This window comes from Pseudotenacibaculum sp. MALMAid0570 (assembly GCF_040151415.1).
In the GTDB taxonomy this organism is placed as follows: domain Bacteria; phylum Bacteroidota; class Bacteroidia; order Flavobacteriales; family Flavobacteriaceae; genus Polaribacter.
The window spans coordinates 114,515-172,185 of sequence record NZ_JBDKWF010000049.1 but is presented as its reverse complement, the minus strand read 5'-3'; the positions used below and the strand labels follow the sequence as shown (position 1 = coordinate 172,185).

Here is a 57,671-nt window from a genome sequence, read left to right as displayed (position 1 = left end):
GAAACTATTGACGAAGCTATTGCCAACAACTGCAACCTTATTGTAAGTTTTCACCCTATTGTTTTTAGTGGGTTGAAAAAACTTAACGGTAAAAATTATGTAGAAAGAACCGTTTTAAAGGCTATTAAAAATGATATAGCAATTTACGCAACGCATACTGCGCTTGATAATAGTAAAGTAGGTGTGAGTGCAAAAATGTGTGAAGTTTTAGGCTTAACAAATACTAAGATTCTAATTCCTAAAAGAGGAATTGTAAAAAAACTAATTACTTACGTTCCTTCTTCTGAAGCAAAAGAATTAAGAGAAAAACTTTTTGAAGCTGGGGCTGGAAACATTGGAAATTATTCTGAAGCGAGTTTTAATTTTGATGGCTTAGGAACCTATAAAGGCAACTCTAATTCAAATCCTTCTATTGGAGAGAAGGAAAAACAACATCAAGCTGATGAAACTTGTATCAAGGTTATTTTTGAAACCAAAGATGAAGCTGCTGTGATTAATGCTTTAATAGAAAATCACTCTTATGAAGAAGTTGCTTATCAAATAATTTCTACAGAAAATGTTCATCAAGATGTTGGCATGGGAATGATTGGAGAATTAGCAGAAGAAATGAGTGAAGATGATTTTCTAAATTACACTAAAATGATCTTTAATACGGGGTGCATAAGACATTCTGAAAAGCTTTCTAAACCTATTAAAAAAGTTGCCGTTTTAGGAGGTTCTGGAAGTTTTGCTATTTCAAATGCGATTGGAAAAAAAGCTGATGCATACATTAGCGCAGATTTTAAATACCATGACTTTTTCAAAGCTGAAGGTAAAATCTTACTCACAGATGTCGGACACTATGAAAGTGAGCAGTTTACAAAAAACCTTTTGGTTGAGTATCTTACAAAAAAATTCACTAGTTTTGCAGTCATTTTATCAGAAAAAAGTACAAATCCAATTTATTATCTATAAACATGGCAAAGAAGAAAGAAGTTACTGTTGAAGAAAAATTAAGAGCACTTTATGATTTACAATTAATCGACTCTAGAATCGATGAAATTAGAAGTGTTAGAGGTGAGTTACCTTTAGAGGTAGAAGATTTAGAAGATGAAGTAGCTGGATTAAACACAAGACTTTCTAACTTGTCTGAAGATGTTGCTAATTTAGAAACAGATATCAATAACAAAAAGTTAGCGATTGAAGAATCTAAATCTTTAATGAAAAAGTATGATGAGCAACAGAAGAAAGTAAGAAACAACAGAGAGTTTGATTCTTTAACTAAAGAAATCGAATATCAAGAATTAGAAATTCAATTAGCTGAAAAACGCATCAAAGAGTTCAAAGTGAAAATTGAACAAAAGAATGAAGTAATTGAAGCTACTAAGGAAAAACTAGATTTGCAACAACAACATTTAGATCATAAAAAATCTGAGTTAGATGCAATCTTAAAAGAGACAGAAAAAGAGGAGAAATTGTTAATTGAAAAATCAAAAGAATTTGCAAATTCAATTGACGGTCACTTACTTACTGCTTATACTAGAATCAGAAACAAAGTAAAGAACGGTTTAGCTGTTGTATCTATTGAGAGAGGTGCTTCTGGAGGTTCTTTCTTTACCATTCCACCTCAAGTACAACTTGAAATTGCAACTAGAAAGAAAATTACAATTGATGAACACAGTGGAAGAATTTTAGTTGACGCTGCTTTAGCTGCAGAAGAGAAAGAAAAAATAGACGGATTATTCGCTTAATCTAGTTCTTTATAACTCATAAAAAAAGCTCAGAAAAATTTCTGAGCTTTTTTTATGAATCTATTTTATCCTAGTTAGTAATCTAAAGTCTTTAAATAACTCAATTTTTGCTTCCAAACATCAAGTCCTTGTTTAAATTCAGCAATACTATTACGTACATTTTTCACCAAAGGATTATCATCAGTCGCGTTAGATATAAAACTTAAGTTGTTTTCTAGCTGTTGTATTTCTCGAACACTCTCGTCTATTTTCTTACGAATAAAAAGTTGTTCAGAATCTAGTTTTCTAATATCGTTATTTGCTAAATATCCATTTACAATATTTCTAAACTTCAACATAGCAACCTCTTCTTTTCCTAAAGACATTCCGCTTAAAGCTTTGTCTACAAATTTATTGAACTTAGCATCTATATTTCTAGCACTTCTGGGCAATCTACCAAGATTAGACCATTCATTCATCAAATCACTAACAGCCTCTTTTGTTGTATAATCCTTTTCTTTAAGTCCTTCTAAAAATGCTACTTTTTGGTTTACAACCTCTTGTTGCTCTATACTTAAAGAATTCTTTTGACTATGATATCTATCAAAATAGTGATTGCATGCTGCTTTGAATTTTTTCCAAATGTCATCTGAGAATTTTCTTGGTACATGACCAATCTTTTTCCAATCAGCTTGAATCTTTTTAAATGTGTTGGTTGCAGACACCCAATCTTCACTGTCTTTTAGTGATTCTGCCAATTCTATTAATGCCAACTTCTTCTTCAAGTTGTCTTGTTGTGAACTTTTTTCTTGTTTGTAAAAAGTGTTTTTTGCCTGATTGAACTTTTTAGTAGCTGTTTTGAATTTCTGCCAAACAGCTTCACTTTTAGAATATGGCAATTTACCAGCATCAAAATATTTTTGACGCAGAGCTTCTATTTCTTTAATACTATTTTGCCAATCGCTATGGCTTGTATTTTTAGAGAAATCAAACGCATTTATTTCTTCTACTACAGCTAATTTCTTTTCAATAATTTCACTGTAATGAGATTTCATTTCTCTAAAATATTCATGCCTTCTGTCATGAATCTTCTTAGTGGCCTCACTAAACTTTTGCCATACTTCTTCTCTCATTTCTTTGGCCACAGGACCAATATCTTCTTTCCAAAGTTTATGAAGTTTTTGCAACTCTTTAAAGGCTAAGTTAATATCGTTCTCTTCAGATAACTCTTCAGCTTTTTTAATCAGCTTTAGTTTTTCTTCAAGGTTATTTTTGAAATCTAAATCTCTAAAATCATTACTTAAATGTAGTAAGTCATAAAATCTCTCTACATGATGATGATAAGTTCTCCAAGTATCATTGTATTTATTTTTAGGAACTGCTCCTATAGATCTCCATACATTTTGCAAATCTCTAAACGACTTATACATTGTTTTTGTATCTGCATTCTCAATTAAAGATTTTAAATCCTCTATTACCTGAAGCCTCTTCTCTAAATTTTCTTTGAGTTGTTTTTCTAGATTTGAATAATAGGCGTCTCTCTGTTTCTTATAATCAGAAAGCAATTTATTATAGCGTGTTTTAACTGGGCTAGAAAACTGAAAATCAATTGAATTTCCTCCTTCAGCTAAAAAAGCTTCTTTCTTTTCTGCTAAAAGTTTTCCAAATTTTAAGTTGAACGCACTCTTAATTCCTTCAGCATGTGTTTTAATTTGTTGTACTGGATTCCCCTTTAAAAGCTTTTCAAGTTCATCAGCAAGCTCTTCCAATTCCATCTTATCATAATCTTTTGAAGGAATTACTGCTTTTTCATCATCTTTCTCAGCTTCCTCAGCCACTTTGTCTTCAATTGCTTCAACTGCCTTGGTAGTTTCTTCTTGAGTTTCAGGTGTAGCTTTTTCTACTTCACTAGATTCAGATTCAGAGGTTGATTCTTCTTTTGATTTTGATTCAGAAGTGTTTTCAGTTGGTTCATTAATTTCTCCTTCAACTTTTTCTTCTTTGGGGTCTAACATGTCTACAATGTTTAAGGTTCCTAATATTCAGTCTATAAAGATAACGATGTCTTACAAAACCACAAAAAGAAAAGGTTAAGATTCAGGAAAACTATTTATTCCAAATTCTCCAAGATTCTTCAGCTTGTAATTGAAGCATTTCAAATCCGTTTTTAATTTGTGCTCCTTTAAAATTTCCTTCTTTTAAGAAAGCCGTTGTTTCCGGATTGTAAATTAGGTCATACAAAAGGTGATTTTTAGTAAGATATTGGTAGGGTATTGCAGGTTTTTGATCCACCTTAGGAAAAGTTCCAATAGGTGTGCAATTGACAATTATGGTATAACCCTGCATTAAATTTTCATTCAGATCTGAATACGCAACTTCATTTTTCCGTTTTGGGCGTCTTGATACTTTCAGATAATCAATTCCAAGTCGTTTTAACACATAGGCTACTGCTTTTGATGCTCCTCCAGTTCCAAGAATTAATGCTCTTTTATGATGCTCTTTTAACAGAGGCTCTAAAGATTTCTGAAAACCAACAACATCTGTATTATAGCCTTTTAAGTTTCCTTTTTTAGTGATTCTGACAGTATTAACCGCCCCTACTTTTCTAGAAATCTTATCAACTTTATCTAGATATAAGAAGATGTCTTGCTTATAAGGAATTGTAACATTCAATCCTTTTAAGCAAAACTTAAATTCATGAATAACCATAGAAAACTCTTCAATAGATTGAATATCAAAATTCACATATTGATGATTTGTAAGCTGAAGCTCTTCAAACTTTTTTGTAAAATATCCTTTCGAGAAGGAATATGAGATGTTTTTTCCAACAAGCCCAAAAAGTGCTTTATGAGGTTTTTCTTCTACCATAATAATCGATGCCTAAAATTAAAAGGATTCCTACTAATGCATAAAAAATGGCGTACCAATTTGTATCAACAGACAGATCTGGAAGAAAGCGTTTATAATTTTCAACAATTTTATTTCCGTTTTGATCTAATAAAAAATCACCTCCGACTTGTTTAAACACTTTCTCTTTCCAAGGCCATACAATTCCCAAAGATCCAGTAATAAAACCTATAATAACTGCAGTGACTATTTGATGCCATCTTTTTAGAACATAGCCTAAGACATGGGAAATAGATACCAATCCGAAAGCAGAACCTGCAGTAAAAACCCCAATGATTTTTAAATATCGTATGCGCTCTGGATCATCAATAAATTCGAAATTCCCAGAAAAAATATCAGTTAACACTCCAAAAAGAGCATTTACAGAATCTACTAATAATAATACATAGTTACCCATTAAAATGAGAATAAAAGAACCTGAGAGTCCAGGTAGTGTCATTCCAGAGACACCTATGATACCACAAATAAAAACAAACCAAAGATTATCATTCTCTCCAGCTGGGGTTAAAAAACTAATTCCAACTCCAACAGCAGCTCCAATAACTAAGGAAAATGTATTTTTAAAATTCCACTCGCCAAAGTCTTTTCCAATATACCAAATAGAACCAATGATCATTCCAAAAAACCAACTCCAAACATACAGTTCGTAGTGTTTCAAAAAATAATCTAAAACCAATGATACGCTAAAGTAACTAAAGATACTTCCTGCTATAACAAGTCCTAAAAATTGAGCATTTATGTAGTTGAAAAAACTTCTAAATCTTCCATTAAATAATAGTTTAAAAGCTTTTCCATTAATTTTCTGAAAAGAATAAATCAGTTCTTCATAAAAGCCTAAAACAAAGGAAACAGTACCTCCAGAAACGCCAGGAACTTTATTAGCAGCTCCCATAGCAAGTCCTTTAAGAAAAAGGTAAATCTTTTCTATTAAGGTTCTGTTTTTCTGCATTAATTTTTACTTGTTGCTAATCTTTCCAAAAGTAAAATGAGTCCAAACCCTATAACTGCTAAAATGGTAGCATACATAAGTTGTGGTTCTCCTTCAAAAGAATTGGGTGATATACTAACTTGTTTTAAAGGAACTTCAATCCCATCAGAATTAGTTCTCCAGGTTAATGTTTCTTTCCATGGCCATATCTTATTTAAAGAGCCAATAATAAAACCAGTAAGTGCAGCCAATGTGTAGTTTTTATATTTAGCGAAAAGCCATTTTAAAATTCTGGAAAATGACAGTAATCCAATAACTGCTCCTACCATAAAAACGACTATACTAACAATATCTTTGCTATTTACAGCATTTAAAACAGGCTTATATGCACCTAATAAAACTAAAATGAAAGATCCTGATATACCTGGTAATATCATTGCACAAATAGCAATCATTCCTGCAATAAACAAAAACCACATGGAAGAATTTTCGCTTACCATGGGGTTTAGTGTTGTTATGTAATAAGCAATAGCTGCTCCGAAAGCCAATAGAAAAACACTTCCGAAATTCCATTTTGTGATTTGCTTAGCTACATAGATGATACTAGCTAAAACTAGCCCGAAGAAAAAAGACCAAATTAAAATAGGATGTTCTTCCAATAACATTTCGATTAACTTTGCCAACGAAATGATGCTTACGAAGATTCCTGCAAAAAGTGCTAATAAAAAGTTCCCATTGACTTGAGTCCAAACCGCCTTAATCCCTTCTTTTCTTAAAACTTTAATTAATCCGAAATTAAAACTGCTAATTGAAGTTAGTAATTCTTCATATATCCCTGAAATAAAAGCGATTGTACCACCAGAAACACCTGGAACCACATCTGCGGCCCCCATAGACATTCCTTTCAAGGAGACAATAATATAATCTTTTAAAGTTCTGCTCATAGTTTGATTGTTTGTGTTTACGAAGATAGCAGAAAAACCCAAACAATCTCAAAAGAAAAAAAGCCGAAAATTCGGCTTTTTTCAAATTAATCAAACCCCCTAATTATTCTGTTGCTTTTTTATAATTAGCAAGTAATTTTCTTACTTCACTTAAATCATAAACTGTAGGGAACAACTCTTGAATGATAGTATGATAACCGTAATCGATTTTCATTCCACTAATCAAATGTGCAACTCCGTGATTCTCTTTGTTCAACACAAAAAACAATCCTGACAATCTGTATTCGATTTCTGCAAAATTCTTATAGAGTTTTTGAGCACGAAATAGTACTTTAAGAGCATCATTAAAGTCGCCTATAAAAAGTAGCACATCAGCTAATGCCACAAATATTTCTATAGATTCATCTTTTAAATCTAAGCAATTTTCAAAACCTTTAATAGCTTCTTCATAGAAGCTTAATTTTATATTAATATCTGAGTATTTTCTCCAGTACAAAGCATTATTTTCATCTATTTTCAATGCTTTAGATATATAGTACAACGCTTTTTGATAATCACCTCTTGAATAAAAAGCATCTGTTAACAATATCCATCCTTTATCTAATAAAGGGTCTTCATGCACTGCTTTCTTATAATAACTAATGGCTGTTTCAAGTTCATTCAAATGCTGATAACACTCTCCTACTCTAACATAAGCATATGCTGTAGGGTCATCAAGCTCAAGTGTAATCATATAATTTTGAATCGCATCTTCATATTCTCCTAGCTGTTCGTATGTTTTTGCTTTTTCAAGATAAGCTCCTATAAATGACTCATCAATTAAAACCGCATAGTCAAAACAGGTTAAGGCTTCTTTAAACATACTTAAGACAAAATACTGTCGCCCTAATTGATGCCAAGCAACCTCACTATATGGATTTTTATTGATGTAAGAATTTAAGAAATCTATGGCTTGCTCATGATCTTTTTCCATGTCAAAACAATAAACTACATTGTATAAAGCAGAATAATCTTCAAAGTCCACATCAATGCATTTTGCAAAGCTCAATCTGGCATTTTCAAAATCATCCAGATACAAATATTCCATTCCCATCAAAGACCAAATATCCACTTTATCGTCAGAATGGATTAAGGCAATCTTTAAATTCTGAATTGCTTCATTATGACTTCCTTCTTTTGAGAGGATTGTAGCTTTTTGAATATAAACCTCTTCATTATTAGGAGCTAATTGCTCTATTTTCTTAACAAGTTTACCAGCTTTTTCAAGATTGTTATCAAAAATTAGAATTTCAACTTCTAGCAATTTAAGGTCTATCGATGTAGGATGTTGTTCTAATCCAAGTTGCACAGCTTTTTTAGCAAGGGAATGCTTTCCAGTATCCAAATAGTGAACTATAATTTCTTCAAACTCCACTAAATCGAAGAAATATACACTATTTGTTTTTAGCATCGATTCAAACTTAGACAATGGCATACGCAATTATGATTTGAATTACTTCTTTAAAATTAACATTCATCTTAAGTATCTACAGACAAGCCTGTTTTTGTTTTCAACAATTTAATTAACAATTCAAATTTCATGCTAAAATTGATTTGAGTAGATATTATTTTGCACATCTCTTTTTTTACACTAGCTTTGCCCTACTTTAGCAACTAGGCTAAACGACACATTTCTTATGAGCAAAAAAGTCTTACTAAACTCTACAGAAATTGAAATCATCCTTCATCGATTGGCGTGTCAGTTAATTGAAAACCATAACGATTTTTCAGAAACAATTCTTATTGGGCTACAACCTAGAGGAGCTTATTTAGCTCAGAGACTAGCAAGTATTTTAGAGAATGAATATAAAATCAATGGAATAAATCTGGGGTTATTAGATATTACTTTCTATCGTGATGACTTTAGAAGAAGAGATGAACCTTTGGAAGCAACAGATACTCAAATCGACTTTTTGATTGAAAATAAAAAAGTGGTTTTAATAGATGATGTATTATTTTCTGGAAGAAGTGTAAGAGCTGCTCTAACAGCTATTCAATCCTACGGAAGACCAGATACTATAGAATTGTTAGTGCTAATAGATAGACGTTTTAGCAGACACTTACCTATTCAGCCTAATTATAAAGGAAGGCAAGTAGATGCCATTAATGAAGAGCGTGTTATTGTACATTGGAAAGAACTCCATAAAAAAGACGCCGTTTATATAGATAATAAATAATTATGAAGCAGTTAAGCGTAGAACATTTATTGGGAATTAAATACCTAACTAAAAATGATATCGACCTTATTTTTGAGACTGCCAATCATTTTAAAGAAGTTATCAATAGACCCATTAAAAAAGTGCCTTCTTTACGTGACATTACCATTGCAAACTTATTTTTTGAAAATAGTACACGAACCAAACTATCTTTTGAATTGGCAGAAAAAAGACTTTCTGCTGATGTGATTAATTTCTCAGCTAGTCAATCATCAGTAAAAAAAGGAGAAACTCTTATTGATACTGTTAACAATATTTTATCTATGAAAGTAGATATTGTAGTGATGAGACATTCTAACGTTGGGGCAGGTGTTTTTCTTTCTAAACATGTTGATGCAAAAATTATTAATGCTGGAGATGGAACACATGAACATCCAACTCAAGCTTTATTAGATAGTTACTCTATCAAAGAAACCTTAGGTTCTGTAAAAGGTAAGAAAGTAGTTATTGTTGGAGATATTTTACATTCTAGAGTAGCTCTTTCAAACATATTCGCCTTGCAATTACAGGGAGCAAAAGTGAAGGTTTGCGGCCCTACTACACTTATTCCAAAATACATTACTAGTTTAGGTGTTGAAGTAGAAACTAATATTAAGAAAGCTCTTGAATGGTGTGATGTAGCAAATGTATTGAGAGTTCAACATGAGCGAATGGACATCAAATATTTTCCATCAACAAGAGAATACACTCAATTGTTCGGAATCAATAAAGAAATCCTAGACAATCTTGGCAAGAAAATAGTAATCATGCACCCAGGACCAATTAATAGAGGTGTTGAAATTACAAGTGATGTAGCAGACGCTGATCAATCTATTATCTTAAATCAAGTTGAAAACGGTGTTGCTGTAAGAATGGCTGTAATCTACTTACTTGCACAACAAATCAAAAGATAAATCATGAATATCCAACACAAAGATTCATATACTTTGGTTAGTATTGACGAGGGTTCTTATGAAGAATTTCAACAAAAAATTGCTGATTTAAACTCTAATCATTTGGTTGTTGAAGTTTCAGAAAACCTTAACATTGATGAATCAAAAATCTTATTATTTTTGAATATTGCTTCAAATTTTAAGTCAAATGGCATGTCATTTGTAGTAATAAAATCAGGCATCGATATTGATGATTTTCCAGAAAATCTTAATATTGTTCCTACATTGCAAGAAGCTGAAGATATTATGGAGATGGAAGCAATTGAACGTGATTTAGGTTTTTAACTAAGCAAACTGTATGATTAAAAAAGTACTTTTTACACTTTTTCTATTTACTGCAACGTTAGCATTTTCTCAGAAATCGCTAACGAAATTGTCTGCTGTACCAAATCCTTTTGTCACAGAAACAAAAATTAACTTCAATTCAGATTCAAATCAAACAATTGTTTTAAATATTAAAAATGTTCTTGGTAAAACTGTTTATTCTAGAAGGTTTAAGATTAAAAAGGGAAAGAATTCAATCCCTTTTTCTAGAAACGATTTAAGATCTGGAATGTATATTTACACAATTCAAAATAGCAAAGAGCTTGTTTCTAAACGTTTTGTAATTAAATGAGTTTAGAACTTACTATTTTAGGTTGTCATTCTGCTACTCCAAGAGTAAATGCTCATCCAACCGCACAATATTTAGAGATCAATTCCCGTCATTTTTTAATTGATTGCGGGGAAGGCACACAACGTCAAATGAGAAAATACAAAGTTGGTTTTTCAAAAATCAATCACATTTTTATTTCTCACTTGCACGGAGATCACTTTTTTGGTTTGATTGGCCTTATTTCAACTTTTGGAATTCTCAGCAGAGAAAAACCATTACACATTTACGGACCGAAAGGAATAGAAAAATTAATTCGCATACAATTAGAACTATCTAAATCGCATGTGAATTTCGAGATTACTTTTCATGAGTTAATCTCTAAGAAAAGTGAGCTTATTTTTGAAGACGATAAAGTTCAAGTGAAAACTATACCTCTTAATCATAGAGTATATACCAATGGCTTCTTGTTTCAAGAAAAAGAAAAACCCAGAAACCTTAATATTGAAATTATAAAACAATATGAAGAAATTGAGGTTTGTGATTACAACAATTTGAAAGCTGGAAAGGATTTTGTTCTTAAAAATGGAAATACAATAGATAATAAAACACTGACTAAAGAACCTCCTAAACCAATTAGTTATGCTTATTGCAGTGATACATCCTACAAACCAGACATTAAAGAAGTAATTGCCAATTCTGATTTACTATATCACGAATCTACTTTTTTATCCGACAAAGAAGATTTGGCTAAAAAAACAAAACACTCTACTGCGAAACAAGCTGCGAAAATTGCTGAAGCCTCTAATGTAAAAAAACTTATTTTGGGTCATTACTCTAGTCGTTATAGTGATGTTTCTCTCTTTAAAAAAGAAGCTGAAGAGATCTTTGAAGATGTTATATTAGCCGATGCCGGAAAGAAGATTAGTATTGGTTAATTTTTAACAATACTAAGGTACAAGCAACCTCTGTTTCAATTCTTTTTTCATTTAATAACTTAATAAGTTCAATATTCTCTGTCCCAGGATTAAAAATGACTCTTTTCGGTTTCAATGTAAGAATGTAATCATAGTATTCTTGCTGTCTTTTCGGGTTTAAGTATAGCGTTATAGTATCAACATCTTTATACTCTTTCCTTGCTATATCAATTGTTACATCGTCTACAACCCCTTCCCTCAATCCAAAGGCTACAACAGGAATATTTTTTTCTCTTAATCGGCGAATAGCAATGTTTGAATACCTAGATTCATTTAAAGAAGCCCCTAAAACTAGTGTTTTTTTGCTCATATGTTAAGAATACGTTAAACAGTGTTAAACTAGGTAACAAAGATACAACTTACAGAGTCTACTAAGCATCATAAACAAAAAACTCAAAAATTAACCAAATGAAAAAATTATTGCTTTTATGCATGCTAACCGTAACATTTAATTCCTTTTCACAGTTAGCTAAAAGCGAACTACCAAAACCTGGTGTCGTTTCAGGAAAAGTTGTTGACGACGCTACTAAAGAACCTTTACCATATGTAAATATTGTAGTGAGAGATGCTGCTAAAAAGGTTTTAACAGGAGGAATTACAGACGATAATGGAAAATTTAAAATCAAAGATATTCCTGAAGGAAACAGTTTTGTTGAAGTTCAATTTATTGGATACAAAACATTTTCTCGCCAAATTAGCATTACTTCAAAAAACAGAAACCTCAACTTAGGAACCATAGCTTTAAAAGAAGATTCTTCGCAACTAGATGAAGTAGTTGTTAGAGCTGAAACATCTACTGTTGTACAAAAAGTAGACAGAAAAGTAATTAATGTTGGAAAAGACTTAACATCAGCTGGAACTACAGCTTCTGAATTACTAAATAATGTACAATCTGTGAGTGTAGACAGTCAAACTGGTCAAATAAGTTTACGTGGAAATCAAAATGTACGTGTATTAGTAGACGGAAGACCAACGAATATTCCTACAGCGCAATTACTTAAGCAAATTCCTTCAAACTCTATCAAAACTATTGAATTGATTACCAATCCTTCAGCTAAGTACAATCCTGAAGGGATGAGTGGTATTATCAATATTATTTTAAATAAGAATGCGAATATTGGTTTTAACGCTGCCATAGATGGAGGTGTAACTGCGGGTCATTATGTACGTTATAATGCTTCTGCAAATATGAACTATAAGACAGGAAATGTAAACTTCTTTGCAAATTATGGTCATAATAGTGGAGACAATTACAACTTTGGTTTCGTTGAAAGACCAGGTGTTAACTTACAAGAATTTGTTTTTACCAGTGGAAGTCAAGCTGATTTATTAAAGATAGGTGCAGATATTTATCTTAATGATAAGAACACATTGTCTTTATACACAACTCAAAACTGGTCAAATAATACGGCTAATGGCTCTGCTATTATTACTGCAAATGGAGTTGTTGTGAATAATTCGCCTAACACACAAGCCTCTGATAGTCAAAATGGCGCTTACAATTTAAACTATAGAACTGATTTTGATAAGAAAGGTCATAACTTAGAATTTGAATTAACATACTCTAAAAATAAAGCTCCACAAGATTTAGTGAATAGTGATTTGTTAGATCCTACAAACGGTGAGTTGAATTATTTCAACGACATCGACATTGAAAGAACAAATACTTTGTTTAATATTGATTATACAAAACCTATTTCGGAGAAATCTAAATTAGAATTAGGAGTAGAATATCGTGCTGATAATACCGAAAACACGAACTTGACAAATCAGGTTGGATTTACAAACTCTTCTTTCGATTACGACAGAAAAATCTACTCAGGTTATGTAAATTATAATCATTCTTTCGGAAAAGTAACGATGCAATTAGGTGCTCGATTAGAAAATTATGAAATTGAAGGAACGTTTAGAAGAGCAACTCTAGCAGATGAAACAGTAACAGACGAGATCTTTACTGTATATCCATCAGCGTTTTTCACGTACTCTCCTTCTCAGAAAAATCAATTCCAATTAAGCTATAGCCGAAGAGTTGATAGACCTGGTATTCAACAGGTAAACCCAATTAGAGAATGGAGCACTCCATTAATTACATCAGTAGGTAACCCAGATCTTGTACCACAGTTTACAAATTCGTTTGAATTAAATTATACAAGAAGAATTAAAGGAGGTTCTTTATCTTTTGGGACATTCTATAGAAAAGTGAATGATGTAATCTCTAGAGTTACTTATAGAGACCCTTCAGATCCTAGTAACGTAAGACAAATATTATCATTTGCAAACTTTGATGACACTGATGCTTATGGATTAGAATTCTCTACAAGTTTTAGGGTTACAAAATGGTGGAGAGCTAATTCAAGTATCGACTTCTATTCTCAAAAACAATTTGGAACTAATGATTTAAGCAATCCAAATGCGCCAAGAGTGGAAGTAACCAATCAGGCTTTTAATGCTAGAATTATTAATAGCATCACAGCAACAAAAAAATTAAGAATACAGTTATTTGCAATATATAGAGGTGCTAACCAAGATATCCAGTGGGAAGTTGATCCAATGTGGATGGTAACAGCAGGAGCAACATACTCTGTATTAAAAGGGCAAGGAACATTCACTTTACGATTCAATGATATCTTTAGAGGAATGAAGTTCCAATTTAACTCAGACAGACCATTTGTTCAAAATGGAAGATTCCAATGGGAAAGCAGAACAAGTTTCCTAGGATTCAACTACAGATTTGGAGGAGGAAAGAACAGAGCAAAATCTCGTAGACAAAGAGATAGCAATGAGAAGCAAGGAGGCGGAGGCTTCTTCTAAAAAGAAAGTTTTTAATTATTTGAATACAAAAAGCCACATATCAATGTGGCTTTTTGTTTGTTATTCTCCATTCTTTATTACAAAATTTCTCAAAAAGAGAATTTGTATTTACTCAAATATTTTCTTCTACAAGAAGCAACCTTTTAAAAAAAATGAAGTCTATATTATAAAAGCCTATAAAATGTTTCTCACTAACTGTAAGCATTTTAAGTAAAACCAGACTTATAAGTTAGAGATTTTCTGAATTTTAGATATAAAATAAAAAACACACATGCATGAAAAGTAATGAGGTGGCGAATTCCTTTAAGCGCTGCTTTCATTTATTTGAGTTTGAAAGCCGCTACAAGCGGCTTTCTTTTTGTTAATATGTCTGTGTATTATTTCGCGTAAATAGTCAATAGTTTTCAGGTTTTTTTATTAGATTTGAAAAGTTCTAAAAAACCCACAATAAACTAACTGAGATGAAAAGATCCCTCGTTACGCTTTTATTGGTAGCTTTATCTACTAGTATTTCAGCGCATTCCTATCGAGTAAACCAGATAATTACGCAGTAACTGCAGAAAATTATATTGATTTTATTCCGATTGCACCAATTCAAATTAAAGCTGATGTAATTAGTGCAACCTCAAATAATGAGATTAAAGCACAAACTACATTGCAAATGTCTATGGATAAGCAATCTGTAATAAACTTTATTCCTAACGAATCTATGGAAACAACTATTCAGCGTTTTAATGCTGACGGGACTGTTTCTTACTTGTATTCTGGAAGATCCTTAAAAAAAGGGACATATCGATTAATAGTAGACTACAACAAATACATCATTCAAAGCATCGAAGGCTCTGGAAACGACAGTTGTGTTGGATATGCTAAAATTGGTGTTGGGTTGCGTATTGTTGCTAACATTAACGCTTTAAAGAACAATATCGATATTAGTAGCTTAGTAGCTTTAGGCGCTGCTGCTGCTAGAGGAGAAGTTTCTGGAAGTGTTGGATATGAAGTAGTAGGAATAGAATCTAAAGAGATTACTGCTGTTATACCAATCAACTCAGAGATTACATCATCTATCAATCAAGTATTTTTACAAGCTATTGGAGTTGTGAAAGGAAAAATTTATGACAGCTCTACAAGATTGTATCCGCAAGTAATTGCTATCAAACATACTGGATGTGATTTAAAAACTATTACTAAAAACTTAATTGGACAATACGGAGCTTCCAATTAATTTAATAAAAACATCATAAAAAAACCGAAGCAAATTTGCTTCGGTTTTTTATTTAAAATCAATTTTATATTACCATCTTATCACCACACTTCCCCAAGTAAATCCACTACCAAAGGCAGCCAATACAACTAAGTCTCCATCATTAATCTTTCCTTTCTCCCAAGCTTCAGTCAACGCAATAATTACTGATGCGGCAGTAGTATTACCATATTTCATAATGTTGTTGTAGACTTTATCATCACTCAATTGAAATTTTTTCTGAATAAATTGAGCAATCCTCAAATTTGCTTGATGAGGAATTAACATATCTATATCTTCTTTTTGCAATCCATTTGTTTGTAATCCTTCAACAATAGCTTCAGAAAAACGAACCACTGCATGTTTAAAAACAAATTGGCCATTCATATATGGAAAGTATGACACGTCATCTGGATTGTTTTCTTCAAGAATTTCTGGAACCCAACGCCCAGTTGAAGGTCCTTCTAACATTAGTTCTCTTGCATGTTTTCCTTCTGAATGTAAATGAGAAGATAAGATTCCCTTTCCCTCTTCTTCACACCTAGATAAAACAGCAGCTCCGGCCCCATCACCAAAAATAACTGTTACTCCTCTTCCTCTTGTAGATCGCTCTAATCCTCCTGAATGATTTTCAGAACCTATCACCAAAATATTCTTGTACATTCCTGTCTTAATAAATTGATCTGCAACAGATAATGAATAAATAAATCCAGAACATTGATTACGAACATCTAATGCTCCAATGGTAGGCATATCTAACATGTCTTGAACTCTAACACCTCCTCCGGGGAAATACATATCTGGACTTAAAGTGGCAAAAATTATAAAGTCAATATCATCTTTTGTTAACCCTGCTCTTTCAATAGCAATTTTAGAAGCTTTTACAGCCATGGTAGAAGTTGTTTCTCCAGTAGCTGGATCAATCCATCTTCGTTCTTGAATTCCAGTTCTCTCTTGAATCCATTCATCACTGGTATCCATCCATTGTTTTAGATCATTATTGGTTACCACATTATCTGGAACAAAATAACCTAAACCTGTAATTTTAGAATTATACATAATTATTTATTCTCTTTTTGTTATTAATACAATCTAATATAAGTAAAGTTATTAATTATTTATACTTTTATTTCAATTCAACAAATTCAACACATCCTTAAACAAAACAATAATGAATAGAAAAGACTTTTTAAATCTGTCTGCAAAAGCTGCTCTCTTTCTAGGAATAACATCATTTAGTTCTTGTGACGATAAAAAAGATGAACAAACACAAACACTTTTATCTAAAAGCGCCCAAGGAAATGCTTTTGGTCTAACGGCTGATAAAATTGACAAAGTTAGAGTAGGAATCATTGGTGCTGGAAATAGAGGCGCAACACTCATTCAAATGTTTGATTGGTTAATTCAAAATAATCATGCTGAAATTGTTGCTATCTCAGACTTACAACAAAAGAAAGTAGAAAAACTAAACGAGCATTTAAAAAAGGCACAACCAAAAGGAGCTCAATTATATGCAGGAAATGAAAATGAATGGAAGAAAGTAGCCGAACGAGATGATATAGATTTATTGATAATTGCTACTCCATGGGAATGGCATACAACTATGAGTCTTTACGGAATGGAAAATGGCAAGCATGTTGCTTGTGAAGTTCCAATTGCTTATACCTTAGAAGATTGTTGGAAGCTTATAGAAACAGCAGAAAGAACTCAGAAACATTGTATGATGATGGAAAACTGTTGCTTCAATGGAGAAGAGCTATGGGTTTTAAATATGATTAATCAAGGAGTTTTTGGCGATTTAACACATGCTGAAGGTGCATACATTCATGATTTAAGAAAGCATTTACTGGATGAAACATATTACGAAGATCAATGGCGCATCAAACATCATTTAAAAAAGGATGGTAATTTTTATACAACCCACGGATTAGGACCAGTTAGTCAGTATATGGATATCGGTCGTGGAGATACATATGACCATGTTGTATCGATGAGTTCTCGAGAAAAAAGCTTGAGTGATGCAGCTAAAAAGTACAATAGTCCTCATACAAATGTCAAATGTGGTGATATGAATACAACACTTATCAAAACTAAGCTTGGAAAAACAATCATGCTACAGTTTGATGTTCATACTGGTAGACCCTACAACCGATTAAATACTGTGGTTGGAACCAAAGCTGTTCACGAAGGATATCCTTCAAGACTATATATTAATGAAGACGAATTAGCTTGGTGGGGACACAAATGGCTTGATGAAGCCAAATACAAAGATTACAGAAGTAAATATGATCATCCTTTATGGAGTAAACTAAAAACTCAAATTTCTGACAATGCTGTTGGACATGGAGGAATGGATTTTGTGATGATTTATCGTTTAATTCGATGTTTAAACAAAGGATTACCTTTAGACATTAATGTTTATGACAGTGTCTTATGGAGTGCTATTACTCCTCTATCAGAACTGTCTGTAGCTCAAAATAGTGCTTCAATAAAAGTTCCTGATTTTACTGGAGGAACATGGCAAACAAAACGAGAAACAGAAATGTTGCGAGATATTTAAAATATTATTCTAAAAAATCATAAAACACCGAAGGAAATTTCGGTGTTTTTTTATGTCATCTTGTCACAAAAATTCCTTTGGTATTTTTTTTGACTATCCTTTCCCAAATAATAATAAAAACAAAGGAAATTATGAGTAAAGGAAATATTAATGTATCGGTAGAAAATATCTTTCCATTAATTAAGAAATTCTTGTATTCAGATCATGAGATCTTTTTAAGAGAATTAATCTCCAATGCTACAGATGCAACTACAAAATTAAAACACCTAATTTCTATTGGTGAAGCAAAAGTAGACTACGGAAACCCGCAGATTGAAATTAAAGTAGACAAAAAGAATAAAACACTTCATATTATTGATCAAGGTCTAGGAATGACCTCTGAAGAAGTAGAAAAATACATCAATCAAATTGCTTTTTCTGGTGCTGAAGAGTTTCTAGAAAAATATAAAGATGAAAAAAATGACACTGGAGTTATCGGTCATTTTGGTTTAGGTTTTTACTCAGCATTTATGGTTGCTGATAAAGTAGAGATTATTACTAAGTCTTTTAAAGACGAAAAAGCAGCTCATTGGACTTGTGACGGATCTCCAGAATATACCTTAATTGAGCATGACAAAACAGAAAGAGGATCTGAAATTATTCTTCATATCTCTGAAGATTCAACAGAGTTTTTAGAAGATTCAAAAATCACTGGACTGTTAACTAAATACAATCGTTTCAACCAGATTCCAATCAAATTTGGAACCAAAGAAGAAACCTTACCTCTTGCAGAAGATGCAGAAGAAGGAGCTACTCCAGAAAAGATTACTGTAGATAATATTATCAATAATACAAATCCAGCTTGGACTAAAAAACCTAGCGATTTAGAAGATGAGGATTATAAAAATTTTTACAGAGAATTGTATCCAATGCAATTTGAAGAATCTTTATTTCACATTCATTTAAATGTAGATTATCCTTTCAACTTAACAGGAATTTTATATTTCCCTAAGTTGAGTCAGAATTTGGATATGCAAAAAGATAAAATTCAATTGTATCAAAATCAGGTTTTTGTTACAGATAATGTTGAAGGAATTGTACCTGACTTTTTACAGATGCTAAAAGGAGTCATTGATTCTCCAGATATTCCACTTAATGTTTCTAGATCTTACTTACAAGCTGATGGTGCTGTAAAGAAAATTTCAGGATATATTACTAAAAAAGTAGCGGATAAATTAGCATCCTTATTCAAAAACAACCGTGAAGACTTTGAAACAAAGTGGAATGATATCAAAGTAATTATTGAGTACGGAATGTTGTCTGAAGAAAAATTCTTTGATAAAGCAAAGAAATTTGCTTTGTATCCTTCAGTAGAAGAAAAATTCTACACATTTGATGAATTCATCGAAAAAACGAAGGATGCTCAAACCGATAAAGATGGCAATCATATCATTTTGTATGCAGCTAATAAAGATGCGCAGCACAGTTATATTCAAGACGCAAAAGCAAAAGGATATGAAGTCTTACTATTAGACTCGCCTATCGTTTCGCATTTGATGCAAAAATTAGAAACTTCAAATGAGAAAGTAAAATTTACACGAGTAGATGCTGATCATATTGACAATTTAATTAAGAAAGACGATACTGTAATTTCTAAGTTATCTGATGAAGAAAAGGAAACATTAAAACCAATGATTGAAGAAAATGTTCCGAAAGAAACTTATACAGTTCAATTAGAATCTATGGATTCTGATGCCTCACCTTTCTTAATTACCGTTCCTGAGTTTATGCGAAGAATGAAAGAAATGAGCGCAACTGGCGGAGGAATGATGGGAATGGGCAACTTGCCTGAAATGTACAATTTAGTAGTAAATACAAATCATCCTTTGGTTAGCGAAATTTTGAATACAAAAACAGAAAAAAAACGTAACCGTTTAATTAAACAATCCTTTGATTTAGCCAAGTTATCTCAAAACCTTTTACACGGTGAAGAGCTAACCAACTTTATTAAACGTAGTTACGAGTTAATTAAATAAAGTTTATTTCCATAAAAATAAAAGCCTCTTGAATTTCTTCAAGAGGTTTTTTTATTTGATTTTTTTGCCAAGCTATTTTTAATTTCACTCAATAAAAGGTAACTTTCGCTAGTGTTTCAGTATTAATAACTCAATGTTGGTTTTTAATACAAAAACGAACTTTAGTTTTGATCTAACTTTTAAAACATATAATTATGAAAACTATATTGTCAAAAAAAATATTCCTCAGAGCTACCTTAAGCTTCCTATTTCTCTTTTTATTTGTTATAGCCTCAGCTTATGCTCAAAGTTTTGAAGTAAGAGGCGTAGTCAAAGGTAAATCTAGTACAGAAACTGAAACTATTGCCCTATCTGATGTTAATGTCTATTTAAAAGGTACACTAACAGGTACTACTACTAATAGAAAGGGAGAATTTAGATTTCCTAAAAAATTAAAGTCAGGCGATGTATTGGTTTTTTCTTATTTAGGATATCAAAAGAAGCAAATAAAACTGCAAAGTAATTCTACTTTTTTGACTGTAATTTTAGAAGAAGATGATAATACTCTTTTAGGAGCTCCAAGGAGCAATAAACGTTACAAATCCAAAAGATCTAAGCAATAATTTCTTTAGCTTATGCGTAAGATTTACATCCTATTGCTTATTGTTTTATGGATACTACCTACCCATTCGCAACAAAGTGACTTTAAAAATATCAACTTTAGCAAAGCTGATAATATTGCTCAAAATTATCGAAAAAGTAAGCTCAAAAAATTAAATAAGCTCACCTTATTGCTTACCCAAAATTTAAATTCAGATATAGAAAAATTTAGGGCTATTTACATGTGGGTTACTCACAATATTGCTAGTGATCACAAATTGTACAAGAAGAACAAACGTAAGAGAAAAAAATTTGCGAACGATTCTATTGCTCTCGAAGAATGGAATTCTAAATTGAAAAAAGAAGTATTTAAAAAGCTCATAAGAAGAAAAAAAACAATCTGTACAGGATATGCCTATTTAATAAAAGAAATGTGTGAGATTGCTGGAATTGAGGCCAGAATTATTCATGGCATTGGAAAAACTACTGAATTAACTGAAGAAGATTTCAAATATCCTAATCACTCATGGAATGCTGTGAAAATAAATGGGAAATGGTATCTCTGTGATCCTACGTGGGCTTCGGGAATTTCTTACCCAGAACAAGGTAGATTTGATTTCGATTATAATAACGGGTATTTTTTAAGTAATCCAGATTTATTTGTTATGACTCATTATCCTTTAGACCCTAAGTGGATATTGCTTGATAAAAATGTTCCCTCTTTCAATGATTTTATAAATGCTCCTATTCTTTATGGCGATGCATACAAATCATTATCAAAGCATATTCTGCCTAAAGAAATGCATCACGAGATTCAAAAAAATGATGTTATTACATTTCAATATCTACTAAAAAAAGGAATTAATCCTAAAAAGATAAAGTTTATCATTGTTAATGGTGTTAGTGAACTTACCAAAACCCCAAATACCATAAGAAAAGGAAACAGTTTATCTCTACAACTACCTTTTAAAAACAGAGGATTTTATGATGTACATTTATACTTTGACAATCAATTGATTGCTACTTACACTGTTAGAGTTACAAAATAAAAAGCCTTTTGAATTTCTTCATGGTTTTTTTATTAAAACATTGTAATCAAATACGGAAATAATCATTAACCTTATATTTCAAACAAACCTCTTTGTAAAAATCAAGGAGGTTTTTTTATTATCTTAGAACCAGCTAACTATTTATGATTTTTCCTCATGAAAAAATTCTCTTTCTTACTTGTTCTATTTTCCGCAAGTGTTATTGCTCAAACCAATACTGAAGTATATTTATTCGATTTAAAAAAAACAGATAATGGTTACACATTAGTCAACAAAAAGAATATATCTCAAAATAAAGGATATGATAGTCAACCTCATTTTTATGACAATCATATTCTTTTATTTTCTTCATCAAGAAATGATCAAACTGATATTGCTAAGTACGATATTAAAACGGGAAAAAAAGTATTCATTAATAGCACTCCAAAAGGAGGAGAATATTCACCTCAAAGAATTCCTAAATCTGACGATGTATCAGCAGTAAGATTAGATGATTCTGGATTACAGCGCTTTTACAGATACAGTATAGAAAATGGAGAATCAAAAGAGCTTATACGAAGTTTAAAAGTTGCTTATCCTTTTTGGTTCAATGAAAAGATTGTTGTTTCCTCTATAATCGGAAAAGGAACATTAGACCTTGTTATTAGTGATCTAAAACATAAAACTAATTTCACCATTCAAAAAAATATTGGTAGATCTATTCACAGAATTCCTAACACAAATAAGGTAAGTTATATAAGTAAGAAGAATGAGAATTGGGAAGTTCGATCTTTAGATGTTGGAAATTTACGAACAGCTAAAATTGCTGATCTTGATGGAAAATACGAAGATATTTGTTGGTTATCAGATGGAAGTGTATTGCAAGCTAAGAAAAATCAAATTTTACGATTCGATCCAAAGTCAAGTAAAGAATGGGAAGTTTTCTTTACTATAGACGACAGTGAGATTCAGAACATTTCAAGAATTATTGTAAGTCCAGATGGAACAATGATTTCTATTGTTGGGGAAGAATCTCCAAGGTTTGTTGTTCAAAAGCAGTTAGATGCATATAACAACAGAGATATAGATGCTTTTGTAAAAGTATTTGCTAAAGATGTAAAAGTATATAGTTACCCAAATAAACTTCTATATAAAGGAAGAGATGGAATGAGAAAAAGATATGCTGCATTCTTTAAAAATACTAAAGACTTACATTGTAAAATTATCAAACGAGTTGAAAAAGGAAACTATGTAATAGATGAAGAATTGGTTACCGCAAATGGCAAAAAGATTAATGCCGTAGCTATCTACGAAGTCAAAGACGGAAAAATAATTACTGTAACTTTTTTATAGTCCAGATTCTCTTTTACTAAAATATCCTTTAATGTAAAATATCTGTACAAAAATCATAATAGAGAACAACAACATTGCATAAAATGTTGCAGATGATATAGAGAAACCTTCAAAAACTCCAGATAGATTAACTTTATCTAGAAACGAAAAATCTATAGGTACTTTATCTAAAATACTATCTTCTTGTTTTTGAAAAGGAATAAAGAATAAAGCTACAATAACAGCAACTATAGCGAACCATACTTTCTTGGAAATTAATGGAACATACTGTGTTGATTTAGAACTCTCTTTGTCTAAAACACTCATAATATGATTTGTAAAATCTATTGATGGAGATTCTAAAGGTATTTCTTGAAGTTGTTTTTTTAAAAAAGCATCAACTTGCTTATTGTTATTTTCTTCCATAATGATTAATTATTTCAGGTTCAACTCTATTCTGCACAATGGCTAGTAGTTTTTTTCTAGCTCTATGTAACTTCACTTTCAAATTTGCCTCTGACAACGAAGTTACATCAATAATTTCTTTTAAACTTAATTCCTTGTAATAGAACATCCATATAATGGATCGTTCATCTTCTGGCAATTCATACAAACAATCATTCATCAATTCTGCTCTTTCTTTTCTTTCAATACTCTGCATTGTATCTTCAGTAGCTCTTATTCTATTTTCAACCACTTCATCAATAGCATCTGTATGATATCTTCTAGAGTTTTTCTTAATGCGATCCATACAATTGTTATACGCTATCTTATAAACCCATGTAGAAAACTTAGAATCACCCTTAAAATTTTTTAACGACTTAAACGCCTTTATAAAAGTATCTTGAGAAACTTCTTCAGCTTCTTCCCTACTCTTATTAATTTTAAGTGCTAGTGTAAATACCATATCCTTATACTTTTCCACAAGAAAAGCAAAGGAATTAGTATCTCCTCCTAATACTTTGTTTATATAATGTTGGTCGTTGTTAATAGTCATTATGTATAATGACTGTTTATGGTTATTATAGGTTACAAGATTTCATGAAAAATATTTTTTTTATTTTTTGTAACCTTTTTTCAAGTAAGGATGTCATACCCTACAAACACATTAAAATTAATCATTTAAAATAATATATCATGCGTGAATCTCATATGGATGAATCTGTCTTAGTAGTCTTAATTCTACTTATCATCTTCGGATCTATTTTTGGAATTTTCTATTTATTCTTTTCAACAAGAAATAAAGAACGTTTAGCTCTAATTGAAAAAGGAGCTGATGCTACTATTTTCACTAAAGGAAGAGAAAGAAATCCTGCACCTTTTTGGAAAGTATTTGTGCTTAATGTAGCTGTTCTTTTAATGGGAATTGGAGCAGGTACTATTATCGCAATGATTTTAGAATCTACTTTATATCTAGATGAAGATGCCTTATATCCTGGCTTGATTTTCTTAATGGCTGGAGCAGGCTTATTTGTTGGGTTTAACTTAACAAAGAAACTAGATCAAGAATAACAACAAACCACTCTTTATTTTAAATCGACTTAGTTTCTAAAATTAAGTCGATTTTTTTGTTCCTTATAAACTCTTATCTTTAAGCTTTTCATAAACATATGAGTAAAGATTACACCAATTCTTCGTTCAAAAAATTATTAGATAAGCTACAACAAGAAAGTTGGCAATTAGAATTACTAATTTCAGGTTTTGCCATTTTTGGACTATTTTCAGCTATAGATAGTATTTCTATTAAATTAGATGTTGCACAACACGATAAAAGAATTGTTGATACACTTATTTGGTTTGCAGCTAAAATATCATGTTGGATACTTATTGCCAATCTGTTAATTCACGTGATTTTAAGAGGGCTTTGGATTGGTGCCTTAGGATTGCGCTATGTTTCTGGTGATATTGACTATGATGAACTAAAATACTCACCAAAATTCACTAAACATCTCCAAAAAAGGATAGGATCTTTTGATAAATATATAGCTACACTAGAGAACTATTGTAGTATCCTTTTTGCAGTTTCGTTTCTATTTATTTTTTATTTTTTAGCAAGTTTTGCCTTTGTAATTCTGCTGTTAGTTATTGCTACGTTCCTAATAAGCAATGATCTCTCTGGTGTTTGGGAAAATGTTCTTACCTATACAGGAGTTGGATTGATTATTTTCACGCTCATAGGTATGGCATTAACCTTTATCGATTTTATCACTCAAGGTTTTTTGAAAAAAAAGAAATGGACTACTTTTTTCTATTTTCCCATCTATAAAGTATTTAGTTATGTAACATTGGCATTTTTGTACAGACCTTTAGTATATAACTTTTTAGATAATAAATTTGGAAGAAGACTAAGTTGGATACTCGTTCCTGTATATGTAGGCATTATATATACTTCCTCTTATTACTACGTAGAATCTAATTATTTAGATTATGGTTTAAGATCCTCTAAACACTATGCCAGTAAAAGCAATTATGAAGATTTATTGTCAAAACAAAACGAATTTATTAGAGTAGCCACCATTCCTTCCAAAGTAATTACTGAACCATATCTAAAGATTTTTATTGTATTTGATGACAATGTAGAAGGCAGATTATTTAGCTATAACCCTGGATTAAAACCTAAGATTGATGAAAGAGGTTATACAACGGATGCTGTTTTCTTTAGCAGTACAAGTTCTAGAGAGATAAATAAAAAAGATAGTTTACGAACCGAGTACTTTAAAACCTTTAATGAGGTTTATCAAGTGTATATAGATAATATTTTATATGAAACAGAATTTGTAGGCGCCACCAATAGTAGAAAGAATTTAGGTTTTGAATCTTATGTAGATATCAAAAATTTAACGCCTGGTAAGCATCTGTTAAAAATTACTAGAAAGAGGATTAGAAAAAAGGATACTGCTAACTTTATACAAGTTAGAATTCCTTTTTGGAGCTTTAAAACAAACTAATTATGAAAAAATATTTATTTCTTACAATCTTCCTTTCTATAGGAATTCTTAATGCTCAGACAGATACTCGTATCTATGACATTATTAATAATGTGAGTGCAGAGAGAATAAAAAAAGACATTACCAAACTGGCAAATTTCGGAACCAGACATACCTTAAGCGATACTGTTTCTAATACACGTGGGATAGGAGCAGCAAGACGCTGGATTAAATCTGAATTCGATAAAATATCCTCAGATTGTAAAAACTGTTTGAATGTCTTTTATCAAAAAGACTTAGTAAAAGAAGATGGTCGAAGAATTGTAAAAGATGTAATGGTAGTGAATGTGGTAGCTATTCAAAAAGGGACAAAATACCCGAATAGATACATCATTATGAGTGGTGATATTGATTCTAGGGTTTCTAACCCTAATAATTACACTTCTGATTCTCCCGGCGCTAATGATAATGCTTCTGGGATGGCCGGAACAATTGAAGCTGCTCGAGTTTTATCAAAATATGAATTTGAAAACAGTATTATTTACGTAGGCTTATCGGGTGAAGAACAAGGTTTATTTGGAGGACGTGGCTTAGCAGCATATGCCAAAGAAAAGGGTTGGGAAATTATCGGAATCATGAATAATGATATGATTGGAAACATTAAAGGCGTGGATGGTGTTATTGATAATAGAACCTTCAGAATTTTTTCTGAGCCAGTTCCTCCTACCGAATCTGAAAGACAACGCAGAGCTAGACGTTTTTATGGAGGTGAGGTAGACGGAATCTCACGTCAACTTGCTAGATATATCCATAAAACTACCAAAACTTATATGCCAGAAATGAATCCAAAAATGATTTACAGATTAGATCGTTTTGGTCGTGGAGGACATCACAGAACTTTTAATGATGCTGGTTATGCAGGAATTCGAATCATGGAAGCTCATGAAAATTACACACAACAACATCAAGACATTAGAACCGAGAATGGCATTGAATATGGAGATAAAATCAAATTTGTGAATTTTGATTATGCAAAAAAGTTAACAGCTGTCAATGCAATCAATCTTGCTAGTATTGCTTGGGCACCACCATCGCCAAAGAATGTTCGTATTGGTGGAATTGTACAAGCTTCAGCAAAATTTAGCTGGGATAAGGTTGAAGGTGCCAAAGGATATAAAATTTATTGGAGAGATACCACTTCTCCAACTTGGGACAACTATCAGTATGTAGAAAACGTTAATGAATTTACTTTAAAAGGAATTGTAATTGACAACTATTTCTTTGGAGTTTCAGCTGTTAGTACTAACGGACATGAAAGTATTGTTACTTTTCCATCAGGAATTTTAAGAAACTAATTCAGCTTTGTAGTTTAAAGAGACTCTTCTACAATAAGCCAGAGATTAAGATAAATATCTAGCAATCTTTATTTTATCAAAACATTATACATTTAAAATAATGTTAATATCCCTTATACTTTATTAATGTTGTTTAACTTTTTATTATATTTGTTAAACAAAATTAATATTTATGAAACCACTTTACCTAAAACTAGTCGCTATAAGTTCCCTTATATTAGTTTCTTTTCAACCTTCTTCTAATCAAGATTTTGTAGGTCAGGCTTACTATTTTTCAAAATCAAAAATGGAATTGGGAAATTGGGGAGCCAGATTAAGTCAAGCGCAAAAGAACCAAATACAAAATAGACTAAAGAATAGGCTTGAAAAAACATTTGTTTTAAGTTTTAATCAGAAAGAATCAATGTTTATTGAAGAAGAAAAACTTGATGCAGTATCTGGTGCAACAGATTCTTGGGGTGGTAATTTTACTAGAGGAGATCAATATAAAAATGTAAGAGAAAATTCGCTGGTACAGAGTCAAGAATTTTATGGAAAACGATTTTTAGTAAAAGACAAATTGTATACTATTGATTGGAAAATGGGTTCAGATTCAAAGCAAATAGGTCAATACACTTGCTATAAAGCTACAGCTATGGTTCCAGTTTTTGAATTGAATTGGTATAATTTTTCATGGAGTGATATCAGAAGACCTTCTGAAAACAAGGAAGAAAAAACAAAAGAAAAAGAGGTAAAAATGATTGCTGTAGAAGCATGGTATACACTTGATATTCCTGTATCTCATGGCCCTGGTGAGTTTTGGGGGCTTCCTGGTCTTATTTTAGAAGTAAGTGCTGGAAATACAACAATGCTATGCTCTAAAATTGTCTTAAATCCAAAAAAAGCAATTACTATAGTAGCTCCTAAAAAAGGGAAAGAGATTAATAAAAAAGATTATCAAACTACTATCCGTAGAAAGATGGTTGAGATGAGAAATAATAGATTTAGTAGAAGTCGAAGCAGAAGAAGTCGTTAATTTTAAACTATTTCAATTCTTCTATTTCTTAAAATATAGATTCCCCTGAGATTACACGTTTATAAAATTGCTATAAAATTTGAGTTTAGGTTTTGAATAATTGCCGTTTCATACAACTATTTAAAACCAGTTTTTGATGTAATTTGACATAAACCGCAATCTAAAGATTGCGGTTTTTTGTACTTTTAAGTTTTAAGTAAGCTTTAAAAATTAAAAAGACTCTTTTGGAAAAACCTGAAATCTATTTTAAAAACGATGTTGAATGGAGAGATTGGCTATCCAAAAATCATGATTCTTCTAGCGGAATATATATTATTCTGTATAAAATAGAAACAGGTATAGAAAGCATGCGCTGGGAAGATGCTGTTAAAGTAGCTTTGTGTTATGGTTGGATAGACTCTACAGTAAAAAGTCTAGGTAATGGTAAACGCAGACAATACTTCTGTCCTAGAAAACCAAAAAGTGTTTGGAGCGCTTTAAATAAGCGTTACATTAAAGAACTCACTGCAAACAACTTAATGCATGAGAGTGGTTTTACTATTATTGAAATTGGCAAAAAAAATGGTTCTTGGACTGCTTTGGACAATGTTGAGAAAGGTATAATTCCTAAAGATTTACAAACGGCATTTACTAAAAATAAAATTGCATTTGAAAACTATCAAAACTTTGCTCCAAGCTACAGAAAGAGCTACCTGTATTGGCTAAATCAAGCAAAAAGAGAGACAACTCGCCAAAAAAGAATTGAAGAGATTATAAAACTCTGTTCGGCAAATCAAAAGACAAAAGGTGGCTGGTAAATTTTGGTTTTTTGTATTTTTATAGAATGCAGAAAGTACTAATAACTGGAGGAACTGGTCTTATTGGAAAACACCTATGCGTTTTTTTAAAAACGAAAGGCTATGAAGTACGATTACTCAGTAGAAATCAAAATCTTAACTCAGAATATGAAACTTTCATCTGGAACATCGATAAGCAAATTATTGATGAGAAGGCTTTTGAAAACTTAGATTATATTATTCATTTGGCCGGTGCTGGAATTGCTGATAAAAGATGGTCTAAAAAAAGAAAGGAAGAAATTGTAAGAAGTAGAATTCAATCTACTGAATTGCTTTACAAAACTGTGAAAAAATTACAGACTCCATTAAAAGCTTTTATTTCTTCTTCAGCAATTGGTTATTACGGAGCTATTTCTAGTGATACTATTTTTAAAGAAGATGATAAGGCTGGAGATGATTTCATCAGCAATGTTTGTCAATTATGGGAAAAAGCAGCTTTTCAATTTCAACAAGAGAGTATAAGAACTGTAGCTATTAGAACTGGAATTGTGTTAAGCAAAAAAGGTGGGGCTTTATCTAAAATGAAAACACCCATTGTAACTCCAATTGGTAGTGGAAAACAATATATGCCTTGGATACATATGAATGATCTTTGTGAAATTTATAGGAAAGCACTAGAAGATATTAATATGACTGGAGTTTATAATGGAGTGGCGCCAGAACACCAAACAAATGCTTCATTTTCAAAACTGCTAGCAAAATTCATAAATCGCCCTTTTCTTTCGATTGCTATTCCTGCTTTTATTTTGAAAATACTTTTTGGCGAAATGGCAGCTATTCTTATTTATGGAAGTAGGATTTCATCACAAAAAATACAAGATGTAGGTTTTTCTTTTACGTACCCAAAATTTGATGACGCATTAAAAAATTTAAATCAAAATGAAATCTAAAAACTTCGCAAAAACAACTGTAGTTTTTATTCTAAGTATATTTTTATCTAGTATACTCTTCTATTTTGATCTTGGTTTAGGAATTGCTACCATCTTTATTCTTACAGTACTTGTTTTTATAGCCAGTTATTTAGATTCAGATAAAGAATTTTTACTCTCCTTAGGTTTTCAAAAGAAAAAAGCAACTCTAAAAAACCTTTTGATTTATGCGCCTATTACAGCTTTTATTATCTTAATGATTTATAGATTTCTTTTGGTTCCAATAGTTACTAAGTTCACTGGAGTTCCTATAGATATTTCAGCATTTGATCCTATAAGAGGAAATCTAAGCATTCTACTTAGCACTTTAGTTTTAGTTTGGACTTCTGCTGCTTTTGGGGAAGAAATTATCTTTAGAGGTTATTTTATGACTCGGTTTTCAAAGGTTTTTGGAAACAGTTCTTTTTCGGTAGTAGCTAATGTTATCCTATTTGCTATTTTCTTTGGAGCTATTCATGCTTATCAAGGTCTTACAGGACAGATATTAAGTGGATTAACAGGAGCAATAATCGCTATCTTATTTCATTTAAAAAGAAATGATCTTTGGTTCTGTATTGTTGTCCACGGAATGATAGACACCTTTGCATTTATTGCAGTATATCTTAATATTTTCTAACAAAAAAGGCTACTAAATAGCAGCCTTTTTCATTGTATATGTTTCTTACTTCTATTTAAATACTGAAGAAATGGTAATATCTACTTCAGACCATAACTTGCTAATTCCATCTGCTCCAATATGAAGATCTTTACAAATGGCATTTAAAGAATCTATCGATTGTTTTGCATTCCAATTCATTACATCCATTTTTGCAGACATTGCAAACTCTTTTCCGTTAATAGTATACTTGAATGGTAATTTTCCAGTAACCCCGTTCATAGTAATGTTAGCATAACCTAAAGAATCGTTTTCTAAAACCAACTTTCCAGAAAGTAATTTGGTGTTTTCCATAATTCCAAAGAAATACTTTACAATCTTAAAATCTCTTCCAGAGTCAGCTGTAAAAATACTTCCAACTGGAATAGAGAACTCTGCATTATTTACTGCTTCTTTCACAGTATTCCCTTCACCTCCTGATGTAACATTTACCTTCTTAAATTTACCTTTTACACCGGTCTTTTCTGTAAACTTATAGGCTGTCCAATCAATTGTGTTTTTCGCTTCATTTAAAACGTAAGCTGCTTTCGAAACTTTTTCTTCTTTTTTATCTTCTTTCTTTTCAGATTTACAAGAAGTCATTTGAAACGCAACAAAGAGTACTAAAACTAGAGTGCTTAATTTTTTCATGATTCTATATTAAAGTTAATACCTCTTTAGCGAGGCTTATATATTCTCTTTTTGCTTCTTCTTGAGACATTCCATTTAATTGTCTCCAAGCATTAAATTTAAATCCATCTCTTATGTCTGGATCTCCTCCTAAGGAAATAGTATCACCTGATGTTGCCTGTTTATAATACGCGTAAAATTTCAGCATTGTATCTGGAGTAAGTCCTTCTTCTAACTCAGAAATTGAATTAAATGCTTTTTGAAATTCTTTATCCAGATTTGTACCCATATTACTTTTCTGCAATAACCTGTTCTCCTCCTTTTACTTTATCACCAATAGTAACTTTTAGTTCAGTTCCTAAGGGCAAAAACACATCTACTCTACTTCCAAATTTAATAAAACCTGCATCTGTACCTTGAACTACTTCATCTCCTTCTACAGCATAATTCACAATCCTTTTGGCTAAAGCTCCTGCTATTTGCCTATATAAAACTTCTCCAAAAGTAGCGTTCTCCACTACAATTGTTGTTCGTTCATTTTCAGTAGATGCTTTTGGATGCCATGCAACCAAATATTTTCCGGGGTGATATTTACTATACTTTACAATTCCACTTAATGCATACCTAGTAACGTGTACATTTATAGGCGACATAAATATTGAAACTTGTAATCTTTTTCCTTTAAAATATTCTGGCTCTTCTACTTCTTCTATAACAACTACTTTTCCGTCTACAGGCGCAATAATTTGTCTGTCATTTATCTTGGTAGTTCTTCTAGGATTTCTAAAAAATTGAAGAATTAGAATTAAAAAAATTAAGAATACAACCTGTACTGCTTTTTGCAACCAGAGAATTTCTATAAATCTTTCAGAAAGCAATATTCCAGCAATTACAAAAACAAATGTTAATGTGATTATCTTATAGCCTTCTCTATGAAAATGTAGCATTTTCTTAAATTATATAATGGATATACAAATATACGAAGGGAGCAACAAACAACAAGCTATCTAACCTATCTAATAACCCTCCGTGTCCTGGCATTATTTTTCCGCTATCTTTTTTCTTAGCTTGTCTTTTGAATTTTGATTCAATAAGGTCACCTATTGTCCCTAAGACTGATGTTATTACAGATAAAACAATCCAATGCGTCATAGAAAGATTATTAAAATAATAAGAGACCACTATTCCTGTGATAATGGTAAAAATAACTCCTCCAATAAAACCTTCTACTGTTTTTTTGGGTGAAACACTTTTAAAAAGTTTAATTCTTCCAAAGTTCTTTCCAATCAGATAAGCAAAACTATCATTGGCCCAAATAAAAAGAATCAATGATAAAATAATTTGATATTCATATCCTCCATTTATAAAAGGAATCAGAAATAAGAACCCGAAAGAAAAAATCAAATACCGAACACTTACATCAAACTTTTGAAAAGATTTTAAAGGATACTTTCTCTTTTTAGTAAATAAATACACCATCAATTGCACTGAAGACCCTAAAGTTAAAACCAGTAAAATTTGATTTAAAATTGGATTATCTGGTAAATAAACAGCATAAGCAATAAAACCTAAAAGCAAAAGATAGGTGAAAACACTATTAAAGTGAATAAGTCTCTGAAACTCTCTTAGGCAGAAAAATGCGAAAAGAGAAGTTAAAATAAGATAACTTTCTTGAGAATAAAGGACTGCTCCAATAAAGAGAGTTGCATAAACTAAACCAGAAAGACTTCGCTCTAAAAAGCTACTCATATTATAAATCTTCTAACAGCAGCAAATATAAGTTTTTAGAGTTGCTATTGCCGTAATTTAAAAAATTGTCATCTTCCTTTTTTAAAGTGTAGTTTTTAACTGCACTTATGTTTGTAGGGATGCTCTCTTTGCAATTAGATTTAATTCCAGTTAATCCTTGTCCTGTATTTCTAACCAACTGACTAGTTTTAGCAAATACTATAAAATTGTCTGTAAGTGCAGCAATCTTGTGAGTACTTAGTTGGTTTGATGAAAATAAGATGTCGCCATTATCGGAAATCAAATGTTCACAAGTAGTAAAAAAAGGTACTTCTTTATCGAAATCTAGTTCTATACTAATCTTTTGTTTTTTGAGATACTTCTTAATATCATCATCATGACAACTTATGGTGTCCCATTCATTTTCCTCTAAGATTTGCTTTAGATTCCCTGTAACTTCTTTTTCAGAAACACAATATAAAAATTTCCCACCTTTATCTATAAAGTGATGTACAAAAGCATCATCCAAAGATAAATGAACCTCTTGCTTTTTAGCTTCTTGTTCCTTGGATGATGCTTTGCTAAATAATTTTTTAAAAAAACTCACTTAAAAAATTAACTATTTTTCTTCTGTTATTTCTTCGTTTACTGTTTCGTCTTTTTCTTCTTTTTTATCAAAAGGCCTTTCGCCAAAGATTTTTACTAAATCATCTTTAAAAATAACCTCTTTTTCTAACAATAGCTCTGCTAAGGTACTTAGCTTTTCTTTATTTTCTTCTAAAATTTTGACTGCCCTTTGATATTGGTCTTCAATCATTTTAGAAATTTCTTGATCAATGGTCTTTGCTGTTTCTTCACTATAGGGTTTGATAAAAGCATCTTGACCAGATGAATCGTAATATGTTATATTTCCTACTTTGTCATTAAGCCCATAAATTGTAACCATAGCTCTCGCTTGCTTGGTTACTTTTTCTAAATCACTTAATGCTCCTGTAGAAATCTTATCAAAGATAATCTTTTCAGCTGCTCTTCCTCCTAAAGTAGCACACATTTCATCTAGCATTTGTTCTGTTTGAACAATCATTCTTTCAGCTGGCAAGTACCAAGCAGCCCCTAAACTTTGTCCTCTAGGCACAATAGTAACCTTAACTAAAGGTGCAGCATGCTCTAACATCCAACTAACTGTTGCGTGCCCAGCTTCGTGAAAAGCAATGGTTTCTTTTTCTTTGGGTGTAATAACCTTATTTTTCTTTTCTAAACCTCCAACAATTCTATCTACAGCATCTAAGAAATCTTGATGATGGATTGCTTTTTTATTTCCTCTTGCAGCAATTAACGCAGCTTCATTACACATATTGGCAATATCAGCTCCAGAAAATCCAGGTGTTTGTTGTGCTAAAAACTCAACATTTACATCTTTAGCTAATTTTAACGGTTTGATATGAACTTCAAATATTTCTTGACGCTCTTTAATGTCTGGCAAATCAACATAAATTTGTCTGTCAAAACGTCCAGCTCTCATTAAGGCTTTGTCTAAAACATCAGCTCTATTGGTTGCAGCTAAAACTATAACATTGGTATCGGTTCCAAATCCGTCCATTTCTGTTAACAATTGATTCAGCGTATTCTCACGTTCATCATTTCCTCCTGTCATACTATTTTTACCACGAGCTCTACCAATGGCATCTATCTCATCAATAAAAATAATGGAAGGCGATTTTTGCTGCGCTTGTTTAAAAAGGTCTCTAACACGAGAAGCTCCAACACCTACAAACATTTCCACAAAATCAGATCCTGAAAGTGAGAAAAACGGAACTCCAGCTTCTCCAGCTACAGCTTTTGCTAATAATGTTTTTCCTGTTCCTGGAGGTCCTACTAACAATGCTCCTTTTGGAATTTTTCCTCCTAATGAAGTATATTTTTCTGGGCTTTTTAAAAAGTCTACAATCTCTTGTACTTCTTCTTTAGCTCCTTCTAAACCAGCAACATCAACAAAACTTGTTTTAACTTTTGTATCGTTATCAAATAATTTAGCCTTCGATTTTCCGATGTTGAAAATTTGGCCGCCACCGCCACCGCCACCGCTAGCTCCAGACATTCTTCTCATAAAGAAAATCCAAATGGCAATTAATAAGATAAAAGGCAAAAAGCTTATTACTGAATCTAATAAACTTCCACGTGTATCAGAATCAGTATCAAAATCTAAACTGTCTTTAATTTTATATTGGGCTAGCTTATTTTCAAAGTTTTGTAGGTCTCCAAAATTGTACTGAAACATTGGAGAACTTTGCCTAAAAAAAGCAGAATTAGTTTGACTTTTATATTCTTGTTTTGTTTGGGCTTCTCTTTTAATATAGACTTCTGCAATGTTTTTATTAATGATCATGATTCGCTCTACATCATTCGATTCTAGAATCTTAAAAAACTTATTGGTAGAAATCTTTTTGGTAGTTAGCGCACTATCGTTTAAAAAACTAATGGCTATGAATACTACGAAGATAGCTCCATAAACCCAATACATATTGAATTTAAACTTAGGTGCACTAGGCTTATTATTATTACTATTATTCTTTTCGCTCATCTCTTACTATCAAAAATTAAATTAAACGGGGCTTATTTGAGTAATCTTAGCGTCACCCCAAAGGCTTTCTATATCATAAAACTCTCTAACATGCTTTTGAAATACATGAACTACAACATTTACATAATCCATCAAAATCCATTCTGAGTTATTCTGTCCTTCAACATGCCAAGGTTTGTCTTTTAATTCTTTACTGACAACTTTTTGAACAGAACCTGATATAGCGTTTACTTGTGTGTTTGAATTTCCAGAGCAAATGACAAAGTAATCGCATACTGTATTGTCTATATCTCGTAAATCCAATAATTGAACATCTTCACCTTTTACATCATCAATTCCCTTAATTATTACAGCGATTAAATCATCTGTACTTACTGGTTTTTGCGCCATTAAAATTTTTTAAATTTAAAACAAAGTTATTACTTTTTTGCGATTATATTGCGTATAATTAAACTAGTTTACGCATTCTTTAACACTTGAAAATAATCAAACTTAATGCCATCGACTCTACCAATTCTTTTTTGAAAGAATTGGTACAGGATTCTTTGGTTGAAGACTATACTGTTGTTGTAGCTGAAAGCCAAACTTCTGGAAGGGGACAAATGAACAATTCTTGGCACTCCAAACCTTTTAAAAACCTGACTTTCAGTATTTTTACAAAACTTAAAGGCTTACAGACAAATCATCAACCTTATTTGAATTTTGCTGTCTCAAACGCAATATTTGAAGCTTTAAATGAGATGTCAGTCCCTGATTTAAAAATCAAATGGCCTAACGACATAATGTCAGGTAACTTAAAGATCTGTGGTGTTTTGATTGAAACTACTTTATCAAATCAAAATATTAAGAACACTATTATTGGAATTGGATTGAATGTAAATCAAGAAAAATTTCCTAATCATCTTCGCAATGCTAGTTCATTAAAAAACATTTTGAAAAAAGAATTGGACCTAGACACAATTATGAATTCTCTAATTGAAAAAATTCAATATGAAATTTCAAATTTAGAAGCTCTTCAATTAGGTACTATTCACGAAAACTATCTTAAACATCTATACAAGCTAGAAACACCTGCAGCTTTTAAAGACGAGGAAAGTGGTCTCTTCTTTATGGGAATAATCAAGGGAGTTTCTACAGAAGGAAATCTCCTAATTCAACTAGAAGATGATTCTGTAAAAGAATTTGGTATTAAAGAGGTTTCTCTTGCTAAAGGTTAGCAATATTTGTTGTTAAAGTATCAATAAAAGCAGTTAAAGGTTTTTTTACCATCATAGCCATCATCGGATTAAAATCACCTTCAAATTTCAACTGAACATCACTTTGATTTGCTGAAACCTCATCAATATGAGCTGCTAATGTAAATGATAATTTACTGCTTGCTGCCGCTAGACTTACTTTGGTAAATTCAACTTTTTCTCCTAAAACCAAACGAATTTCAGGCATTCCTTTTAAGGCAAATACAAATGACTCTCCCTCTACTTCAAATTTTTGCGTATTCTCTGGCATCAACTGCTCAAAATTTTCTAGTGAGGTAAAAAACTGATATGCTTCTTCAGCAGACTTATTGATTGTTACTTTTGCTCCTTCTATATTCATAATACTATTGATTCCAATTACCAGGATCTTCTCTCCACTTCTGTAAAGTTTCTAATTCTTGATCCGAAATATATTTACTATCCATTGCTTGTTCTAACAAATGGGTATAGTTACTTAATGTTGTTAAATTAACATTTCCTTTCTCAAAATTATCAGCAGCAACGTCAAATTCATACGAAAAGATTGCTACCATTCCTTTTACCACGGCACCTTCCTCTTTTAGTGCTTCAACAGCATTCAAACTACTCTTTCCAGTACTAATCAAGTCTTCAATTACTACAACATTTTGACCGCTTTCTAAGTACCCTTCAATTTGATTCTTACGACCATGTTTTTTTGGCTCTGGTCTCACATATACAAATGGAACTCCTAGTTCTTGAGCTACCAAAACTCCAATAGCAATTGCTCCAGTGGCAACTCCAGCAATAACATCAGGCTTACCATATTGCTGTTCAACAATTTTAGCAATTTCCTCTTTTAAGAATACTCTTACAGAAGGAAATGAGAGCGTTACTCTATTATCGCAGTAAATAGGTGACTTCCATCCTGATGCCCAAGTAAAAGGGTCAGATGGACTTAATTTTATTGCCTTAATTTGAAGTAATAATTCGGCTGTTTTTTTTGCCGTATCTTTGTGTAAAATCATACGCACAAATGTATAAAGTTTTTATGAATGATAAGCCTATTATTCTCACAGATTCTCCACAAAATGAGAAGGGTTTTAAAGTGTATGATTTTGAAAGCGTTGTCTTAGATGAAATTCTCTATAAATTAAAAAAAGACAAAATAAATGGTGTAGTATTATTTTGTAGGGATTTAAATAATTGTTGGAAAGAGTTTACTAAACACTTTAAAGTAGTTAAAGCTGCTGGTGGGTTGGTTTTAAATCAACAACAGGAGTTTTTATTTATTTACAGAGGTCAGAAATGGGATCTTCCAAAAGGAAGAATTGAAGAAAACGAAAGTATAGAGACAACAGCTATTAGAGAGGTTGAAGAAGAATGTGGCGTTCAGAATTTAAGTTTGGACAGGTTTCTTTTAACCACTTATCATTTGTTTTATCAAAACAAACAAAAAAGACTAAAGGTAACTGATTGGTTTTTGATGAATACAAATTACCAAGGTAAACTAACTCCCCAAATAGAAGAAGGAATTACTATTGCTGAGTTTAAAAACAAAAGCAATACAAAAGAGGCTCTAAAAAACACCTATGCTAATATTCATTTGGTATTTGAAGCCTATGATGCTTAAGATATCGTATTAACTTTCAACAGGTTTCATTTATTCTTTTATCTTTGCCGCTTCTTAAAAAGCACCTAGTATGAATGCATTTATTAGAAAAAGAGTTCAGAACGTAAGAAACGATGTATTTTCTGGAATTACTGTAGCTCTGGCATTAGTTCCAGAAGCTGTAGCATTTGCTTTTGTGGCAGGAGTAGATCCATTGGTTGGATTGTACGCTGCATTTATGATTGGTTTAATTACTTCCGTTTTTGGTGGTAGGCCCGGTATGATCTCAGGAGCTACGGGTGCTTTAGCAGTTGTAATGGTAAGCTTGGTAAGTCAAGGAAATGCAATGGGTGCTGAAGGTGAAAATCTAGGCTTATACTACTTGTTTTTAACAGTAATTTTGATGGGAATCATCCAAATGTTAGCAGGTGTTTTTAAACTGGGAAAATTTGTTCGATTGATTCCGCATCCCGTAATGATGGGATTTGTAAACGGACTGGCTATTGTAATCTTTTTGGCACAACTTGGCATGTTTAAAACCAAAGTTGGTAGTGAGGAAGTTTGGTTGCAAGGTGAAAGTTTATATCTGATGATTGGGTTAGTTGGTCTAACCATGTTAATTATGTGGGGGCTTCCTAAGATAAAAGCCACTAAAAAATTTCCTGAAGCTTTGATAGCAATTTTAGTTGTCGCTGGAATTGTAATTTTTTCTGGTTTAGATGTAGCTACAGTAGGTTCTTTTATTCGTGATGGTGGTGGAGAAGGTTTGAAAGGAAGTTTTCCAACTCCAGTATTAGAAACTTTTTCTAAGATTCCATTAAACATGGAAACCTTCTGGTTTATTTTTCCTTATGCTGGAATATTAGCTGCAATTGGTTTAATAGAGTCTTTAATGACCTTAAATTTAATTGACGACCTTACAGAAACTCGTGGAAACACCAATAGAGAATGTATGGCGCAAGGAGGTGCAAACATCATCACCGGATTGTTTGGTGGAATGGGTGGTTGCGCAATGATTGGACAATCGATTATAAATATCAAAGGTGGTGGACGAGGTCGTCTTTCAGGAATTACTGCAGCTGTCTTTTTATTGATGTTTATCTTATTCGCCTCATCTTACATCGAACGTATTCCTATCGCTGCTTTGGTAGGTGTAATGTTTATGGTTGTGATTGGAACTTTTGCATGGTCAAGTTTCCGAATTATGAATAAAATACCTGTAGCAGATTTGGTGGTTTTGATCTTAGTTTCAGCTTTGACTGTTATTTTTGATTTGGCTATTGCTGTGATTGCAGGAGTAATTGTAAGTGCTTTGGTATTTTCTTGGGAGAATGCAAAACGCATACGTGCTAGAAAACGTATTAAGGAAGACGGAACGAAAGTTTATGAAATATGGGGACCATTATTCTTTGGTAGCATTTCTGCTTTTAATGAGAAGTTTGATGTAAAAAACGATCCTGATACAATAGAAATTGATTTTGTTGAATCTCGAGTTTCAGATCATTCTGCATTGGAAGCTATTTTTAATCTGGTTGAGAAATACGAAAAAGCTGGCAAAAAGATAACATTGAAGCATTTAAGTGCCGACTGTAAAGTATTGTTATACAAGGCAAGTCCAAAATTTCATCAAGTAATTGAAGAGAGTATTGATGATCCTAGATATCATTTAGCTGCCAATCCAGAAAAGTTTCCAAAATCTTTGAGTGAGTATAAGTTTTAATCTGATTTATAAGACTAATTCCTGTAAATACTTATTACAAACCAAATAAAAAAAATTCCTGACGGAATGAGGTTGAATATATAGTAAAATTTAAGCTTCATATTTTCTCTTTCTCGTAACCAAAGGATTAATGCAATAACTCCCCAAAATAAGCTAGTCACAAACATCAATCCAATAAGTAAATGATGAACTCCAGGAGCATGAACATATGCATGTGGAATAAATATATAAGCTAATAAACTTAATACTCCAGCAATCAAGTAATACAAAAGTACATGTTTGAAAGCCTTTTTCATTTATCCTTTCTTTTTCTTCTTCATTCTCTTCCGATGCTTTCTCATTAATTTTTTATCATTTAAGATATCCCAATAACAATACTCATATTGAGGAAAGACAAATTCTTTATGTGAGTCTGAGAGGGTTTGACGTTTTTGAAGTGTATATATTATATCTACTTGATCATACTTTGTGTAATAACGTAATTTGACCACCCAATGATTCTCTAATTCTTTTCGAAAGGGATATAAATTATCAAATAATAAATTATTCATAATATCATAAATAAAACCATCAGCTGTATTTTTATAATCACTTTCAGTCACAAAAAGATCAATGAATAGGAAATCTTTTTTAGAAATGGTAATTTTTTTACAATCAACACCATTAACATTATAAATGGAATCTGATTGAACAAATTTCAGATCACTATCCAATTCTTTGAACTTTATTTCTACTGAATCTATACATTGATAATCTGGAGTATGTGTATACTTCTTCCCTTTATCAAAATCAAAAACATACTCAAGATTTTTCTTCTTGTAGTACGTTTTTTTAATTTTATTTTTACCAAAGACAATTCTTAAAGAATCAACCCAATTTCTGCTGTTTTTAGATTTCTCTACAAAATTCGAATTATTAATGATAAGTTTGATAGAATCACCTTTTTTCCCTGATGGGTCTTTAAATTGAATTTTTATTTCATCAGACAAATGAGGAACCACTTCTCTCTTATACATAAGAACTCCTTCAAAGTCTTGTGAAAATGAAAACCAACTCACAAAACAAAATAATAAGATTAAATATCTCATACTTCTATTATTAGAAATTATTTCTAAACCAACCCATGCTCAGACAATGGTAATTTTCGAATGCGTTTTCCAGTTGCATTAAAAATAGCATTACAAATAGCTGCTGATACTGGCGGAACACCAGGTTCTCCAACTCCTGTAGGTTGGTGATCATTATCAATTAATTGTATATGAATGTTTGGTGCGTCTTTCATCCGAGTCATTTGATAATCATGAAAGTTATTTTGTTCTACAGCACCATCTTTCGTAGAGATTTTTCCAAATAAGGTTATCGACATTCCAAAAATAGCCGATCCTTCCAACTGATTAACAACTGCATCTTTGTTGACATACATTCCGCAATCTAAAACCGTATATACGTTCTCTACTTTTACTTTGCTGTTTTTTACAGAAACCTCAACCGCTGTAGCAACATAGCTGTAAAAACTGTAATGAATAGCCACTCCTATTCCGTGTCCTTCAGGTAACGATTGACCAAAATTGGATAGTTTCTTTACTTCTTTTAACACGTTTTTCATTCGTGAAGAATCATACGGATGCTGTGATCTTCCTTCTATTTTTCGGTCTTTCCCAATTAAATTCAGTCGAAAATCAATTGGATCTTTTCCTGAAGCCACTGCCAGTTCATCCACAAAAGAATTCACTCCAAATCCACTAATAATATTGTATACAGATCGTAACCAACCAATTCTTAAATGCGCTTCTGCTTTGGCATTCTCTAATTGAAAATTGGGTATTTCGTAAGGAATGTTGGTAAAACCTTGCCCTAACTCAAATCCTGCTGCATAATCAGATATCGGTTTAAACGATGATAAAATAGATGGAAAAGCTGTACGGTGCAACCACCCAGTTACGTTTCCTTCTTTATCTAAAGATCCTTTTAAATATTGTGCGCTTTGTGCATGATAATAACTGTGTTTGATATCATCTTCTCGAGACCAAACAACTTGTATAGGAGCGTTTAGTTTTTGCGACAAAGCTACAGCTTCTACTACAAAATCTGATTTAGACTTCCGTCCAAATCCTCCTCCGAGCAAGGTTACATTGATGGTAATATCTTCCAGATTGAATCCGAAAAATGCAGCCAATTCGGCACGTGCGGACTGAGGTGCCTGAACAGGAGTCCAAACCTCACATTTTCCATCATGTACCCAAGCTAATGCATTAGGAACTTCCATTGGAGCATGAACTAAATGCGGCATCGAATAGGTTGCTTCTACAATCTTATCTGCCTTTTTAAAAGCTGAATTTACATTTCCTATCAATGGAGGTGTAATTTTTGCTTGCTCTTGAACACGACTAACAATCTTTTCACTGAATTTTTCAGAATCATAGGAACCATTGGGTCCCATATCCCATTCTATTTCTAGATAATTTTTTCCTTGAAACGCCGACCAAGTATTGTTTGCAATCACAGCTACTCCTCCTAACATCCCATAGAATTGTTGCCCTGTTGCTGGTTTTAACCGATCTAGTTGTACAACATCTTCAACTCCATATACTTCCATCGCCTCAGACTTATCAAAGCTCTTTACACTTCCAAAAGTTACAGGACAGCGGGCAATAGCAGCAAATTTCATATTGGGCAAACGAGCATCAATTCCATATTGGGCTTTCCCTGTAAGAAAATCATTCATGTCTACTCCACGTAACACATTATTCTTACCAATGTATTTAAAGTCTTTTTTATCTTTTAAAGTAATTGTCTTTTCTTGTGGAATTGTAATCTTTCTCGCTTCATCTACCAAATCTCCATAACCTACTTTCTCACCATTTGTTGTATTTATAATAAAATGATGTTCAGCCTTACAATTAGACACTTCTGTATTCCATTTTTTGGCCGCCGCTTGCTCTAAAATCATTTTTGCCATGGCGCCCATTTTACGCATTGGGTTTAATAAGGTTCTGATACTTCTTGAGCCGTCTGTATTTTGATTTCCAAATTTTGCATCACCAGTTGCTTGCTTTACAGATACCAAATTCCAATCGGCCTCCATTTCATCAGCAATAGCAGAAGCCATGGAAGTCCGAATTCCTTGTCCCATTTCAGAACGGGTAACTACTATAGTCACATTGCCATTCTTTTGTAGTTGAATAAATAGGTTGGGTACAAATGAAATTCCATCTTCTAAAGAATTTACAATAGGTGTATCTCCAGAAAAATTACATCCAAGAATCAATCCACCGGAAGCCAATCCAAACAATTTCACAAAATCTCGTCGATTTAAATTTTCTACTTTCATGATGCGTCAGAATTTCTAAGTTCAACAGCTTTGTGAATGGCTTTTCGAATTCTAACATAGGTTCCGCATCTACATATATTTCCGCTCATCGCTTCATCTATATCTTGATCTGAAATTTCTTGTTTTTCATCAAGTAATGCAGCAGCAGAAACTAATTGTCCAGACTGACAATAACCACATTGCGGTACGCTTATTTCTGCCCAAGCTTGTCGTAAATATTCGAGATTTTCCGAACTTCCTTCTATGGTAGTTATTTGTTTGTCTTTGGCAAGACTTACAGGTGTGCTACAGGAGCGAACCACTCTGTCGTCTATTCTTATAGAGCAAGCTCCACATTGAGCTATTCCGCAACCAAATTTAGTTCCGGTAAGACCAACAATATCTCGTAATACCCATAATAAAGGCATTTCATTAGGAACATCAACTTGATATTCTTTTCCATTAATTGTAAGTGTTTGCATGTACTTTGGATTGAAAGTACAATTTAAGGAAAATTTAGATGCTATTAATTACTCTTTAAAAAGGATGCAAACTGGTGCTTCAATTTTTATTTGATCGATATACGTTAAGAGTCCTGTTTCTGCATTTCTTAGAAATGAAACAATATTGTTAGAGTACTGGTTTGCTACTAAGACATATTTTTCATCTGGTGAAAGAGTAAAATTTCTTGGCCAATTCCCTTTTACAGACTCGGTAGTAATTAATTGAATACTGCCGTTGTCTTGATCTATTGTGAAAATTGATATCGAATTATGGCCTCGGTTTGAAGCATATAAGAATTTACCATCTGAGGAAATATGAATATCTGCTCCGTAACTATCTCCTTTAAAATCTTTAGGTAAAGTACTTACTGAGTTTATAACTTCATATACGCCTTCTTGGTTTCTATTTATCAACGAGATTGTAGAATTTAATTCATTAAAAACATACAACCAATTATTTTTAATAGGGTGAAAAGCCGCATGACGAGGTCCAGCGCCTTCTTCCATTATCAACTTTCCTTGAGAAGTTGATTCTAGTTTTTGAGTAGATACATTAAGTGCTGAAAACCATAATTCATTCGTTCCTAAATCTATCGCAATTATTTCATCATTTTGCTTATTCACAATAACTGAATGAACATGAGGTGCTTCTTGTCTAGATGTAGTTCCTTTACCTTGATGTTGAACTAAATCTAGATTAGAAAGTTTTCCTTTATTTAGAGAGGAAAAAGACATATTTCCTCCGGTATAGTTAGCAACAAACACGTTGTTTCCGTGAACAACAACATGACAAGGATGCGCTCCTCCTGAATTGACTTTATTTACAAACGTTAAACTGTCTTTAGATATCTTATATGATTCTATTTTTCCTTCTCCTTTTTCGTCAATCTCATTGACCGCTACTAAAAATTGTTTGTCTGTTGATAGAGTTAAAAAAGAAGGATTTTGCGTTTTAGCAACCAACTTCCCTAAAATAAACTTTCCTTCATCATTAATGTCATACTTATAAATCCCTTCACTCCCTCCATTTGTATAGGTTCCTATATAGAATGAAGCATTCTCTTTTTTCATTGGTTGCTCTTTTGTATTACAGCTTGTCAAGCAGAAAATGGTTAGATAAACCCATAAGTAATTAGTTGCTTTTTTCAATTTCAATATGCTTTAAAAACGGGAATTAATTTATGTGCTTTTTCATAATGCGGACTCTTCTTGTAAATGAAATTTAATTGAGCTCGAGGGTTTTTCGCAAACTTTTCATCAGAAGCTAGTTTTTCTTCAAATTCTTTTTTTACTTCCGGATTGTCTAGCAAAAATTGTTCTGCAATATCTTCAAAAACATAGCTTGAATAGCCTTCTTTTTGTTGTAAGACAGTATCAAAAAAGTTCCAGTTGAAAAAAGAATCTGTTGCTTCTGGCTCCAAGGTTTCTATAATATATCTTGCTCCTTTTTGGCGAGTGGGTATATAGAGATCTCCTTTAGAAAATTTTACAGGAATAGAATCGGTTTTAACACTTGTGTTATAATGTAAATAATGCCCTTCATAAGCATTTCTTGTTTTAAAATTATCTACATGAAAGGTTTCAACTACAAGAGTAGTATCTTTTTCAAATCTGGTGAATTCTATTTTGTTGTTTGTTAATCTTTCTACGACTCTATTCCATCCGTTCTTTAAAATATAAGCTTTCGGAATGGTTACTTCTTTTTTGGGTCTATATTCATTGTAATAATCTACAGCTTCTAGAAAAGGTTTTGAACGATCATAAAACAATCTTTTTCCATTGGTTACTTTGCTATCTATCATTTCTCCTTTATACCCTCTAAACTGCAGCAAGGAAGGTTCTTTTTTGGGGTTGATTTCGAAAGTAATCGGGTATTTGTCTTTTTCAAAAATCTCTTTAATCGCATTCTTACGTACTGATTTAATATCTGCAGAACGTTCTTCTGCAAAATCTAACATAGACAGCATGAGTTCATAGGTTTGCTCCACACGAATCTTATAAGGTTTGAGCATATGCGTTTCTACCATCATTCCTAATGTATTAAACAACGTGGTATATCCTGTAGAATATCTTGGCGAGTCAAAAAACTGCGACCATCCTTTTTCTGGCGTGCTACCCCATACATTTACATAAGGAGTAATAGGTATTTTTTTAATAATTAAAGACGTTTCCAAAGCTGGACGCACTTGAGTTTCTATAAACTTCCCTAAAGACCCTCCTAATTTATTATGCTGAGTAAACAAATGTGTTATTGCATATTGATAATCGGCTCCGTTACTTACGTGATTATCAATAAAAATATCTGGGTCTACAGTATGAAAAATCTCTGCAAAAGCTGCTGCATTCTTAGTGTCTTGCTTTATAAAATCGCGATTGAGATCATAATTCTGTGCATTACCTCGAAAGCCATATTCTTTAGGTCCGTTTTGATTGGCTCTAGTATGAGAATTTCTATTTAAGGCTCCGCCAATATTATAAACTGGAATTACATTGATAAGCGTATTCTTGTAAACTTCTTTTAATGAATCGTTTTGAACAATATCTCTGAGTAACATCATGGAGGCATCAATTCCGTCTGACTCTCCTGGGTGAATTCCGTTGTTGATCAACATTCTGTTTTTAGAAGAGTTTTTTATTTCATTGAGTTTTATTCTTCCGTCTGCATTAAAGACAACTAAATGCAAAGGATTTCCAGAATCTGTTTCTCCTACTTCAAAGAGAGAAATCTCTGAATACGTATTGGCTAAATCTTTGTAATATGAAATTACGTCGTGATATTCTGGAGTTTCTGTTCCGTTCGATTTTTCAAATAAAGTGGTGAAATCTTTATTCTTATTTCTATCATTTTGACATCCTAAGATGGCGAATAACACCAATACAAACAGTAAGTTTTTTTTCATTATTGAGTAATTCTTAAGGGAAGTGTATACTTAACATTAACTTTTTGACCTCTACTTTTGGCTGGCCTCCACTTTTTCAACAAGCTAACAATGCGGATTGCTTCTTGATCACATGGTCCACACAATTTTTTTCGAACTTCAATGTCTTGAACCTCTCCATTTTTGTTGACTTTGAAGGTTACCAACATCAAACCTTCAATCTTATTATCAATTGCATATTGAGGTGTTCTAAAATTTTTCATAATCATTTGGGCTAAACCTTTGCTTCCTCCAGAGTATTTAGTATTTACAAACACTTCTTTGTATTTATATTTTTTACCTTCTCTGTCCCAACTCTCTCCCTTTTTTAGTTTCCCGTTTTTATATGTCTCCTTGTAGATTCTACTTCCATCTTTTCGAAAACCAATCCAAACTCCTTCTTTTTTATAGTTAATTATCTTTCCTTTATGCTCTGCACCTTTCTCTGTTTCGTAGAAATATTCTCCTGTCCCATCTTTTACGGTTTGCTCTCCCTTTTTATTCCAAAAATTTATCAGTTGAGATGGAATTGATTTCCCTCCTAGTAATTTTTTTTGTTCAAAATACTTTCTTTCAGACATCTTTGTCCCATCTTCATACCAAGTTAACCATGTTCCTATTCTTCTGCTCTTTTTAATCAAACCTTCAGCAGATTTGTTCCCATTTTTCCAATAGGTAATTTGTTTTCTCTCTCTTCCTATACTTTCAAAATAATGAGTATAAAATGTTTCTGTTTTGTAGTAAAATTCATCTTCCTCATCAAGCTTAAACATATCTGCTTTGTATAATATTTTGCCTTTATATCTTAAATACCCTTTAACTACAGCAAGTTTTTTTGCTTCTTCTTTATTAGTTATTTTTTCTGAAGATGAATAAAAAATCGTATCGCTTCTTTTGTAAGAAACATCATTTTGAGAAAAGGCGAAAAGTATGTTGCAAACAAACAACATAAATAAAATTATCTTTTTCATTTATATAATTTTTATTTTAAAAATCAATTTTGGGGATTACTGAAGTTGGGACTAAACTAGAGGCATCTCCTCCATTTTTCATCACATCTCTTACAATAGAGGAACTGATATAAGAAGTTTCTGCACTAGTTAATAAGAATATGGTTTCTATTCCTGAAAGTTTTCTATTGGTTTGTGCGATTGCTTTTTCGAATTCAAAATCAGCGGGATTTCTCAAACCTCGTAAAATGAAATCAGCATTAATTTGCTTGCAGTAATCAACGGTTAAGCCTTTATAGGTTTCTACTGAAATTTTATCGTGCGCAAAAAAGGTATTTTGAATAAATTTCATTCGCTGTTCTATGGTGAACATGTAATTCTTTTTTGCATTAACTCCGATAGCTATTACAATTTCATCAAACAATGGGATAGCTCTTGTAATAATATCAACATGTCCCAATGTAATTGGATCAAAAGAACCGGGAAAAACTGCTTTTTTCATATCGCATCAATTTACTCCTCTAAAGTACAAAATTCTTTAAGCGTTTAATGCCATTTCTATAACATTTCCAAATAAATCTGTCAAAGAGATTCCAGCTTCGTTGGCTTGTTGCGGCAACAAACTTTCTTTTGTTAAACCAGGAACAGTGTTCATTTCTAAAAAATAAGGTTCATCATTCACAATAATATACTCTGAACGGGAAAAACCACTCATGTTTAATATTCGGTATACTTTTTCGGCAACTTCTTCTACTTTTTCTCGCTGTTCTTCGGAAATCCTCGCAGGGGTAATTTCTTGGGAAGCTCCTTCATATTTGGCTTCGTAATCAAAGAAATCATTTTCAGACACAATTTCTGTCATTGGCAGAACCTTAATTTCTCCATCATATTCTATAACTCCAACAGAGACTTCGGTTCCATCTAAAAAAGATTCAATTAGAATTTCTGTATCTTCTTTGTAAGCTTTTTCTATGGCTGGAATCAATTCTGATTCTTCATAAGCCTTAGAGATTCCAAAACTAGAGCCTGCATTATTAGGTTTCACAAAACAAGGCAAACCTACTTTATTTATAATTTTTTTTGTGTTTATTTCATCTCCTATATTCATATAATAGGAAACAGCAGTTTTGATTCCATACTCTTTCACTACACTTAAAGTGTCTCTCTTGTTAAATGTGAGTGCCATTTGATAAAAAGGTGCAGAAGTGTGTTTGATTCCTAATAAATCAAAATAAGCGATTATCACTCCGTTTTCCCCTGGATCTCCATGAATTGCATTAAAAACACAATCAAAAACAATTTTTATTCCTTCTACGTTAGCTGAAAAATCATCTTTAGAAATTGGGTATTCCTTTTCATTTTCTACTAAAACCCATTTCTCTTTTAAAATGTGAACTTTATATGGATTGTATTGAGTTCTATCTAAAGAATCGTAAACTACACTACCACTTTTCAACGAGATTTCTACTTCTGAAGAATAGCCTCCCATAATTATGGCAATATTTTTTTTCATTTTTTATTTAGGTTTACACACAAACTTAGGTAAAATTTCGTTGATAGATAAAAGAATTGTGAATTCGATAAATTCTAATTTTACATTACATTTTTTCTGTTGGAAAACTAAATTTTGTTTTTGCATTAAAATGATATCGGATTTAGTTCTATTTCAGTAACTGCTGACGATAGTTCGTAATTTTTCATCATTCGATTTGGCTAGTTTTCTAATGAAAAAAATCATGTACTTTTGTCACATATTAAAAAAGAATAAATGAGTTTCTTTCGTTTTATTAAAAGTAAATCCTTTTTCATTCAAGTAGGAATTGCCGTAGTAGGTGTTTTACTTTTTATTTTCATTTTACAATGGTGGTTAGGATATACAACCAATCATGATCAAAAAATTCAAGTTCCAGACTTAAATCGTATGTCTTTAGTAGATGTTGAAGCTAAATTAAAAGAATTGGATCTTGATTTTATTGTGATAGACTCTGCTAGTTACAACCCTAATTACCCTAAACGTTCTGTTATTGAACAATCTCCTGAGGCTGGTGATTTTGTAAAAGAGAAGCGAAAAATTTATTTGACTTTGAATCCTTCAAAATATAGAGATATTACAATTCCCGACCTTAACGGAAGAACCAAACGTCAGGCTATGACTCAATTACAATCAATTGGTTTTAAAGTTGGCGAGTTTAGCTATGTTAGGGATATTGGAAAAGATGTGGTTCGTGGTCTTAAATTTAATGGCAGAAAATTGAAACCCGGAGAAAAACTTCCTAAGAACGCTGTTATTGATATGATCTTGGGTGATGGTAAAGGACGTTAACAATAGTAGACCTTTAAAAACCAACTCATTTTGAATGCAAATTTAGATTTAGAAAACGAAGAGCTTTACGAACATTATCGTTTTACAGCGAGTGATGGACAAGTTCCGTTACGAGTTGATAAATTCTTGATGAATTTTATTGAAAATGCTACTCGAAATAAAATTCAGCAGGCTGCAAAAGCAGGCAATATTTTAGTAAACGACAAGCCAGTAAAATCCAATCATAAGGTAAAACCCAAAGATGTAGTCAGAGTTGTTTTAGCACATCCACCACATGAAAATTTATTAGTCGCCGAAGATATTCCTTTAGATATCGTTTACGAAGATGATGAAGTAATTGTTGTAAACAAACCCGCTGGATTGGTTGTACACCCAGGTCATGGTAATTATTCAGGTACTTTGGTTAATGGATTAATTCACCATATTGAAAACCTTCCAAAAAACAGTAATGAACGCCCAGGACTGGTACATCGTATAGATAAAGATACAAGCGGGTTATTAGTTGTTGCAAAAACAGAGTTTTCTATGGCTCATTTATCGAAGCAATTCTTTGATAGAACTACAGAACGTTTGTATTATGCCTTGGTTTGGGGAAATATTGAAGATGATTCTGGAACTATTGAAGGACATATTGGACGTAGCTTTAAAAACCGGTTACAAATGGATGTTTTTCCTGACGGTGAATATGGAAAACATGCAGTTACTCATTTCAAAGTGATTGAAAGACTAACTTATGTTACGCTTGTTCAGTGTAAATTAGAAACAGGAAGAACACATCAAATTAGGGCACATTTTAAACACATTGGACATACACTTTTTAATGATGAACGGTATGGTGGCGATCAGATTTTAAAAGGAACTACTTTTACCAAATACAAACAATTTGTTGAGAATTGCTTTAAAGTATTACCTCGTCAAGCACTTCATGCCAAAACACTTGGATTTACACATCCAACCACGGGAGAATTTATGCAGTTTGATTCTCCAATACCTGAAGACATGAATACTTGCTTAGAGAAATGGCGCACGTATACTGAACACAGTATTTCCTAATTATTCATTGAGAAAAGTCCGAACGGACTAAAAACAGCACTAATAGTTACTTGGCTCACATTGTCTACAAATCTGATATTATAATCATCATGTCCAAAAACATATGCCGCTTTAAAACCTAGGTTAACATGTTTAGGTAATGGGTAAAAAGTTAGGGAAGTAACAGACCTATAATTTGTAACACTCTTATGTGCTCCAACTATAAATCCTAATTGCTGTGAGAATTTTAAAACAGTTTTCTTAGGTCCATAACAAGAATAACTGTAGTCTATGTTGAATCTATGTCTACCATAAATTTGAATATCATTTTGAGAATATCCTCCATAATTGACAAATAGAAACACATTCCTATGAAATAATGTGTATTTAAAGTTTACAGAATGTGATTTATGATAAAAAGCGCTATCACGATCCTTTAATTTAAACGTTCTATAATTTAAAAAAAGTGAGGTGTAATTTGTTTGAAAATGACCGTTGGATCTATTTAATAAACTAGAAAGATTAATATTCTGATTGTTGTTGATTGTATTGTAAATAGTATTACAAGGAGCAGAATCATCTTCATATAGATTAGAAAAAGCACATCCAGATTGACCGTTTGAATAATGACCATGTTCTCCAGCAAATGCAATTAATCCTTTGTAATTCGGATTCTTTTTTTTGAGTTTCCAAGCTTTCTGATATCCAAATGCAACCCTATATGAAGGCATTTTTACGGGTTCTGAATTTTCATTATACATTCTTAAATGAGGTGAAAACAATAAATAACTAGATGATAATGTTCTATAGGTTGGATCTTTAAGTCGATCTTCTATATTGTTATGCAGCTTATAGCGAACTATAGGTTTTGCTTCAAACAAAATTCCTTTATCTCCGTTTGGATTGTCAGAAAAATTAAGATTGACACTTGCATCATCTCCAATAATATAGTAATCAGATTGCGCATGTATTGAGGTAAAGCTCAGTAAAAAACAAAGTATTAATAAGTATTTCATAACTATGATTTTTTTAATCAACTAAAACTTAAAGGTATGAAAGTTTCCTATTGAATACAGTTGTGAGGTTGTTTGCAAAGATTAGCAGCTACTAACTTTTATCATTCTCCAAAATCAAATTATGTACCCATTCGTTAGGAATCATATCTATGGTAATATTAATTCGATCTTGATTGCTATTATTCTCCACTCTATGAGAGTCTGTTAATCTCATATACCAACATTCACCTGGTTTCATAGGAACCAATTTGTTGTTCAAGTAAAAATCTGCTCCTGTATCTTTAATTACAGGAATTGTTAAACGAATTACAGATTTTTCTATTTGTAAACCTAAGGTAACGTCTTTGTGTTCTTTTACCGTATTTCCTTTTTCTAATCGTAATGCTCTTACCAAAGTTACTGTTGTATGTTCTTGAAAGGTTTCAACAATACTTTTGATGTATGGTGAATTTTCCAATTCTTTCGTATTTAACCAATCGCACCAAGAACCATCAGCATAATCATCTGCCGGTGGTGGAAAAGGAACCGAAGGATCTACCAAATGAGCTGGAGAGCGTAATGGTAAAACATTGTAATAGATAAATGTATTAAGCCCCATTCCTAGAACTTCTTTTTTCATTTTCTCAACATCGAAAGTTAATGGTAGCTTGATACTATCATTTTTAGTATCTACAGATTGCGGTAAGACATGTGCACTCATTTTATATTCCCTTTAAATGAAGCATCAATTTACAAAAGAGAGTCTTTAAGGAGAAACAATAATGCTACTCAATTTTAAAAACAGGTATTTTTACCTACTTCGTTAGGTCGAACAAATAACCTACGGTAATAGTAAAAAAATTAGTAGAATCTAAACTTCCCTCATTGTCAATTGGGCTTGGCATATTTAGACTCCATCCTAACTCAAAATCCCAAGTGCTAGTGGTATAAGAAATAGGAATATTAATTTGAGTATTTAACAATCCAAACTCTTCAGTTGTAACAAGTCTTGGTGGATTTCCATTCCTAGGCGGAATAAGAAACGTAATTGCTTGTTCAGCTATTAGAAAATTGACTTGTGGTCTAAACTTAATGGCATAATTTGACGCTCTAGTTATTGTGAAATTACCATAAACTCGAGAAGAAAGTTGTATGGATTGTTCTGAGCCAAACAAATAAGAACCGCCCATCATGAAACCTAATGTTCTATTCTTATTTCGAATACCCAATGACACATCTAGCGAGTTGTTAAAGGCATCAAAACCATCACTGAAAAAATATCTTGAATATCCTAGATTGTAATGAAGATTTTTACTTTTTCCAATTGTATTTCCATAACCAACAGCCACACCAACAAAATCCCAATTAGGATTTTGCCTTTCATAATAAACAGAAGTTATAGATGCGTTAAAACCCGAAGAACTATAGTATGAGATTTGCGGAATTATATTTAGTTGATCTATACCAGAATCTCTACCGGCAAAAAATGTATTGGAATTATAGGTAATTGTAGAATATATAAAATCGTATTGGTTGATTGAGTTAAGAAGATCATCTACCATTTGAGCATCGTTAAAAAACAGTTCATCCAATAAACTGTCTATTTCTTGGTCGTCTGTAGTTTCTTGTCCGTATGAAACAAAAGAAGTTGCTATTGTAAATAATAGCAACTTAAACACATTCAACTCAAACTTGAATTTGCGGTAATTCATACGCTTAATCTGGGGTTATCTTTTTAATTACCGCGGCCTTTTTTTCTGTCTCTTCTAGATCTTTCTATACGATCTTTTAAGATTTTTCTCTGATTGTCTGTTAATGTTTTTCTGAAAGTTTCTCTAGTATTTCGCAATCTTTCCTCTTGTCTTTTAACTAAAGTTCTCTGCTGTCTAGTAAAAGACCTCATTAAAAGACTTCTTTTCTCTGTGTTATTTAACGTCTTATTCGCAAGAATTTTCAACTGATCTTTAGTCAGCGATTTTTTTAGGGCTTCACGATTACTTTTAATTAACTCCTTCTCTTTTTGCAACAACTCTTTTTGTTCTTTTGTCAGCTCCTTCATAATTAGGTCATAGTCTTTAGATTGAGCAAAAGTTGTTTGAATACTTGTCAATCCTAAAAAAAGGAAGAATATTAACGTTAATAATTTAGATACTTTCATGACTTTCAGTTTTTAAAACCGCACTTTAAAAATACTATTTTTATTATATACTTTCTCAGTGCGGCTTCTCTCTTTCTTACAAATTATTATCTACACACATTTAGCAGTTATCTTTTGCTGTTTGCAATTCGTCTTGGTTATTTATAGTTTCAGTAGTTCCATTTTCATAAATAATATCAATTGGAAAAACTAATTCAGGTCTTTCATGTACCCCAGGATTGGCATCATACCACTCTCTAATCAAATATCTATCATCTTCAGACGTAAGGTTTATTATAGAATCATCTGGCATTGTTACACTAAATGGGTACACAAAATCAAAACAACGAGTTGTCCTACATCCTTCTCTTGCATCTACTAATTCTTGATAGCTATTAATTTCTAAAATCGTTCCATCTTGATACTCAACCTCTATTGGAAATACTAGTTCTGGTCTTTCATTTGCATCAGGGTTCGCAGCATACCATTCTCTAATCAACGATTTGTCTTCTCTACTTTCTAAAGTAATTACTGAATCGTCAGGCATTGTTACAGAAAAAGGAAACACTATATGGAAACAACTTCTCCTACGTCCGTGTCTAGGTCTTCTTCTATCTTCTAAAGATCTTCCTGCTGTATCAAAATAAGCTCTATTAAACTCTGATATCCAAGAACCTTCTGTTGTAATTAGTTTTACTTCAAATCCCAAATTCTCAGCTGATGTAACTTCATAAATTGCATCGTTAGAAAACTCTTCTTCTAATTCACTTTTAGCTGTTAATGGTAAATCTTCAACATTAATTAATGTTCGGTTAGCAGAATTCTCAATTGCAGAAATTAAATCTGCATCATCCTCAAGGGTAACTTCTGAATTTTCAGAACAAGAAGTAAACAGCAAAGTAGTCATTAAAAGTGCAGTAATCATTAAAAATAAAATGCTTCCTTTTAAAACTTTTGTTTCTAGATTAGATGTTTTCATAATTGATTTTTTTGAATTAATAATCGTTTCTGTTTACTTAGAACCTAGAAGTTCAAAATAGTTTGGAATCGATTATAAAATAATATTATCAATTAAACTCTCTTTAGCATAACCATCTATTAATGAGTCATCTACAAATAAAGAATTTATAAATACATTTTCTAAATCTTGTTCAGATTTTTCAGCTTTTTCTACAATTTCACTCACCAAAACTCCTTCAACAAAATCATTCATATTATTATCATCAACAAAAAGAGATTCTATCAAAGTATCGTCAGTAGCAATCTCAAAATCATCTCCTGAGTTAGTACTAGAAAACTGAATAGATATTGTCAAAACAACCAATAATGTGATAGATGCAGCTATTTGGAATGGTCTTCTTAAATAAAAAACTGGCGTTTCTTTTACTTCTGCACCAACCATTTCAAGGATATTAGATTTAGACGTCTTGAAATACCCTTCAGGTACGTCCATTCCTAAATACTCTTTATGGTGTTTAGAACTGCTGGAGTTTTTCTCTTTTAAAAACTGATTTTTATTTTTTTCTTTATTCATCATATAGTTAGACCCTAATAGTTTCAATTAGTTTGTTTCGATTAAAATTTTTTCTTCAATTACCTTGACTGCTGCGTAATAACTAGACTTTAATGTGTTTTCGCTAACCTCTAAAACTTCAGAAATTTCTCTAAAGCTGAGATCATCAAAGTATTTCATTTGAAAAACTCGTCTCTGTTTTTCTGTCAAGCCTTCAATAATTTTAAGCAGTTTGGCATGAAGTTCTTCGCCATCAAAATATTCAGATTGTTTTAATGCTTCTAAATGATAATTAGAAACATCTTCAATAGATTGATGTTTTCTTTTTTTCTCTTTTTCTATAAATCGTAAAGATTCGTTGTAAGCAATTCTAAATATCCAAGTAAGAAGAGAGCTTTTACCTTCAAATTTTTCAATACTTCTATAAACTCTTATAAAAGTATTTTGTAGTACATCGTTTGCATTTTCATGAGTAAGTACAATTTTTCGGATATGCCAATAAATTCTCTCTTGATAGGTATCAAGAAGTTCTGAGAACGCACGATCTTTATGCCTTCTACTTTGAAGTCTCTTTAATAGCTTGGCTTCGCTATACAACGGTTTGTTATTTGGTTTCTAAGGTATACATTTTTTTAGACCCAAATAAATTGCGATAGTTTGTTAGTCTTTTGAATTTTCGTGTTCCTTATAATGGCATTCAGCAAAATAATCTTGAAGATTAAACTTTCTATCTTCAAACTTTTCTTGTAGGATTTGGAAACGCTGAATTCTATCTATTCTAAACGCTCTGTAGTCATTTCTCAAATGACACCAAGCAATTAGAATCCATTTGTTCTGAATAGAATACATTGCACAAGGTTCTATTTTTCTATAAGAAGTTTCAGAATCGTGAACCTTTTTATATTTTATCTCAATGTAATTGAAGTTAGTAATCGCCAATTGAATTTCTGAAAGTGCATTACTATTGATAGACTCGAAGTCTTGCCAAAAATTATCTAATACCAGAATTTTATCATTAAGCAGTTCGCTTTTTTCCTGAATGGAAGTTCGAAAAACCGATTTTATTTTCACCAAAGCGTCATTAAAATCACCTGCAAAAGATTTGTCTTTCGTTTGATTTACTAGATGTTGTGCTGTAATGAGAGCGTTGGCTTGTTTTTCTGTAAACTGAACAGGAGCAACAAAGTAGCCATCCATTAAACTATAACCTCTACCTTCTATAGAAACAATAGGAATTCCAGCTTCTTCTAATTTTCTAATATCTCTATAAATAGTACGAACACTTACATCGTACTTTTCAGCCAACTCAGTAGAAGTTAAAATACGCTTCGACTTTAGTAAGGTAAGAATGGATATGAGTCTAGATAACTGAGACATATAACAAATATAGCGAACCCTTAAGGATTCGCTATAAGTTCTCTTAAAGATTAGTTCATTGAATGAATAGCAACTCTATTACCTTCTGTATCTGTAAACTGAGCGATGTATCCGTTTTCGCCAATTTCCATTTTTGGCATTATTACTGCGCCACCTGCTTTTTCTACCTTTGAAAGAACATTACTTAAATCATCTCCTCCGTTTAAATAAACAGTGGCTCCATCCATAGAAGGGTTACATCCTTCCATTTCCATCAAACCACCTCCTACTCCATCATTTTCTTCATCGTAAGGAAACATTCCATATTTCATGTTTTTTTCAGGCATGTGATAGTCTACTATTTCAATTCCTAGAATTTCGTTATAGAATTTTTTTGCTCTTTCGTAATCTTTTACTGAAATCTCAAACCAGTTGATTGCATTTTTCATTTGGTAACTTTTTTAAATTAAACTTGCCACAAAATTATTTGTGCTGATGACAGAGTATGTCAGGGGTAATTTTTAATTATCAATTTTTTAAATATTGGAATCAATTTTTCATCTTTCAAAAATTTGAAAGTTCCTTTTTCGATGCCTATTTTTACTGTATAATTTTTGAACCTTATGAAAATCATTATTTCT

Annotated in this window: 63 protein-coding genes (2 of these 63 running past the window's edge); 27 read left to right on the top strand and 36 right to left on the bottom strand. The window is 32.0% G+C overall.

All coding sequences use genetic code 11. From position 1 onward, the window contains the following. Both AAON49_RS11065 and AAON49_RS11060 read left to right on the top strand, forming a co-directional pair. A protein-coding gene (locus tag AAON49_RS11065) for a Nif3-like dinuclear metal center hexameric protein (protein WP_349554613.1) crosses the window boundary here: on the top strand, positions 1–954 show its 3' portion. Its footprint begins 141 nt before the window's first position; 954 of the gene's 1,095 nt are visible here — the last part of the coding sequence; the start codon falls outside the window, past its left edge; the stop codon is at positions 952–954. A 2-nt stretch (positions 955–956) separates the two neighbouring features. Continuing rightward, the gene (locus tag AAON49_RS11060) at positions 957–1,730 is read left to right on the top strand and encodes a zinc ribbon domain-containing protein (protein ID WP_349554612.1); all 774 of its coding nucleotides are present in this window, start codon (positions 957–959) and stop codon (positions 1,728–1,730) included. A gap of 74 nt (positions 1,731–1,804) precedes the next feature. On the opposite strand, the gene AAON49_RS11055 is transcribed toward AAON49_RS11060, so the two are convergent. The 5 genes from AAON49_RS11055 to AAON49_RS11035 all read right to left on the bottom strand — a co-directional run bounded on the left by AAON49_RS11055 (position 1,805) and on the right by AAON49_RS11035 (position 7,962). Continuing rightward, a complete protein-coding gene (locus tag AAON49_RS11055; RefSeq protein WP_349554610.1) occupies positions 1,805–3,724 on the bottom strand; it encodes a DUF349 domain-containing protein in 1,920 nt (639 codons plus the stop codon). 91 nt (positions 3,725–3,815) lie between these two features. After that, a complete protein-coding gene (locus AAON49_RS11050) occupies positions 3,816–4,577 on the bottom strand; it encodes a shikimate dehydrogenase family protein (RefSeq protein WP_349554609.1) in 762 nt (253 codons plus the stop codon). Next, positions 4,555–5,565: a DUF368 domain-containing protein gene (locus tag AAON49_RS11045; protein ID WP_349554608.1), complete on the bottom strand. Its 1,011-nt coding sequence runs from the start codon at positions 5,563–5,565 to the stop codon at positions 4,555–4,557. The genes AAON49_RS11050 and AAON49_RS11045 overlap by 23 nt, the downstream gene beginning before the upstream one ends. Then, positions 5,565–6,488: a polyprenyl-phosphate transporter gene (locus AAON49_RS11040; protein WP_349554606.1), complete on the bottom strand. Its 924-nt coding sequence runs from the start codon at positions 6,486–6,488 to the stop codon at positions 5,565–5,567. The genes AAON49_RS11045 and AAON49_RS11040 overlap by 1 nt, the downstream gene beginning before the upstream one ends. Before the next feature lie 103 nt (positions 6,489–6,591). Then, the gene (locus AAON49_RS11035; RefSeq protein ID WP_349554605.1) at positions 6,592–7,962 is read right to left on the bottom strand and encodes a tetratricopeptide repeat protein; all 1,371 of its coding nucleotides are present in this window, start codon (positions 7,960–7,962) and stop codon (positions 6,592–6,594) included. 202 nt (positions 7,963–8,164) lie between these two features. On the opposite strand from AAON49_RS11035, the gene pyrR reads away from it, so the two are divergent. Genes pyrR through AAON49_RS11010 form a run of 5 tightly spaced genes read left to right on the top strand, consistent with a single transcriptional unit; the run spans position 8,165 to position 11,205 of the window. After that, a complete protein-coding gene (pyrR, locus tag AAON49_RS11030) occupies positions 8,165–8,704 on the top strand; it encodes a bifunctional pyr operon transcriptional regulator/uracil phosphoribosyltransferase PyrR (RefSeq protein ID WP_349554604.1) in 540 nt (179 codons plus the stop codon). A 2-nt stretch (positions 8,705–8,706) separates the two neighbouring features. Continuing rightward, positions 8,707–9,636 carry an aspartate carbamoyltransferase catalytic subunit gene (locus tag AAON49_RS11025; protein ID WP_349554603.1) on the top strand — a complete coding sequence of 310 codons (930 nt, stop codon included), beginning with the start codon at positions 8,707–8,709 and terminating at the stop codon, positions 9,634–9,636. Between the two features lie 3 nt (positions 9,637–9,639). Continuing rightward, on the top strand, positions 9,640–9,960 hold the full coding sequence (locus AAON49_RS11020; protein ID WP_349554602.1) for a hypothetical protein: 321 nt from the start codon (positions 9,640–9,642) through the stop codon (positions 9,958–9,960). A gap of 13 nt (positions 9,961–9,973) precedes the next feature. Next, entirely contained in the window at positions 9,974–10,291 is a 318-nt protein-coding gene (locus AAON49_RS11015; protein ID WP_349554600.1) for a T9SS type A sorting domain-containing protein, read from the top strand. Further along, positions 10,288–11,205, top strand: coding sequence for a ribonuclease Z (locus AAON49_RS11010; RefSeq protein WP_349554599.1), 918 nt, complete (start codon positions 10,288–10,290; stop codon positions 11,203–11,205). Before AAON49_RS11015 ends, AAON49_RS11010 begins: the two co-directional genes overlap by 4 nt. On the opposite strand, the gene AAON49_RS11005 is transcribed toward AAON49_RS11010, so the two are convergent. Further along, positions 11,192–11,554 carry a CoA-binding protein gene (locus AAON49_RS11005; protein ID WP_349554597.1) on the bottom strand — a complete coding sequence of 121 codons (363 nt, stop codon included), beginning with the start codon at positions 11,552–11,554 and terminating at the stop codon, positions 11,192–11,194. The two genes, AAON49_RS11010 and AAON49_RS11005, sit on opposite strands and share 14 nt — an antisense overlap. A gap of 98 nt (positions 11,555–11,652) precedes the next feature. Here AAON49_RS11005 and AAON49_RS11000 point away from each other — a divergent pair, with 98 nt between their 5' ends. After that, a complete protein-coding gene (locus AAON49_RS11000; protein ID WP_349554596.1) occupies positions 11,653–14,055 on the top strand; it encodes a TonB-dependent receptor domain-containing protein in 2,403 nt (800 codons plus the stop codon). Positions 14,056–14,716: 661 nt separating this feature from the next. Further along, positions 14,717–15,280: a hypothetical protein gene (locus AAON49_RS10995; RefSeq protein ID WP_349554595.1), complete on the top strand. Its 564-nt coding sequence runs from the start codon at positions 14,717–14,719 to the stop codon at positions 15,278–15,280. 69 nt (positions 15,281–15,349) lie between these two features. Here the strand turns inward: AAON49_RS10995 and AAON49_RS10990 are convergent, their stop codons facing one another. Beyond that, positions 15,350–16,357 (bottom strand): 3-oxoacyl-ACP synthase III family protein, encoded by a 1,008-nt coding sequence (locus AAON49_RS10990; protein WP_349554593.1) that lies wholly within the window; start codon positions 16,355–16,357, stop codon positions 15,350–15,352. Positions 16,358–16,469: 112 nt separating this feature from the next. Here AAON49_RS10990 and AAON49_RS10985 point away from each other — a divergent pair, with 112 nt between their 5' ends. The 5 genes from AAON49_RS10985 (at position 16,470) to AAON49_RS10965 (ending at position 22,833) form a co-directional block, all read left to right on the top strand. Continuing rightward, a complete protein-coding gene (locus tag AAON49_RS10985; RefSeq protein WP_349554592.1) occupies positions 16,470–17,858 on the top strand; it encodes a Gfo/Idh/MocA family protein in 1,389 nt (462 codons plus the stop codon). 131 nt (positions 17,859–17,989) lie between these two features. Further along, positions 17,990–19,873, top strand: coding sequence for a molecular chaperone HtpG (gene htpG / locus AAON49_RS10980; RefSeq protein ID WP_349554590.1), 1,884 nt, complete (start codon positions 17,990–17,992; stop codon positions 19,871–19,873). Positions 19,874–20,067: 194 nt separating this feature from the next. Then, a complete protein-coding gene (locus AAON49_RS10975; protein WP_349554588.1) occupies positions 20,068–20,475 on the top strand; it encodes a carboxypeptidase-like regulatory domain-containing protein in 408 nt (135 codons plus the stop codon). Between the two features lie 12 nt (positions 20,476–20,487). Further along, positions 20,488–21,501, top strand: a complete 1,014-nt coding sequence (locus AAON49_RS10970) for a transglutaminase domain-containing protein (RefSeq protein WP_349554587.1) — start codon at positions 20,488–20,490, stop codon at positions 21,499–21,501. 156 nt (positions 21,502–21,657) lie between these two features. Next, positions 21,658–22,833 (top strand): nuclear transport factor 2 family protein, encoded by a 1,176-nt coding sequence (locus tag AAON49_RS10965; protein WP_349554586.1) that lies wholly within the window; start codon positions 21,658–21,660, stop codon positions 22,831–22,833. Here AAON49_RS10965 and AAON49_RS10960 read toward each other — a convergent pair. Further along, positions 22,828–23,238 carry a hypothetical protein gene (locus AAON49_RS10960; protein ID WP_349554585.1) on the bottom strand — a complete coding sequence of 137 codons (411 nt, stop codon included), beginning with the start codon at positions 23,236–23,238 and terminating at the stop codon, positions 22,828–22,830. The two genes, AAON49_RS10965 and AAON49_RS10960, sit on opposite strands and share 6 nt — an antisense overlap. Then, positions 23,225–23,809 carry an RNA polymerase sigma factor gene (locus tag AAON49_RS10955; RefSeq protein ID WP_349554584.1) on the bottom strand — a complete coding sequence of 195 codons (585 nt, stop codon included), beginning with the start codon at positions 23,807–23,809 and terminating at the stop codon, positions 23,225–23,227. The genes AAON49_RS10960 and AAON49_RS10955 overlap by 14 nt, the downstream gene beginning before the upstream one ends. Before the next feature lie 140 nt (positions 23,810–23,949). Between AAON49_RS10955 and AAON49_RS10950 the strand changes: the two genes are divergently transcribed. The 7 genes from AAON49_RS10950 (at position 23,950) to AAON49_RS10920 (ending at position 30,490) form a co-directional block, all read left to right on the top strand. After that, on the top strand, positions 23,950–24,324 hold the full coding sequence (locus tag AAON49_RS10950) for a DUF6249 domain-containing protein (RefSeq protein WP_349554583.1): 375 nt from the start codon (positions 23,950–23,952) through the stop codon (positions 24,322–24,324). A 98-nt stretch (positions 24,325–24,422) separates the two neighbouring features. Further along, positions 24,423–25,760, top strand: a complete 1,338-nt coding sequence (locus tag AAON49_RS10945) for a hypothetical protein (protein WP_349554582.1) — start codon at positions 24,423–24,425, stop codon at positions 25,758–25,760. Between the two features lie 2 nt (positions 25,761–25,762). Continuing rightward, complete coding sequence (locus AAON49_RS10940; protein WP_349554581.1) at positions 25,763–27,094, top strand: M28 family metallopeptidase; 1,332 nt, start codon at positions 25,763–25,765, stop codon at positions 27,092–27,094. Between the two features lie 172 nt (positions 27,095–27,266). Beyond that, the gene (locus AAON49_RS10935; RefSeq protein ID WP_349554580.1) at positions 27,267–28,109 is read left to right on the top strand and encodes a GLPGLI family protein; all 843 of its coding nucleotides are present in this window, start codon (positions 27,267–27,269) and stop codon (positions 28,107–28,109) included. Positions 28,110–28,333: 224 nt separating this feature from the next. Then, complete coding sequence (locus AAON49_RS10930; protein WP_349554578.1) at positions 28,334–28,906, top strand: YdeI/OmpD-associated family protein; 573 nt, start codon at positions 28,334–28,336, stop codon at positions 28,904–28,906. A 26-nt stretch (positions 28,907–28,932) separates the two neighbouring features. Continuing rightward, positions 28,933–29,835, top strand: coding sequence for a TIGR01777 family oxidoreductase (locus AAON49_RS10925; RefSeq protein WP_349554577.1), 903 nt, complete (start codon positions 28,933–28,935; stop codon positions 29,833–29,835). Beyond that, positions 29,825–30,490: a CPBP family intramembrane glutamic endopeptidase gene (locus tag AAON49_RS10920; protein WP_349554576.1), complete on the top strand. Its 666-nt coding sequence runs from the start codon at positions 29,825–29,827 to the stop codon at positions 30,488–30,490. Before AAON49_RS10925 ends, AAON49_RS10920 begins: the two co-directional genes overlap by 11 nt. Positions 30,491–30,541: 51 nt before the next feature. On the opposite strand, the gene AAON49_RS10915 is transcribed toward AAON49_RS10920, so the two are convergent. From AAON49_RS10915 to rsfS, 7 genes are read right to left on the bottom strand one after another with little or no spacing between them, the layout of a single operon-like run. After that, positions 30,542–31,159 carry a YceI family protein gene (locus AAON49_RS10915; RefSeq protein ID WP_349554575.1) on the bottom strand — a complete coding sequence of 206 codons (618 nt, stop codon included), beginning with the start codon at positions 31,157–31,159 and terminating at the stop codon, positions 30,542–30,544. A gap of 4 nt (positions 31,160–31,163) precedes the next feature. Then, a complete protein-coding gene (locus AAON49_RS10910) occupies positions 31,164–31,427 on the bottom strand; it encodes an acyl-CoA-binding protein (RefSeq protein ID WP_349554574.1) in 264 nt (87 codons plus the stop codon). 1 nt (position 31,428) lies between these two features. Then, a complete protein-coding gene (locus tag AAON49_RS10905) occupies positions 31,429–32,085 on the bottom strand; it encodes a phosphatidylserine decarboxylase family protein (RefSeq protein WP_349554573.1) in 657 nt (218 codons plus the stop codon). A 4-nt stretch (positions 32,086–32,089) separates the two neighbouring features. Continuing rightward, positions 32,090–32,887: a phosphatidate cytidylyltransferase gene (locus tag AAON49_RS10900; RefSeq protein ID WP_349554572.1), complete on the bottom strand. Its 798-nt coding sequence runs from the start codon at positions 32,885–32,887 to the stop codon at positions 32,090–32,092. Position 32,888: 1 nt separating this feature from the next. Next, positions 32,889–33,473: a hypothetical protein gene (locus AAON49_RS10895; protein WP_349554571.1), complete on the bottom strand. Its 585-nt coding sequence runs from the start codon at positions 33,471–33,473 to the stop codon at positions 32,889–32,891. A 12-nt stretch (positions 33,474–33,485) separates the two neighbouring features. After that, complete coding sequence (ftsH, locus tag AAON49_RS10890) at positions 33,486–35,447, bottom strand: ATP-dependent zinc metalloprotease FtsH (RefSeq protein ID WP_349554570.1); 1,962 nt, start codon at positions 35,445–35,447, stop codon at positions 33,486–33,488. Positions 35,448–35,468: 21 nt separating this feature from the next. Continuing rightward, complete coding sequence (rsfS, locus tag AAON49_RS10885; RefSeq protein WP_349554568.1) at positions 35,469–35,837, bottom strand: ribosome silencing factor; 369 nt, start codon at positions 35,835–35,837, stop codon at positions 35,469–35,471. 86 nt (positions 35,838–35,923) lie between these two features. Here rsfS and AAON49_RS10880 point away from each other — a divergent pair, with 86 nt between their 5' ends. Then, positions 35,924–36,664: a biotin--[acetyl-CoA-carboxylase] ligase gene (locus AAON49_RS10880; RefSeq protein WP_349554567.1), complete on the top strand. Its 741-nt coding sequence runs from the start codon at positions 35,924–35,926 to the stop codon at positions 36,662–36,664. On the opposite strand, the gene AAON49_RS10875 is transcribed toward AAON49_RS10880, so the two are convergent. After that, positions 36,654–37,043, bottom strand: a complete 390-nt coding sequence (locus AAON49_RS10875; RefSeq protein ID WP_349554566.1) for an SRPBCC family protein — start codon at positions 37,041–37,043, stop codon at positions 36,654–36,656. The genes AAON49_RS10880 and AAON49_RS10875 overlap by 11 nt on opposite strands. A gap of 4 nt (positions 37,044–37,047) precedes the next feature. Continuing rightward, positions 37,048–37,689: an orotate phosphoribosyltransferase gene (pyrE, locus tag AAON49_RS10870; protein ID WP_349554564.1), complete on the bottom strand. Its 642-nt coding sequence runs from the start codon at positions 37,687–37,689 to the stop codon at positions 37,048–37,050. A gap of 8 nt (positions 37,690–37,697) precedes the next feature. On the opposite strand from pyrE, the gene AAON49_RS10865 reads away from it, so the two are divergent. Both AAON49_RS10865 and AAON49_RS10860 read left to right on the top strand, forming a co-directional pair. Continuing rightward, on the top strand, positions 37,698–38,294 hold the full coding sequence (locus AAON49_RS10865) for an NUDIX hydrolase (RefSeq protein WP_349554563.1): 597 nt from the start codon (positions 37,698–37,700) through the stop codon (positions 38,292–38,294). Between the two features lie 70 nt (positions 38,295–38,364). Beyond that, positions 38,365–39,993 carry a SulP family inorganic anion transporter gene (locus tag AAON49_RS10860; protein ID WP_349554562.1) on the top strand — a complete coding sequence of 543 codons (1,629 nt, stop codon included), beginning with the start codon at positions 38,365–38,367 and terminating at the stop codon, positions 39,991–39,993. A gap of 14 nt (positions 39,994–40,007) precedes the next feature. Here AAON49_RS10860 and AAON49_RS10855 read toward each other — a convergent pair whose 3' ends face one another. The 9 genes from AAON49_RS10855 to AAON49_RS10815 all read right to left on the bottom strand — a co-directional run bounded on the left by AAON49_RS10855 (position 40,008) and on the right by AAON49_RS10815 (position 49,187). Next, entirely contained in the window at positions 40,008–40,289 is a 282-nt protein-coding gene (locus tag AAON49_RS10855) for a hypothetical protein (RefSeq protein WP_349554561.1), read from the bottom strand. Next, positions 40,290–41,081, bottom strand: coding sequence for a hypothetical protein (locus AAON49_RS10850; protein ID WP_349554560.1), 792 nt, complete (start codon positions 41,079–41,081; stop codon positions 40,290–40,292). Positions 41,082–41,104: 23 nt separating this feature from the next. Next, positions 41,105–43,324 (bottom strand): xanthine dehydrogenase family protein molybdopterin-binding subunit, encoded by a 2,220-nt coding sequence (locus tag AAON49_RS10845; protein ID WP_349554559.1) that lies wholly within the window; start codon positions 43,322–43,324, stop codon positions 41,105–41,107. Further along, a complete protein-coding gene (locus AAON49_RS10840; protein WP_349554558.1) occupies positions 43,321–43,785 on the bottom strand; it encodes a (2Fe-2S)-binding protein in 465 nt (154 codons plus the stop codon). The genes AAON49_RS10845 and AAON49_RS10840 overlap by 4 nt, the downstream gene beginning before the upstream one ends. Positions 43,786–43,833: 48 nt before the next feature. Further along, positions 43,834–44,877: a lactonase family protein gene (locus AAON49_RS10835; RefSeq protein WP_349554557.1), complete on the bottom strand. Its 1,044-nt coding sequence runs from the start codon at positions 44,875–44,877 to the stop codon at positions 43,834–43,836. Between the two features lie 80 nt (positions 44,878–44,957). Beyond that, positions 44,958–46,706: a M14 family metallopeptidase gene (locus AAON49_RS10830; RefSeq protein WP_349554556.1), complete on the bottom strand. Its 1,749-nt coding sequence runs from the start codon at positions 46,704–46,706 to the stop codon at positions 44,958–44,960. After that, positions 46,706–47,695 (bottom strand): energy transducer TonB, encoded by a 990-nt coding sequence (locus AAON49_RS10825; RefSeq protein WP_349554555.1) that lies wholly within the window; start codon positions 47,693–47,695, stop codon positions 46,706–46,708. Before AAON49_RS10825 ends, AAON49_RS10830 begins: the two co-directional genes overlap by 1 nt. Before the next feature lie 16 nt (positions 47,696–47,711). Beyond that, positions 47,712–48,176, bottom strand: a complete 465-nt coding sequence (gene coaD, locus AAON49_RS10820) for a pantetheine-phosphate adenylyltransferase (protein ID WP_349554554.1) — start codon at positions 48,174–48,176, stop codon at positions 47,712–47,714. 36 nt (positions 48,177–48,212) lie between these two features. Beyond that, a complete protein-coding gene (locus tag AAON49_RS10815) occupies positions 48,213–49,187 on the bottom strand; it encodes a D-alanine--D-alanine ligase (protein ID WP_349554553.1) in 975 nt (324 codons plus the stop codon). A 255-nt stretch (positions 49,188–49,442) separates the two neighbouring features. On the opposite strand from AAON49_RS10815, the gene AAON49_RS10810 reads away from it, so the two are divergent. Next, complete coding sequence (locus tag AAON49_RS10810; protein WP_349554552.1) at positions 49,443–49,997, top strand: PASTA domain-containing protein; 555 nt, start codon at positions 49,443–49,445, stop codon at positions 49,995–49,997. A 30-nt stretch (positions 49,998–50,027) separates the two neighbouring features. Beyond that, the gene (locus AAON49_RS10805; RefSeq protein WP_502942957.1) at positions 50,028–51,050 is read left to right on the top strand and encodes an RluA family pseudouridine synthase; all 1,023 of its coding nucleotides are present in this window, start codon (positions 50,028–50,030) and stop codon (positions 51,048–51,050) included. Here the strand turns inward: AAON49_RS10805 and AAON49_RS10800 are convergent. From AAON49_RS10800 to AAON49_RS10760, 9 genes are all read right to left on the bottom strand, one after another. Further along, a complete protein-coding gene (locus AAON49_RS10800; protein WP_349554551.1) occupies positions 51,047–52,045 on the bottom strand; it encodes a hypothetical protein in 999 nt (332 codons plus the stop codon). The two genes, AAON49_RS10805 and AAON49_RS10800, sit on opposite strands and share 4 nt — an antisense overlap. A 91-nt stretch (positions 52,046–52,136) precedes the next feature. Beyond that, positions 52,137–52,745 (bottom strand): aspartyl/asparaginyl beta-hydroxylase domain-containing protein, encoded by a 609-nt coding sequence (locus AAON49_RS10795; protein ID WP_349554550.1) that lies wholly within the window; start codon positions 52,743–52,745, stop codon positions 52,137–52,139. 94 nt (positions 52,746–52,839) lie between these two features. Further along, positions 52,840–53,736: a hypothetical protein gene (locus AAON49_RS10790; protein WP_349554548.1), complete on the bottom strand. Its 897-nt coding sequence runs from the start codon at positions 53,734–53,736 to the stop codon at positions 52,840–52,842. Positions 53,737–53,759: 23 nt separating this feature from the next. Then, positions 53,760–54,182 carry a hypothetical protein gene (locus tag AAON49_RS10785; protein WP_349554547.1) on the bottom strand — a complete coding sequence of 141 codons (423 nt, stop codon included), beginning with the start codon at positions 54,180–54,182 and terminating at the stop codon, positions 53,760–53,762. A gap of 100 nt (positions 54,183–54,282) precedes the next feature. Continuing rightward, positions 54,283–55,140 (bottom strand): hypothetical protein, encoded by an 858-nt coding sequence (locus AAON49_RS10780; protein WP_349554545.1) that lies wholly within the window; start codon positions 55,138–55,140, stop codon positions 54,283–54,285. 72 nt (positions 55,141–55,212) lie between these two features. Next, positions 55,213–55,695 carry a hypothetical protein gene (locus tag AAON49_RS10775; protein WP_349554543.1) on the bottom strand — a complete coding sequence of 161 codons (483 nt, stop codon included), beginning with the start codon at positions 55,693–55,695 and terminating at the stop codon, positions 55,213–55,215. 27 nt (positions 55,696–55,722) lie between these two features. Continuing rightward, a complete protein-coding gene (locus AAON49_RS10770) occupies positions 55,723–56,271 on the bottom strand; it encodes an RNA polymerase sigma factor (RefSeq protein ID WP_349554542.1) in 549 nt (182 codons plus the stop codon). Positions 56,272–56,334: 63 nt separating this feature from the next. Then, positions 56,335–57,051: a helix-turn-helix transcriptional regulator gene (locus tag AAON49_RS10765; RefSeq protein ID WP_349554541.1), complete on the bottom strand. Its 717-nt coding sequence runs from the start codon at positions 57,049–57,051 to the stop codon at positions 56,335–56,337. Positions 57,052–57,101: 50 nt separating this feature from the next. Beyond that, positions 57,102–57,479 (bottom strand): VOC family protein, encoded by a 378-nt coding sequence (locus tag AAON49_RS10760; protein WP_349554540.1) that lies wholly within the window; start codon positions 57,477–57,479, stop codon positions 57,102–57,104. A gap of 174 nt (positions 57,480–57,653) precedes the next feature. On the opposite strand from AAON49_RS10760, the gene yaaA reads away from it, so the two are divergent. Further along, positions 57,654–57,671 carry the 5' portion of a peroxide stress protein YaaA gene (yaaA, locus tag AAON49_RS10755; protein WP_349554538.1) on the top strand. The gene runs 741 nt beyond the window's last position, so 18 of the gene's 759 nt are visible here — the first part of the coding sequence; it begins with the start codon at positions 57,654–57,656; its stop codon lies off the right edge, out of view.

Coding starts and splice junctions, on each gene's coding strand:
- AAON49_RS11060 (WP_349554612.1), top strand. CDS start 957: ATGGCAAAGAAGAAAGAAGTTACTGTTGAAGAAAAATTAAGAGCACTT.
- AAON49_RS11055 (WP_349554610.1), bottom strand. CDS start 3,724: ATGTTAGACCCCAAAGAAGAAAAAGTTGAAGGAGAAATTAATGAACCA.
- AAON49_RS11050 (WP_349554609.1), bottom strand. CDS start 4,577: ATGGTAGAAGAAAAACCTCATAAAGCACTTTTTGGGCTTGTTGGAAAA.
- AAON49_RS11045 (WP_349554608.1), bottom strand. CDS start 5,565: ATGCAGAAAAACAGAACCTTAATAGAAAAGATTTACCTTTTTCTTAAA.
- AAON49_RS11040 (WP_349554606.1), bottom strand. CDS start 6,488: ATGAGCAGAACTTTAAAAGATTATATTATTGTCTCCTTGAAAGGAATG.
- AAON49_RS11035 (WP_349554605.1), bottom strand. CDS start 7,962: ATGCCATTGTCTAAGTTTGAATCGATGCTAAAAACAAATAGTGTATAT.
- pyrR (WP_349554604.1), top strand. CDS start 8,165: ATGAGCAAAAAAGTCTTACTAAACTCTACAGAAATTGAAATCATCCTT.
- AAON49_RS11025 (WP_349554603.1), top strand. CDS start 8,707: ATGAAGCAGTTAAGCGTAGAACATTTATTGGGAATTAAATACCTAACT.
- AAON49_RS11020 (WP_349554602.1), top strand. CDS start 9,640: ATGAATATCCAACACAAAGATTCATATACTTTGGTTAGTATTGACGAG.
- AAON49_RS11015 (WP_349554600.1), top strand. CDS start 9,974: ATGATTAAAAAAGTACTTTTTACACTTTTTCTATTTACTGCAACGTTA.
- AAON49_RS11010 (WP_349554599.1), top strand. CDS start 10,288: ATGAGTTTAGAACTTACTATTTTAGGTTGTCATTCTGCTACTCCAAGA.
- AAON49_RS11005 (WP_349554597.1), bottom strand. CDS start 11,554: ATGAGCAAAAAAACACTAGTTTTAGGGGCTTCTTTAAATGAATCTAGG.
- AAON49_RS11000 (WP_349554596.1), top strand. CDS start 11,653: ATGAAAAAATTATTGCTTTTATGCATGCTAACCGTAACATTTAATTCC.
- AAON49_RS10995 (WP_349554595.1), top strand. CDS start 14,717: ATGTCTATGGATAAGCAATCTGTAATAAACTTTATTCCTAACGAATCT.
- AAON49_RS10990 (WP_349554593.1), bottom strand. CDS start 16,357: ATGTATAATTCTAAAATTACAGGTTTAGGTTATTTTGTTCCAGATAAT.
- AAON49_RS10985 (WP_349554592.1), top strand. CDS start 16,470: ATGAATAGAAAAGACTTTTTAAATCTGTCTGCAAAAGCTGCTCTCTTT.
- htpG (WP_349554590.1), top strand. CDS start 17,990: ATGAGTAAAGGAAATATTAATGTATCGGTAGAAAATATCTTTCCATTA.
- AAON49_RS10975 (WP_349554588.1), top strand. CDS start 20,068: ATGAAAACTATATTGTCAAAAAAAATATTCCTCAGAGCTACCTTAAGC.
- AAON49_RS10970 (WP_349554587.1), top strand. CDS start 20,488: ATGCGTAAGATTTACATCCTATTGCTTATTGTTTTATGGATACTACCT.
- AAON49_RS10965 (WP_349554586.1), top strand. CDS start 21,658: ATGAAAAAATTCTCTTTCTTACTTGTTCTATTTTCCGCAAGTGTTATT.
- AAON49_RS10960 (WP_349554585.1), bottom strand. CDS start 23,238: ATGGAAGAAAATAACAATAAGCAAGTTGATGCTTTTTTAAAAAAACAA.
- AAON49_RS10955 (WP_349554584.1), bottom strand. CDS start 23,809: ATGACTATTAACAACGACCAACATTATATAAACAAAGTATTAGGAGGA.
- AAON49_RS10950 (WP_349554583.1), top strand. CDS start 23,950: ATGCGTGAATCTCATATGGATGAATCTGTCTTAGTAGTCTTAATTCTA.
- AAON49_RS10945 (WP_349554582.1), top strand. CDS start 24,423: ATGAGTAAAGATTACACCAATTCTTCGTTCAAAAAATTATTAGATAAG.
- AAON49_RS10940 (WP_349554581.1), top strand. CDS start 25,763: ATGAAAAAATATTTATTTCTTACAATCTTCCTTTCTATAGGAATTCTT.
- AAON49_RS10935 (WP_349554580.1), top strand. CDS start 27,267: ATGAAACCACTTTACCTAAAACTAGTCGCTATAAGTTCCCTTATATTA.
- AAON49_RS10925 (WP_349554577.1), top strand. CDS start 28,933: ATGCAGAAAGTACTAATAACTGGAGGAACTGGTCTTATTGGAAAACAC.
- AAON49_RS10920 (WP_349554576.1), top strand. CDS start 29,825: ATGAAATCTAAAAACTTCGCAAAAACAACTGTAGTTTTTATTCTAAGT.
- AAON49_RS10915 (WP_349554575.1), bottom strand. CDS start 31,159: ATGAAAAAATTAAGCACTCTAGTTTTAGTACTCTTTGTTGCGTTTCAA.
- AAON49_RS10910 (WP_349554574.1), bottom strand. CDS start 31,427: ATGGGTACAAATCTGGATAAAGAATTTCAAAAAGCATTTAATTCAATT.
- AAON49_RS10905 (WP_349554573.1), bottom strand. CDS start 32,085: ATGCTACATTTTCATAGAGAAGGCTATAAGATAATCACATTAACATTT.
- AAON49_RS10900 (WP_349554572.1), bottom strand. CDS start 32,887: ATGAGTAGCTTTTTAGAGCGAAGTCTTTCTGGTTTAGTTTATGCAACT.
- ftsH (WP_349554570.1), bottom strand. CDS start 35,447: ATGAGCGAAAAGAATAATAGTAATAATAATAAGCCTAGTGCACCTAAG.
- rsfS (WP_349554568.1), bottom strand. CDS start 35,837: ATGGCGCAAAAACCAGTAAGTACAGATGATTTAATCGCTGTAATAATT.
- AAON49_RS10875 (WP_349554566.1), bottom strand. CDS start 37,043: ATGAATATAGAAGGAGCAAAAGTAACAATCAATAAGTCTGCTGAAGAA.
- pyrE (WP_349554564.1), bottom strand. CDS start 37,689: ATGATTTTACACAAAGATACGGCAAAAAAAACAGCCGAATTATTACTT.
- AAON49_RS10865 (WP_349554563.1), top strand. CDS start 37,698: ATGTATAAAGTTTTTATGAATGATAAGCCTATTATTCTCACAGATTCT.
- AAON49_RS10860 (WP_349554562.1), top strand. CDS start 38,365: ATGAATGCATTTATTAGAAAAAGAGTTCAGAACGTAAGAAACGATGTA.
- AAON49_RS10855 (WP_349554561.1), bottom strand. CDS start 40,289: ATGAAAAAGGCTTTCAAACATGTACTTTTGTATTACTTGATTGCTGGA.
- AAON49_RS10850 (WP_349554560.1), bottom strand. CDS start 41,081: ATGAGATATTTAATCTTATTATTTTGTTTTGTGAGTTGGTTTTCATTT.
- AAON49_RS10845 (WP_349554559.1), bottom strand. CDS start 43,324: ATGAAAGTAGAAAATTTAAATCGACGAGATTTTGTGAAATTGTTTGGA.
- AAON49_RS10840 (WP_349554558.1), bottom strand. CDS start 43,785: ATGCAAACACTTACAATTAATGGAAAAGAATATCAAGTTGATGTTCCT.
- AAON49_RS10835 (WP_349554557.1), bottom strand. CDS start 44,877: ATGAAAAAAGAGAATGCTTCATTCTATATAGGAACCTATACAAATGGA.
- AAON49_RS10830 (WP_349554556.1), bottom strand. CDS start 46,706: ATGAAAAAAAACTTACTGTTTGTATTGGTGTTATTCGCCATCTTAGGA.
- AAON49_RS10825 (WP_349554555.1), bottom strand. CDS start 47,695: ATGAAAAAGATAATTTTATTTATGTTGTTTGTTTGCAACATACTTTTC.
- coaD (WP_349554554.1), bottom strand. CDS start 48,176: ATGAAAAAAGCAGTTTTTCCCGGTTCTTTTGATCCAATTACATTGGGA.
- AAON49_RS10815 (WP_349554553.1), bottom strand. CDS start 49,187: ATGAAAAAAAATATTGCCATAATTATGGGAGGCTATTCTTCAGAAGTA.
- AAON49_RS10810 (WP_349554552.1), top strand. CDS start 49,443: ATGAGTTTCTTTCGTTTTATTAAAAGTAAATCCTTTTTCATTCAAGTA.
- AAON49_RS10800 (WP_349554551.1), bottom strand. CDS start 52,045: ATGAAATACTTATTAATACTTTGTTTTTTACTGAGCTTTACCTCAATA.
- AAON49_RS10795 (WP_349554550.1), bottom strand. CDS start 52,745: ATGAGTGCACATGTCTTACCGCAATCTGTAGATACTAAAAATGATAGT.
- AAON49_RS10790 (WP_349554548.1), bottom strand. CDS start 53,736: ATGAATTACCGCAAATTCAAGTTTGAGTTGAATGTGTTTAAGTTGCTA.
- AAON49_RS10785 (WP_349554547.1), bottom strand. CDS start 54,182: ATGAAAGTATCTAAATTATTAACGTTAATATTCTTCCTTTTTTTAGGA.
- AAON49_RS10780 (WP_349554545.1), bottom strand. CDS start 55,140: ATGAAAACATCTAATCTAGAAACAAAAGTTTTAAAAGGAAGCATTTTA.
- AAON49_RS10775 (WP_349554543.1), bottom strand. CDS start 55,695: ATGAATAAAGAAAAAAATAAAAATCAGTTTTTAAAAGAGAAAAACTCC.
- AAON49_RS10765 (WP_349554541.1), bottom strand. CDS start 57,051: ATGTCTCAGTTATCTAGACTCATATCCATTCTTACCTTACTAAAGTCG.
- AAON49_RS10760 (WP_349554540.1), bottom strand. CDS start 57,479: ATGAAAAATGCAATCAACTGGTTTGAGATTTCAGTAAAAGATTACGAA.